Genomic DNA, 55,853 nt, shown 5'->3' with positions numbered 1-55,853 from the left:
TGCACCTGGGCAGCCAGCGCCTCCTCGCCGCCGAAGTAGCGGCTCGGCCCTTTGACCGGGATCGCGCACATCCCCGGCCGCAGCACCTCGACCCGGGGCGTGAACGCCTCCACCGCAGCGACCACCGGTTCGAACAGACGGGTCTCGGCTTCCGGGTCACGGTCCCGGAGCTCCAGTTCCGGGCAGAGCCGCTGGGCCAGCCGCAGCCGCTGTCCACGGCGTACGCCTGCGGCACGGGCCGCGTCCGAACAGGCCAGCACCCGTCCGGATTCCAGTACCGCCACCGCACGGTCCGTACCGGCGGCCTCCGGCACCGTGGCCACGACCGGCCAGTCCGGACACCACACCACCAGCACTCGCGGCACGCCCGAACCGGAATTCGAGCCCGAGCCCGAGCCCCGGTCCGAACCCCACTCCACGGTCACCGTCGTCGCCATCTCACACCGCCGCACCACTCACGTCACTGGACCCACCGCCCCCGTCTCCACGCCCACTCACACCACCGCCAGCCCGAGACCGCCGAGCGCCGGCTCCGGTGCGGCGACCCCTGCGCCTCCGGCAACCCCGGCAACCCCGACGGGCGCCGCCCCGACAGGTGCCGCCCCGGCAGGCAGCGCCCCGGCAGGCAACACCCCGCCCGACTCGCCAGGTTCGACCACCCGTGCCGCACCGTGTTCGTCCGGCAGCCACAGGCGGGCCGTCCGGACGCGGGCTCCGGCTCCGCGTCCCTCTGCCGCGACCTCGGCCTGCCGTCCCAGCAGTTGTCCGTACCCCTCGCCCAGGCCGAACCAGCGCGCCGACCTCACGCCCAGCCGCAACCCGGCTCCCGGCCAGGGGCCGGCCACCAGCAGTGCGCAGCCGCCGCGCCGCAGCACGGCGGTGAGCCGGGCCGCCAGCTGCGCGGGTACCGGGCCGTCCGGGCGCAGCAGGATCAGACCGACCGCCCCGGACAGGGCCGCGACGACCTCCGGCCAGTGCTGCCCGGGGTCGTCAACGAGCAGCAGCCGGCGCAGGTCGAAGCCGTATCCGGCGGCGGCCGCCAGCCCGAGGTCGGGCAGTCCCACGGCCGCCGACCAGGTGCCCTCGACCGCCGCCGCGCCGGCCGCCAGCGCCAGCAGCAGACCGGTGTCGCCCTGCACCGAGACCGCCGCGCCGCGCCGCAGCCCGCCACCGGGCAGCAGCGGTGCCAGTGCCGGGAGGACGGGCAGCAGGTCTTCTCCGGTCGACGCGAGGGCGGCCGGGCGGAGCAGCGCGGAATCGAAAGTGGGCACACTTCAGGATCGAACATATGTTCAGTGATATTCAAGTCCAACTATCTGATAGAGCGACAGAAACGCCCTGATCTGCACATATGCAGAGAAGCGAGACGGACCGGTCACGCTCCGCACCCATTCGCACGCGCACGCCATATTCGAACACCTGGCAGCGAGGACGGCCGGTCGGCGGCGCCCGGTTCAGCCGAGCTCCTGGTTCGGCCGAGTACCCGGTTCAGCCGAGCGCGCGGTCCAGGTTGAACGCGGCGCTGATCAGCGAAAGGTGGGTGAACGCCTGCGGGAAGTTGCCCAGCTGCTCGCCGGTCGGACCGATCTCCTCGGCGTAGAGGCCGAGGTGGTTGGCATAGGTGAGCATCTTCTCGAAGGCCAGCCGGGCCTCCTCCAGCCGCCCGGCGCGGGCCAGTGCCTCGACGTACCAGAACGAGCAGATCGAGAAGGTGCCCTCGGTCCCCCGCAGGCCGTCCGGGCTGGCCTCCGGGTCGTAGCGGTAGACCAGCGAGTCGGACACCAGGTCCGTGGTGAGCACGTCGAGGGTCGAGAGCCACTTGGGGTCGGTGGGCGAGATGAACTTGGCCATCGGCATCATCAGCAGGGAGGCGTCGAGCACGTCGCTGCCCAGCCCCTGGACGAACGCTCCCCGCTCGGCCGACCAGCCCTGCCGCATGATCTGCCGGTAGATCGCGTCCCGGCTCTGCCGCCAGCGGGGCAGGTCGGCCGGCAGTCCGCGCCGGTTCGCCGTCCGGATGGCCCGCTCTATCGCCACCCAGCACATCAGCCGCGAGTACAGGAAGTTCTTCCGGCCGCCCCGGGTCTCCCAGACACCCTCGTCGGGCTGGTCCCAGTTGTCGCAGAGCCAGTCCACCACCAAGCCGACCTCGTCCCAGCGGTCGCTGCTGATGGGCTGCCCCCACTTGTCGTACAGGTAGACGGAGTCGATCAGCGCCCCGTAGATGTCCAGCTGGAGTTGGCCGGTGGCGGCGTTCCCCACCCGCACCGGAGCGGATCCGAGGTAGCCCTCCAGGTGGGACAGCTCGTACTCGGGCAGGTCGCAGCGCCCGTCGATGCCGTACATGATCTGGAGCGGGCCCGTGGCACCGACGCCCTGCCCGGGACCCCGGAGGATGCACCGCTCGTCCAGGAAGCCCATGAACGCCTCGGCCTCCGAGGTGAAGCCCAGCCGGAGCATGGCGTAGATGCAGAAGGCGGCGTCGCGGACCCACACGTAGCGGTAGTCCCAGTTGCGCTCGCCGCCGATCTGTTCGGGCAGGCTGGTCGTCGGCGCTGCCACGATCGCGCCGGTCGGCGCGTAGGTGAGCAGCTTGAGCGCCAGTGCGGAGCGGTGCACCGTCTCCCGCCACCGTCCGTGGTAGCGCGAGCCCGCCAGCCAGCGGCGCCAGAACCTGACGGTCGCCCCGAACTGGTCCTCCGCCTCGGCCCGGGGACAGGCCCGGGGCCTGACCTCGTCGCCGATCCGGTCGAGGGCGAACACCACGGACTCGCCCTCGAGGAGCTTGAAGTGCGCCCAGACGTCCCGGCCGTCGCTCTCGAGCGTCGCGGTGGCCGTCAGCGACAGCGACAGCGACCGGGACTGGAAGATCGCCTCGTGGTCCCGCAGCTGCACCGAGTGCGGTTCGGCCCCGTAGCCGAAGCGCGGAGCCACCCTCGCCCGGAACGGCAGCGTTCCCCGGACGCAGACCACGCGCCGGATCAGCCGGTGCCGGCCCGCCTCGCGCGACTCGTCGACGACCGGCATGAAGTCCTGGATCTCCGCCACCCCGTCGGCCGCGAAGAACCGTGTGATCAGCACGTTGGTGTCGGGGAAGTAGAACTGCCGGGTGCGGGTCGGCACGTCGGCGGCCAGTTCGAACGATCCGCCCCGGTCGGCGTCGAGGATGGACGCGAACACGCTGGGCGCGTCGAAGCGCGGGCAGCAGTACCAGTCGATGGTGCCGTTGGTGCCCACGAGCGCGGCGGTGCGGAGATCACCGATCAGACCGTGCTCGGAGATCGGCAGGTAGCGGGAGCCGTCCACTCCTCCGAGAACAGCATTCTCGAACGCCATACCGGCCTCCCTACCACTGCGGTCCGGGCACCGAGAAACCTCGCATTTCATGGTAGTCCGACCTGAACCGGCACCCCGGCCCGAACCAGCGGCCCGGCCCGAACCAGCGGCCCGGCCTGAAACCGGCGGTCCGAGCCGAGCGCGGGCACCGGACGGCGACGCCCGGGACGACCGGAGCCGCCCGAACGGACAGCCGCCCGAACGGACGGCCGCCCGGGCCGGGCCCCGGCCCTCACCGATCACCCTCCACCCGTTCACCGGAGATCCGACCGGCCCCCTCGCCTCGACGTCCCGTCAAGCCGTAGAGTCTGGGCAACCGTTCAGCACCACCCGGTCGCGGCAGCGCGGCCGACGAAGGATCCCGATGAAGCGTCACGTCTGGTTGGACCGGATACACCAGCTCGACCCCGAGACGGACTTCGCCGAGATCTACCGGATCAGCAGCCAGTACGAGTTCCCCTGGGACACCAACCAGTCACTCGGCTTCGCCCTCTACCGCACCTACGCCGTGCCGAGCATCGGCCGACTGCTGGCCCGGACGGGCGAGTTCACCGAGCGCACGCAGAAGCGGTACGACGACACGGTGCTGATCCTGGACGCGGTGCTGGAGCACGGCTTCGAGTCCGCTCAGGGCCGCGAGGCGATCCGCCGGATGAACCAGATGCACCGGCGCTACGACATCTCCGACGAGGACTACGTCTACGTCCTCTCGACCTTCGTCGTCGTCCCCAAGCGCTGGCTGGACGACTACGGCTGGCGGCCGTACTCGCCGCACGAGGTGCGGGCCGCCGTCAACTACTACCGCCGGCTCGGCCGGTACATGGGACTGCGGGACGTCCCGGAGACGTACGAGGAGTTCGAGCGGCTGCTGGACGACTACGAGCGGGCCAACTTCGGCTTCGACCAGGGTGGCCGGGACGTCTCCGACGCCACCCTCGACCTGACCGCGAGCTGGTACCCGAAGGCGCTCGGCGGCGCGATGCGGGCCTCGTCGATCTGCCTGCTGGACGACCCGCTGCGCGAGGCCTTCGGCTATCCGCGGCCATCCGCCGTGCTGCAGAAAGCCGTTCGGGCCGGGATGCGGATGCGCGGGCGGGTGGTCCGGCTGCTGCCGCCGCGCCGCAGGCCGGCCCCGGCCCGCGAGAGCAGCCAGGTCAGGGGCTACCCGAACGGTTACCGGGTCAGTGAGCTCGGCACCTTCGAGCAGAGCGGCAAGGAGAACTCCGGGCAGAGCGGGAAGAGCGGCGGCTGCCCCTTCACGGGCTCGGCCTCCTGACGGGCCCGGCCTCCACGCCCCTGGTCTCCACGCGCCCGGCCCCCACGGGACGCGCTCGATCGCCACGGGCCGGCCGGCGCGGACCTTCACGGGTGCGGACCTTCACGGGTGCGGAGCGCACCGCGTCCGGACATGACAGTCCCCGGTAGTCCCGTTCTCGAACCGTAGGCCTTCAGTCGTCGCTGTCGGTTCCGGTATCGGGCGGACGTGCCGGGGGCTTAGCCAGAGCCTGGATCATTGTCACGACAGCCGGTGGACGTCTCCATCAGCCACTGTGGCTCTGTCCGGTTTTCCGGTGTATTGACCAGTTTCCTCCGTATTCACCGCAGGTCAAGAGCCCGGCGCGAACAATCGCGAACAAATCGGTGCCTTCACCGACGGCCCCACCCGCGGCACCCGGGCCGCCACCCTCAGTGACGCCGCAGTAGCGGCACCAGGAAGCGGCGGGCGAAGTCCCGCGCCCGGTCGGCGTCGTCCAGCTCGATGCAGCTGGCCGGCGTGAGCAGGAAGGAGACCACCACCCGCACCATCAGCTCGGCCACCGCCGCAGCCTCCGAACCCCCTGCACCGCCCGCACCACCTGCACCGCCGTTCCCGGCACCGCCCACCCCCTCCCGCCGGAGGCGCTCGGCGACATGGTCGCGGACGGCGACCAGCACCGGACCGCCGTCCACCGTCAGGAAGGGCAGCACCACGTCGGGCTCCAGCCGCAGCAGTCCGCCCATCAACGGGTGGCTCCTGATGTGCCGCAGGGTCACGGCGAAACCTTCGGCGACCCGCTCCTCGATCGACGGCAGCTCCGCCACGGCCGCGTCCAGCACCGCGAGGAAGCGGCGCGACTCGCGCAGCAGGCAGAACGCGACCAGGCCCTCCTTGCTCCCGAAGCGCCGGTAGACCGTCACCCGGGAGACCTTGGCCCGCCTGGCCACGTCGTCCACGGTCGAGCGGCGCAGCCCGCTGCGGGTGAACTGCTGCAGGGCCGCGTCCAGGATCCGCCCCGCCACCGGGTCGAGCCGCCCGGCGTCGAGCCGCTCGATGTCAATCCGCCCGACCTGCATCCGTCTCCCTCAACCGCCCCGTAGCCGGAGGTGAGCACCCTGTCTACCAGTTCCACGGCCCTGCGACCCCGTACCGCCCATACGGGCAGGCGAGGTGTCTTGACGAACCGGCGCCGTTGACCAAGCCTGGTCGGGCACACCGCAGTTCCCGGCAGCACTCCGCACCACGCCCGTGCCCAACCGCAAGAGCCGGAGGTCCAACGGTGACCGAGCACGCGTCCTACTCCCGTGGCAGCACGGGCAGTCCACTGCTGACCTGCACCATCGGGGAGCGTCTCGACCAGGTGGTGTCCGCCTTCCCGGACCGGGAGGCGCTGGTGGACGTCCCGAGCGGGCGGCGCTGGACGTACCGCGAACTGGCCGAGGACGTCGACCGGTTGGCGCGGGGGCTGCGGGCGCGCGGGGTGACCGAGGGCGACCGGGTGGGCATCTGGGCACTGAACTGCCCGGAGTGGGTGCTGGTGCAGTACGCCACCGCCCGCCTCGGCGCGATCCTGGTGAACATCAACCCGGCTTACCGCAGCCACGAGTTGGCGTACGTGCTGAACCAGTCCGGAGTCGCCCTGCTGGTCGCCCAGCCCGCCTACCGCAGCAGCGACTACCGGGCGATGGTCGGCGAGGTGCTGGCCGACGGCCGGTGTCCCGCACTGCGGGAGACCCTGTGGATCGGCACCCCGGAGTGGAAGCAACTGGCCGGACCCGAGGGGGACTTCCCCGCGCTGCGGTGCGACGACCCGATCAACATCCAGTACACCTCCGGCACCACCGGCTTCCCCAAGGGGGCCACCCTCTCCCACCGGAACATCCTCAACAACGCCCACTCGGTGGGCGAGTTGCTCGGGTACACCGAGCAGGACCGGATCTGCGTGCCGGTGCCGTTCTACCACTGCTTCGGCATGGTGATCGGCAACCTCGCGGCGCTCAGCCACGCCTCCTGCGTGGTGATCCCCTCGCAGGGCTTCGACCCGGCGGCCGCGCTGCGCGCCGTCGCCACCGAACGGGCCACCTCGCTGTACGGGGTGCCGACCATGTTCATCGCCGAACTCGGCCTGCCCGACTTCGCCTCGTACGACCTCTCCTCGCTGCGCACCGGCCTGATGGGCGGCTCGCCCTGCCCGGCGGAGGTGATGAAACGGGTCCAGTCGGACATGCACATGGCCGAGGTGGCCATCGTGTACGGGATGACGGAGACCTCGCCGGTCTCCACCATGACCAGGCGCGAGGACGACCTGGCGCACCGCACCGAGACGGTCGGCCGGGCGATGCCGCAGGTCGAGGTCAAGGTGGCCGACCCGGCAACCGGCCGGACGGTGCCGCGCGGCACACCCGGCGAGCTGTGCACCCGGGGGTACTCGGTGATGCTCGGGTACTGGAACGAGCCCGAGCGGACGGCCGAGGCGGTCGACGCCGAGGGCTGGATGCACACCGGCGACCTGGCCGTGCTGCGCGAGGACGACTACCTGTCCGTGGTCGGGCGGATCAAGGACGTGATCATCCGCGGCGGGGAGAACGTGTACCCGCGCGAGATCGAGGAGTTCCTGCACAGCCACCCGGCGATCGCGGACGTCCAGGTGGTCGGGGTGCCCGACCCCAGGTACGGCGAGGAGGTCTTCGCCTTCGTGGTCCTGCGCGACCCGGCCGGCACGCTCGGCGTCGAGGACGTGGCCGCGTACTGCGACGGGCGGCTCGCGCACTTCAAGACGCCCCGCCACGTGCGGGTGGTGGAGGCGTTCCCGATGACGGTGAGCGGCAAGGTCCGCAAGACCGAACTGCGCGAGCTGGCGGCCCGGGACCTCGGGCGGTGAGCGCGCCGGACGCGGCTCGATGCCGCGGCAGTGGCACATGCCACAGGAGTTTGCCGAAACGTGTTCGACCACCGCCCATAAGGTCATCTAGGATGGTCGCATGCTTATCCTTATGCGTCGTCGCCACGTGGACCTGTGCCGCGTCACGAGCACGGCCTGTCGACGCTCCAGCTGATCTCGCCCTTCCCACCCTCCCCCGGCACCGCTGCACCCGCCCCCACCCACCAGGCGACAGCGACGGCATTCCGGCAACCACCGGACCAGCCGGGGCACCGACCTCAGCGGATGTCATCCATGACCAAGCAGCCGTTCCCCGCCACCCTCCCCGTGATCGACCTGTCGCTCGCCGACGGCAGCCCCGAGGACCGCGCCCGCCTGCGCAGCGCGCTGCGCGCGGCCGCCACGGAGGTGGGCTTCTTCCAGCTCACCGGCCACGGCATAACCGCGGCCGAGACCACCGCCCTGACCAGCGCCATGCGGGCCTTCTTCGCACTCCCGGAAGCCGACCGGCTCTCCGTGAGCAACCTCAACTCGCCGCACTTCCGCGGTTACACCCGCACCGGCGACGAGCGCACCGGCGGCAGCCAGGACTGGCGCGACCAGCTGGACATCGGCGCCGAGCTGCCCCCGCACGTCCCCACCCCCGACGAGCCGGCCTACTGGTGGCTGGAGGGGCCCAACCAGTGGCCGGCGGCGCTGCCCGAGCTGCGCACCGCCGCCCTGGGGTGGATCGACCGGCTGAGCGGCGTCGCCGAGCAGCTGCTGCACGAGCTCCTCGCCGCGATCGGCGCCGAGCCGGACTTCTACGACCACGCCTTCGCCGGCCATCCGCACCTGCGGCTCAAGCTGGTCCGCTACCCGGGCACCGCTCCGGACGGCGCCGGGCAGGGCGTCGGCTCGCACAAGGACTACGGGTTCATCACGCTGCTGCTCCAGGACCAGGTCGGCGGTCTCCAGGTGGAGCGCCCCGACGGGTCCTACCTGGAGGTGCCGCCGATGCCCGGCGCCTTCGTGGTCAACCTCGGCGAGCTGCTCGAAGTCGCCACCAACGGCTACCTGAAGGCCACCAGCCACCGCGTGGTCAGCCCGGCCGGGGCCCGCGAGCGGTTCTCCGTCCCGTTCTTCTACAACCCGCGCCTGGACGCCCACATCGAGCCGCTCGACTTCCCCGGCGCCCGGCACGCACCCGGTGCCACCCAGGATCCCGCCAACCCGCTCTACGCCGACTTTGGCTTCAACGAGCTCAAGGGCTACCTGCGAGCCCACCCCGAGGTGACCCGCCGCCACCACACCGACCTGCTGCCCGCCGCCTGACGGCACCTCCGGCAGTACTCCGCCGCCGGTGGGCGGCCGCAGCTCCGGCAGCGGTTGCCCACCGGCGGCGGCTGCCCTCCAGCCGCGGGCCGAAGCCCTGGCGGCCCGGGCGGTCAGGCCGGAAGGTCCCCGTTGCGGGCGGGGTCCAGCCGGCCGAGGAGGAAGGGGAGCATGCCGCGTTCGAGCAGCGCGGTCCGCCAGGCCTCACGGGCCAGCAGCAGGCCGTCCGGGGCAGGCTCCGCGGTGCCGGCCTGCGCCAGGGCGGCCGAGCGCTGACGGGCGGCGGTGATCAGCAGCCCGACCACGCCGGCGAACGCGCTGGCGGCCGCGACGATCGCGGCGGACCAGGCGACCTCGACCACCGAGTCGGCCGGCCGGTGGTCGGTTCCCTCGAAGAGCCTGAGCAGGCAGCCGACCAGGTAGCAGAGCACCGCGGCGGTGCCCGCCAGGATCGGGGTGAACACCGCGAGCGCGCTCATCAGGCCACCGCCGTCGCGCCGCGCACCCGGCTCGTCCTGCGGCTGCCCGCCGAGCGTTCCGGCCAGGTCGGCGGCGGCGCGGAGGCGGGCGTACTCGCCGTACTCGTCCGCCGCGGCCGACGCGATCTCGGCCGAGGCCGACCTGGCCAGCGCCCGCAGACCGGCGTTGTCGAGGCCCCGGGCGTTGTGCGCGAGTGCCGCGCGGACGTCGTCGGCGGCCAGCGCCTGGGCGAGCGCACGCTCGAAGTCGGCTCGGTCCTGCTGCCGAAGCCGAGGAGGTACGTCCACAGGTGTCCTCCGATGCGTTGGACGCCGGCCCGGGCCCGGACGGCTGCCCTGGGCACGGCTGTAGCATTGCGGCGCGCACTGAATCTACAGCAGTGTAGAGGAAGCGGGACCGCCGCCGAAGGGCGAGTGGGCGGCCGCACACCGCCCGCTCACTAGGATGAGGGCGCGCGCCGCGCACACGGACGGGCCCGCCGGGGAGGGAGACACCATGGACCGGAGCAGAGGCGACGCCGGCAGGCGACCCCGCAAGCGCGGCCAGGGCGAACTGGAGAGCCAGGTCCTGGAAGTGCTCAGCAGCGCCCCCGAGCCGGTCACCGCGGGCTGGGTGCAGCAACGCCTCGGCGGCGGACTGGCCTACACCACGGTCATGACCATCCTCTCCCGGCTGCTCGCCAAGCAGGCGGTCTCGCGCAGCCGGTCGGGCCGCGTCTACCTCTGGCTGGCCGCCTCGGACGCGGCGGGCCTCGCCGCTCTCCGGATGCGCCGGATGCTCGACACCGAGTCCGACCGGGACGCGGTACTGGCCAGCTTCGTCAGCGCCCTGCTCCCCGAGGACGAGCGGCGGCTGCGGGCCCTGCTGGACGGCTCGACCGAGGAACGGGAGCACTGAGCCATGGGCGTCTTCGTCTTCCTCCCCCTGATCCTGCCGCTGACGGCACTGCCGATCGCCCGCCTCGCCGAACACCACCTCCACCCGCGCACCGCGGTCCGGCTGCTGACCTGGATCAGCGTGAGCATGGCCGTCTGCAGCTCGCTCTGCCTCGGACTGCTGTTCGTGGTCGGCACGGCCCAGATCCCCGGCAACCCCCTCCCGGACAACTGGTCCGACCCCGAGGTCCGCGCGGCCGTCCCCTTCCACGAGGAGGTCGGTACGGCGGCGGTGATCGTCCTGGTCACGGTCCTGACCACGTGCTCGGTCACGCTGCGGCGGCACCTGCGGATCAGGGCCCGCGCCCAGCAGGCGCTGGAGTTCGTCCCGCGCGACTCCGACCTGGCCGTGCTGCCCGACAGCGACCCGTACGCCTATGCCGTGCCCGGTGCACCCGGGCGGATCGTCGTCTCCACCGGCATGATCGACAGCCTCGCCGACGACGAGCGCCGGGCCCTGGTCGCGCACGAGCGCTCCCACCTGGCCAACCGCCACCACCGCTATCTGCTGGCGACCCAGCTGGCCAGCTGCGTCAACCCGTTCCTGCGGCCGCTGCAGAAGGCCGTCGCCTACAGCACCGAGCGCTGGGCCGACGAGGAGGCGGCGCACACGGTCGGCAGCCGCCGGGTCACGGCCCGCGCGGTCGCCAAGGCCGCCCTGGTGTCGCAGCACGTACCCGCGCCGGGATTCGCCGCCTTCGCCGCCCCCGGGCCCGTCCCGCGCCGGGTGGCCGCGCTGCTCAGCCCCGAGGCGCCGCCCGAGACCTGGCCGCCGGCCCACAGCCCGGTCGGCCTGGCCGCGATGGTGGCCGCCGCCGGTACGGCGGCCTCGGCGCTCTCCGCACTCAACGCGGCCGTCGCCCTGCTGCTGGTGCTCAAGGCCGCCACTCCGCTGTGACCCGGTGGGCCGCCCGCCAGGACGGCCCGCCCGCTCCCGTCAGATCCCCGTGAGCGGCAGCAGGACCAGCCGCTCCGGGTCGAACGGCATCCAGGACGGCACCCCGCCCCTCCCGATCGTCCGCACCCGGCACCACGGTTCGCCGCCGGCCGGATGCCACCACGCGTTGATCCGGCCCACCGCCCAGGTCCCGTCCTCGCGATGGACCTCGACCGGCTGGTAGACCCGCCGCACCTCCGCCTCGGGCGGCTGCCAGGACGCGTCCTGGGGGCTTCGAACTGCGCCGGAGCGCTCCTGTGATCCGTGCACCGTCCCGCTCCCTGGTCCATGGGCGACTGTCACCAGAACTCTACAGACATGTAGAAGTCTGCGGACCGGTTCGATCGTGCGGGATCGGTGTACGTCAGCTCTCACCCCTCACCCCTCACCCCTCGGCTCCCGGCTCCCGGCTCCCGGCCGCCGCGGGGTCTCGGCCGATGGCCGCGCCAAAGTCCGCGGCGCCGACGGCCGGTGCGACGGGATCCCCTCGTCGAACGAACCGGACATGGCCCCCGGCACGGGGGCGGTGTCACACTGGTGCTGTTACAGCAGCACTGCCGTATCGGTCATCGGGTTCTCCCGAGTCAGCGTGAGGTTACGTTCCATGACAGCAATGTCGGCCGGGCCACTGCGACTCACCGTCGACGAGCTGGCCGCCAGGGCCGGGGTGACGGTGCGGACACTGCGGTTCTACAGCACCAAGGGCCTGCTGCCGCCGCCGGAGCTGGGGCCGCGCCGGGTCGGGCTGTACGGCGCGGAGCACCTCGGACGGCTGGAGCTGATCGAGGAGCTGCAGCGGCAGGGCCTGACGCTCGCGGCGATCGAGCGGTACCTGGCGCAGCTGCCCGCGGACATCGACTCCCTGGACCTGGCCATCCACCGGGCGCTGGTGGCGTCCTGGACCCCGGAGGCCGCCGAGGAGGCCACCCGCGACCAGCTGGGACGGCGGGCCGGGCGGCCGCTCTCGGACGCCGACCTGGACCGGCTGGCCGCGATGGGCGCGCTGCACCGCACCGACGACCCCGAGGTCTTCAAGATCGACCCGGGTCTGCTGCCGCTCGGGGTGCGGGTGCTGGACGTACCGATCCCGCTGGAGACGCTGGTCGCGGCCCGCGCGGTGGTCCGGCTGCACAGCCGGGCGACCGCCCACGACCTGCACCGGCTGTTCCGCGAGACGGTCTGGAAGCCGTACCGGGAGAGCGATCCGCCGCCGGCCGAACTGGAGCGGATGAAGGAACTCACCGACCGGATCCAGCCGATGGTGGTGCAGGCCCTGGTGACGGCCTTCCAGCGCTCCCTCGCCGAGGAACTGGCCGCGCAGCGGCAGTAGGGCCCGCAGCGGCACCGGGGGCGGGGCCGTGCGGCCGGCCCCACCGGAGGGCACGCGGCTTCGCGCGGCCCCGCTCCCCCGGACCGTGCGGGCCGGGGGAGCGGGAGACCTCTGCGCGGGCCCGGGCCGGCCGGTCAGTCCTCGAACCGGCCGCCCTCCGCCGCCAGGCGTTCCAGCAGCGCGGGCGGGTCGAAGCGCTCGCCGTACGCCGCCGCCAGCTCGCGGGCACGGGCGGTGAACCCGGGCAGTCCGCCCTGGTAGCCGTTGATGTACTGGAGCACACCGCCGGTCCACGCCGGGAAGCCGATGCCGAGGACGGAGCCGACGTTGGCGTCCGCGACCGAGGTCAGCACGCCCTCCTCCAGACAGCGCACGGAGTCGAGCGCCTCCGCGAAGAGCATCCGCTCCTTCATGTCCTCGAACGGGATCTCCACCCCGGGCTTGGTGAAGTGCTCGCGCAGCCCCGGCCACAGCCTGGTGCGGCGCCCGTCCCGGTACTCGTAGAAGCCGGCGCCGCCGCTGCGCCCCGGGCGGTCGAACTCGTCGAGCATCCGGTCCATCACCAGGTCGGCGGGGTGCGCGGTCCAGCTGCCGCCCGCCTCCTCGATCGCCCGGCGGGCCTCGTTGCGGATCTTGCGCGGCAGGGTGAGCGTCAGCTCGTCCAGCAGCGAGAGCACCTTGGCGGGGTACCCGGCCTGGGCGGCGGCCTGTTCGACGGAGACCGGGTCGGCGCCCTCGCCGACCATCGCCACGCCTTCGTTGATGAACTGGCCGATGACCCGCGAGGTGAAGAAGCCGCGCGAGTCGTTGACCACGATCGGGGTCTTGCCGATCCGGCGGACCAGGTCGAAGGCCCGGGCGAGCGCCTCGTCACCGCTCTGCGGGCCGCGGATGATCTCCACCAGCGGCATCTTGTCGACCGGCGAGAAGAAGTGCAGACCGACGAAGTCGGCGCTGCGGCCCACCCCTTCGGCGAGCAGGCCGATCGGGAGGGTGGAGGTGTTGGAGCAGAGCAGCGCGTCCGGCGCGACGATGTCCTCGATCTCCTGGAAGACCTTGTGCTTGAGCTCCGGGTTCTCGAAGACGGCCTCGATCACCGCCTCGCAGCCGGCCAGGTCGGCGGCCTCGGCGGTCGGCGTGATCCGGGCCAGGAACTCCGCCCGCTCGGCCTCGGTCGTCCGCCCGCGTGCCACCGCCTTGTCCAGCAGCCCGGCGGAGTAGGCCTTCCCGCGCTCGGCCGCCTCCATCGTGACGTCCTTGAGCAGCACCTGCATCCCGGCCTTGGCACAGGAGTACGCGATGCCCGCACCCATCATCCCGGCGCCGAGCACGGCGACCTTGCGCACCTCGCGCACCGGGAAGCCCTTCGGCCGGCCCGCACCGGAGTTGACGGCCTGCATGTCGAAGAAGAACGCCTGGATCATGTTCTTGGCGGTCTGGCCGCAGGCCAGCTCGGTGAAGTACCTGGACTCGATCACCAGCGCGGTGTCCAGGTCCACCTGGGCGCCCTCGACGGCGACCGCCAGGATGTTGCGCGGGGCCGGGTAGGGCGCACCGGCCAGCTGCTTGCGCAGATTGGCTGGGAAGGCGGGCAGGTTGGCCGCGAGAGCGGGGGTGGACGGAGTGCCGCCGGGGATCCGGTACCCCTTGACGTCCCAGCGCTGCACCGACTCCGGGTTGGCGTCGATGAAGGCGCGCGCCTTGGCGGTCATCTCCTCCGCGGTGCCGGCGATCTCGTCCACCAGGCCGATCTCCAGGGCCTGCGCGGGCCGGTACTGGCGCCCCTGGAGCAGCACCTTGAGCAGTGCGTCGGCGATGCCGAGCATCCGTACCGTGCGGACCACGCCGCCGGCACCGGGCAGCAGGCCGAGGGTGACCTCGGGCAGTCCGATCCTGCTGCCGGGGGTGTCCAGCGCGATGCGGTGGTGACAGCTGAGCGCGATCTCCAGGCCGCCGCCGAGGGCGGCGCCGTTGACGGCGGCCACCACCGGCTTGCCCAGCGTCTCCAGCGCCCGCATGGCCCGCTTGAGGCGCAGCGTGTTCGCCAGGAACTCGCCCGCCTGCTCGGGCTGGACCGCACGGAGCAGGTTCAGGTCGCCCCCGGCGAAGAAGGTCTTCTTGGCGGAGGTGATGATGACGCCGCGCAGGCCCTCGGTGGCCTTCAGGCGCTCGACCACGGCGATGAACGCCTCGGTGAAGGCGGCGTTCATCGTGTTGACGGACTGGGACGGGTCGTCGAGGACGAGGGTGACCACGCCCTCGTCGTCCTGCTCCCAGCGGATGGCGGTTGCTTCAGTCATGTCGGAAGTCCTGTTCGAGGCTGCGCGCGAAGCGCGTCCCGGGAAGGGGGGCGGCGGGCGGCGGGAGGGCCGGGGAGTTCAGATGCGCTCGATGACGGTGGCGATGCCCATGCCGCCGCCGACGCACAGCGTGGCCAGGCCGTAGCGCAGGTCGCGGCGCTCCAGCTCGTCGATCAGGGTGCCGATCAGCATCGCGCCGGTCGCGCCGAGCGGGTGGCCGAGGGCGATCGCACCGCCGTTGACGTTCACCTTCTCGTGGCTGAAGCCGAGTTCGCGCATGAAGCGCAGGGCGACGGCCGCGAACGCCTCGTTGATCTCGACCAGGTCGATGTCCTCGGCGGTGAGTCCGGCCTTGGCGAGGGCCTTGCGGGTGGCCGGGGCCGGTCCGGTGAGCATGATGGTCGGTTCGGAGCCGGAGACGGCGGCCGAGACGATCCGGGCGCGCGGGCGCAGCCCGTACCGCTCGCCGACCTCGCGCGAGCCGATGGCGACCAGGGCGGCGCCGTCCACGATCCCCGAGGAGTTGCCCGCGGTGTGGACGTGGTCGATCGACTCGACCCAGTGGTACTTCTGCAGGGCGACGGCGTCGAAGCCGCCCGCCTCGCCGATGGTCGCGAAGGAGGGCTTGAGGCCGGCCAGCGTCTCCACGGTGGTGCCGGGGCGGAAGTGCTCGTCGCGGTCCAGCACCACGAGCCCGTTGCGGTCCTTGACCGGCACCACCGAGCGGTCGAACTTCCCGTCGGCCCAGGCCTTGGCGGCGCGCGCCTGGGACTCGGCGGCGAAGGCGTCCACGTCGGTGCGGGAGAAGCCCTCGATGGTGGCGATCAGGTCGGCGCCGATGCCCTGCGGGGCGAAGCCGACCTGGAAGCTGGTCATCGGGTCCATCGCCCAGGCGCCGCCGTCCGAGCCCATCGGGACCCGGGACATCGACTCGACGCCACCGGCCAGGACCAGGTCCTCCCAGCCCGAACGGACCTTGGCCGCGGCGAGGTTGACGGCCTCCAGGCCGGAGGCGCAGAAGCGGTTCTCCTGGACGCCCGCCACCGTGTCCGGCAGCCCGGCGGCGACGGCGGCGATCCGGGCGATGTCGGAGCCCTGGTCGCCGAGCGGGCTGACCACGCCGAGCACGATGTCGTCGATCGCGGCGGGGTCCAGGTCGGGGAAGCGGGCGCGGATCTCGTGGATCAGGCCGACCACCAGGTCGATCGGCTTGGTGCCGTGCAGCGAGCCGGTGGCTTTGCCCCGGCCGCGCGGGGTGCGGATCGCGTCGTAGACGTACGCTTCGGTGGTCACGGTGATGCCTTTCGGGTTAGCCGAGGAGGGAGCGGCCGATGATCTCTTTCATGATCTCGGTGGTGCCGCCGTAGATGGTCTGGATCCGGCCGTCGGTGAACGCCCTGGCCACCGGATAGTCCGCCATGTAGCCGTATCCGCCGTGGAGTTGGAGGCAGCGGTCGGCGGTGCGCTTGTGCAGCTCGGTGGCCCACCACTTGGCCATCGAGGCGTCCACCGGGGTCAGCGCGCACCGGTTGTGCTCAGTGATGCAGCGGTCGACGAACGTCCGGGTGACCGCGCACTCGGTCGCCAGCTCGGCGATCTCGAACCGGACGTGCTGGAGCTTGGCGAGCGGACGGCCGAAGGCGGTCCGCTCCTTGACGTACGCGCTGGTGAGCTCGGTCAGGTGCTCGGCCCCGGCGATCGCGGAGACCGCGATCGCCAGCCGCTCCTGGGCGAGGTTGCGCATCAGGTAGCCGAAGCCCTGGTTCTCCTCGCCCAGCAGGTTCTCCTTGGGCACGACCACGTCGTCGAAGAACAGCTCAGCGGTGTCCTGGGCCTTCTGGCCGATCTTGTCGAGGTTGCGGCCGCGCTCGAAGCCCGCCATCCCGCGCTCGACCACCAGCAGGCTCAGGCCGTGCGCGCCGCCCTCGGGGGTGGTCCTGGCCACGACCACCACCAGGTCGGCGAGGATGCCGTTGGAGATGAAGGTCTTGGCGCCGTTCAGCAGGTAGTGGTCGCCCTGGTCGACGGCGTTCGTCCGGATGCCCTGGAGGTCGGACCCGGCGCCCGGCTCGGTCATCGCGATGGCGGTGATGAGTTCGCCGCTGCAGAAGCCCGGCAGCCAGCGCTGCTTCTGCTCGTCGGTGGCGAGCGAGGTCAGGTACGGGCCGATGATGTCGTTGTGCAGCCCGATGGCCAGCCCGCTGATCCCGGCGCGGACGAACTCCTCGGCCAGCACGGCCGGGTGGCGGAAGTCGGCGGTGCCCCCGCCGCCGTACTCCTGCGGCACGGCGAGCCCGAGCAGCCCCTGCTTGCCCGCCGCCAGCCAGGCCGAGCGGTCCACGATGCCCGCCTGCTCCCAGCGTTCGTAGTGCGGAAGCACCTCCCGGGCCAGGAACGCCCGGACGCTCTCCCGGAACGCCTCGTGCTCCTCGGTGTAGATCTCGCGCTGCACTGCGCTCTCCTAGGGCTCGACGGTCTTGTGTCTCACGGGTTTCGGTGGCCCTCATGGGCGTCGGGGGACCGGTCGGCCCGGGGCAGCAGTCCGGGGACGTCCCAGTCGCGGGCCACCTCACCGGTGTGCGCGCCGGGCCTGGCGGGTGGGCGGCGCAGTTCGCCCGGGGTGGCCGAGAAGCGCGGTGCGGGCGCCGGCTGGGTGATGCCCCCGTGCGTGGTGTAGGTACCGCGCGCCGCGAGGTGTCCGTGCCCGGCCGCTGCACGCATGGTCAGCACCGGCGAGGTGCAGGCGTCGGTGCCCTCGAAGACGGCGGTCCACTCGGCCTGGGTGCGGGTCGCGAAGCGGGCCGCGATCCGCGCGCGCAGCTCGGGCCAGCGGGCGAGGTCGAACTGGCCGGGGGCGTCCGGTTCCAGCTCCAGCAGCCTGGTGAACTCGGCGTAGAACTGGGGCTCCAGTGCGCCGACCGCCATGTACTCGCCGTCGGCGGTGCGGTAGACCGAGTAGCAGGGGGCGCCGCCGTCGAGCAGGTTGACGCCGCGCCGGTCCTGCCACTGGCCGGCGGCGAGCAGGCCCCAGAGGATCGAGGTGAGGTGGGCGGCGCCGTCGACGATGGCGGCGTCCACGACCTGTCCGGTGCCGGTGGCGCGGGCGTGGTGCAGTGCGGCCAGCAGGCCGACGACCAGGTACAGCGAGCCGCCCGCGTAGTCGCCGAGCAGGTTGACCGGGATGGCCGGGGCCTCGCCGGGCGCACCGATCAGTCCGAGGACTCCGGCGGTGGCGGCGTAGCCGATGTCGTGGCCGGCCCGCGCGGCGAGCGGCCCGTCCTGGCCCCAGCCGGTGATCCGGCCGTAGACCAGCGCGGGGTTGCGGTCCAGGCACTCCCGGGGTCCGACGCCGAGCCGTTCGGCCACTCCGGGACGGTAGCCCTCGATCAACAGGTCGGCCTGCTCGACCAGTTCGAGCACCAGGCCGGGCCCCTCGGGCGACTTGAGGTCGACCACCACGGAGCGCTTGTTGCGGTTGGTGACGTCGAAGTCCGGGTCCTGGCCGAGCGCGACCGGCCCGGGGCGGTCCACCCGGACCACGTCCGCACCGAGGTCTGCGAGCAGCATCGCGGCGAACGGTCCCGGGCCGATGCCCGCGAGCTCCACCACCCGCACCCCTGCGAGCGGGCCACTGCTGCGCTCCGGCACCTGCTGCTCTCCCGACGTGTTTGACAGTATGGCTGTCACAGTCGTGATGATAGGGATCCGACCCACCGGTAACAAGGGCGGCAGGACGGCTTTTCCGCCGAGCGGCCTTTCGGCGTACGGCTCCTCGGCGGGTCACGGCTGCGGCCGGGCGGGCGCGGGCCGTCGCACTCCGGGCGCCGCCCCCGCACCTCGCGGGCGGGCGCCGCGCCGGGGCCGCGCGCGGGCGGTCATCCGGGGGCGTGGTTCCGGGCCGGCGACTCGACGAGGACCGGCTCCAGCCCGCGTTCGCGCCGCCACGCGGCGCGCGCCCGGGGATGGAACCGCCGCTCGAACGGCACCAGCCGCCACCCCAGCGCGACCGCCCGCCCGAACAGCCGGAACCCGAACGCGCTGCGCCGCGACCAGCCGTACCCCAGCCGCTCCCGCACCACCGGCGGGTACAGCCCGACCGTCAGCCAGACCCCGAACCGCGCGAACGGCACCCGCAGCACCCGCCAGAGTGGCTGCGGCAGTCGGCCGAGGGCGGGCGGCCGGGCGATCCGCCGGATGTCCAGCACGGCCCGCGCGGCCGGACTGTCCTCCAGCACCTGCGCGCACATCCGGTCCCAGTAGGCGCAGAAGCCCTGCCAATCGGGCGGCGCCGGACGGGCGCTGACCCCGTACAGCGTGTACCAGCGCAGGCCCTCGGCGTACAGCCGCTCCTTCTCCGGCAGGGTCAGCGGGCGGCCGAAGTGCTCGCAGAGCAGTACCGGGATCATGACGAAGGTGGCGTGCGCCCAGAAGAAGGTGTCGGGGTCGAGCGCGTGGTAGGGGCGGCCGTGGCGGTCGGTGCCCTTGATGCCGAGGTGGTAATCGCGGACCCGGCGGGCCGTACGGGCGGCGTCGGGGCCGTCGTAGACTACCCCGGCGATCGGGTAGAGCGAGCGGAACAGCCGTTCCCAGCGCTCCTCGAAGAAGCGCGAGTGCTGTTCGACCCCGGCGCCGAGCGCGGGGTGCATGTTCTGCATCGAGCCCGCCCACAGGGCGAGCAGGACGGCACGCCAGTCGCTGAAGTACCGCCAGGTCAGCGAGGACGGGCCGAGCGGTTCGGGGTCGGTCCGGCCGGTCATGGCGCCTCCCGCTCCGGGGGCCGCGCAGCCCGTGCTGCCGGTGCGGAGCCCGTGTTACAAATTCTGCTGCCCTGTATCAGCACGGGTCAACACCCGGGAGCGGCCCCCCTGGGGCCACGCCTTGCCAACCGCCCCCGCCCGGCGGATTCTGGGGCGTACGGTCTCTCCCGAGGAGATGAGCCACCATGCACAACCACTGGATCGTCGACCTCAACTTCGAGGAGGACGACAGCCGGACCACCTGCACGGCCTCGCTGAGCGGCTTCAGCGCGCCCGGAGTCCAGGGCCTCGGTGTCGCCCGCCGCAACCCGGACGACACCCCGGACTCCGCCGTCGGCGAGGAGCTGGCAGCCGCCCGCGCCTGCTCCAACCTCGCCCACGAACTGATCAACAAGGCCGCCTCCGGAATCGAGGTCCGCACCCACGAGCGCGCCCACCTGATCTTCTGAACGGTCTTCGGGCGGTCTCTTCCTCCTCTTCGGGCGGTCTCTTCCTCCGGGAGGAGGGCGAAATCCCCCGCCAGGGGGAGGCGGATCATCGCCACGGCCGATGACCGCACCGGGACGTCGGGGAGATAGTCGGGGTCATGGCCCGCACCGAACCCGACCCCTCCCGAGCCTGCGGCACCGGCAGGCCGCCGAGCCGCGCCCCGTCGGCGCCCCTACGCGCTGCCGCCGCCGCTGCCGACGTGGGGCCGGCCCGACTGTCGGCCCGGCTGTCAGTCCGGGCGTCGGTCCGGTTGTCGGCCCAGTGGGGTCGGTGGGGTCGGTGAGCGCCCTGCTCGGACGGCGGGCCGCGCGGCGCTGGGTGCACCTGGTGCTCGGCGGCGCGCTGCTGATGCCGTACTGGATGCTCGCCGAGGTGCTGCTGAGCCTGGCCCTGCCTGGCTCCGACTCCGGCCCCCGGCTCGCCGTGCAGCTGCTCGCCGTTCCGACGGCCCTGCCGATGGCGGCGGTCACCGCGCTGGTCCCGGTGGTCCGGGTGCTGGAGGGCGCAGCGGCCAGGGCGCTCTGCGCGGGTGCGGTGCCGGGCGAAGGCACCGGTGCGGCCCGGGAGCCGGCCACCTCACCGGCCCACTCCTGGGCGGCCCGGCGGCGGACGTCCGCATGGTTCGTCCTGCACGTCCTGCTCGGCGGCATCGTCAGCGGGATGTCCATCTCGGTGCCGCCGGCCGCCGCGCTCCTGCTGCTCTCCCCGTTCGGTGCGCTCGGCCACCCGGGCCGGGAGGCGATCCGCCGCACCTTCGGCGAACACGCGCCGTCCGGGCTGCTGCTCGGCCCGGCACTGCTGCTCCTCCTCCTGATCGTCAACGCCGCCTGTGGCGCCCTGCTGGCCCGCTGCGCGCCCGTCCTGCTCGGCCCGACCCCGGCCGAGCGGCTGGCCGCAGCCGAGCAGCGGGCCGCCGAGCTCGCGGGGCGCAACCGGCTGGCACGGGAGTTGCACGACTCGGTCGGGCACGCGCTGAGCGCGGTGTCCGTCCAGGCGGCGGCGGCCAGCCGGGTCCTGCACACGGACCGGGAGTTCGCGGCACAGGCGCTGGCGGCCATCGAGGAGACCGCGCGCGCGGCCGTCGCCGAGCTCGACACCGTCCTCGGTCTGCTGCGCGAGGAGCGGGCCGAGGACAGCCCTGCGGACAGCGGGCCCACCCTGGAGCAACTCGACACCCTGATACGCCAGATGGGCCTGGCCGGGGTGCACGTCGAGTCGCTGACCGGCCCCGGACTCGGCGAACTGCCGCCCGAGCTCTCCCGGGAGGCGTACCGGATCGTCCAGGAGGGCCTCACCAACGTGCTCCGGCACGCCGGGCCGGTCCCCGCCCGGCTGCGGCTCGAACTGTCCGGCGGACGTCTTGAGTTGGAGCTCGGCAATCCGATCGGCGCCGGGCGGCCCAGCCGCCCCGGCGGTGGACGCGGGCTGCGCGGGATAGCCGAACGCGCCGAGTCCCGGCGCGGCGGCTGCCGGGCCGGGCCGCAGCCGGACGGCACCTGGCAGCTCGCCGTCTGGCTCCCCGCGCCCGGGCAGCCGACCGGCTTCGCGGCGGCACGCTGAGGACGGCGGCGCCGGGCGGGGCGCAGCGGCGGAGAGCCGACGGGGCGGCAGGGCCCAACGCAGCGCGGCAGAGGCAGAGACGGAAACGCAGCAGAGACGGAAAAGGGGGACGGCCGTGATCCGAGTGGTGATCGCCGATGACGAGCGGCTGGTGCGGACCGGGCTGCGGGTGGTTCTGGACGCCGAGCCGGATATCACCGTGGTCGGCGAGGCGGCGGACGGCGCCGAAGTCCTCCCGCTGGCCCGCGAGCTGCGGCCGGACGTCGTGCTGATGGACATCCGGATGCCCGGCCTGGACGGCATCAGGGCCACCGAGCTGGTGCTCGACGCGCTCCGGCCGGCGCCGAAGGTCCTGGTGGTCACCACCTTCGAGAACGACGACCACGTGTACGACGCCCTGCGCGCCGGGGCCTGCGGCTTCATGCTCAAGCGGGCCCGCGCGGAGGAGATGGTGCAGGCCGTCCGGCTGGTGGCGCACGGCGAGTCGCTGCTCTTCCCGGCCGCCGTCCGCGAGCTGGCCAGGCAGCACGCGGGACGCCGCCCCGACGGGTCCGCCCCGCTCCCCCGGCTGACCGAGCGGGAGGGCGAGATCCTGCGGCTGATGTCCGCCGGGCTGGCCAACGGCGAGATCGCCGACCGGCTGGTGGTGAGCCCGGAGACGATCAAGTCCCACGTCGGCAGCGTGCTCGCCAAGCTCGGCGTACGGGACCGCACCCAGGCCGTGATCGCCGCCTACGAGTCCGGCTTCGTCCGCCCCCGCTAGGGCCTGTCCGAACACGGCACACGGCCGTCGGCGTGCTGCGCCGGAGATCCGTCGGCAGGGGCGGGCGGGCCGGGGGCCTCGCCGGAAACCCGGGCCGGGCGATCCCGCCGGGCGATCCCGCCGGGCGGCCCATCGGCGACGCCGGGCCGGCACCGGACGGGTACCGCCCACGCGACGGCTTCCGCCCGGCCGCTACCCGTGGGTAGAGTGCGACGACCCCCCGAACCCTGCGAAAAGAACCGGTGAACGCATGTCAGTCTGGACCAGACCAGCGCTCTGGTGGCGCCTGGCCATCATGATCTCGGCCGGGCTCGGGCTGATCCTCGGCACCGGCTCACTGGTGTACTTCACCATCGAGAGCAACGTCATCGTGCTCGGCTACTTCGCCGGCGCCGTGTACTGGATGACCAGGCGCAACACCACCGACGCCCCGGCGCCCCGGCTGCGCGGCGCCGCCGTGCTCTACATCACCATCACCGGCCTGGTCGCCCACATCATCCTCAACCACGGCGAGAACCCGCTGCCCGGTCTCTTCTCCGGGCCCGACCGCCTCGCGCACTGGTCGAGCTTCTTCCTGCACTACACGACACCCGTGATGGTCGTACTCGACTGGCTCTGCCTGAAGCCCCGCAACGTCTCGCGCTGGCGCGACCTGCCGCTCTGGCTCTCCTTCCCGCTCGGCTACGCCTTCCTGACCGAGCTGCGCGCCGCGCTCTTCCCGCACTTCGACAACAAGTACCCGTACTTCTTCCTGGACCCGACCGAGCACGGCTACGCCTGGGTGGCCGGCCAGATCGGCCAGCTCACGGTCGAGTTCGTGATCCTCGGTGCCGCCGTGATCGGCATGGACCGCCTCGGCACCAGCCTCCGCGGCAGGCTCCGCCCGGCCACCGGCTGAGCCCTCCCCCGGCTCGGGCCGCGGGCGCTCACCGCTCCCGCTGGTCCACCACCCGGCGGATCTTGCCCACCGAGCGCTCCAGCGTCTCGGGGTCCACGACCTCCACCTCGACCGTGACACCGACGCCGTCCTTGATGCCCTGGCCGATCTCCCGGGCCGCCGCCGCCCGCCGGTCGGGCCCGGTGTCGGGCCGCGCCTCGACGCGGACCGTCATGTGGTCCAGCCGGCCGCGCCGGGACAGCCGCAGCTGGAAGTGCGGCGCGACGCCGGGCGTGCGCAGCGCGATCTCCTCGATCTGGCTCGGGAACACGTTGACCCCACGCAGAATGATCATGTCGTCGCAGCGGGCGGTGATCTTCTCGATCCGGCGGAAGGCCGGGCGCGCGGTGCCGGGCAGCAGCCGGGTCAGGTCGCGCGTGCGGTAGCGGATGACGGGCAGCGCCTCCTTGGTGAGCGAGGTGAGGATCAGTTCGCCGCCCGTTCCGTCGGCCATCACACGGTCGGTGAACGGGTCGACGATCTCGGGGAGGAAGTGGTCCTCCCAGAGGTGCAGTCCGTCCTTGGTGTCCACGCACTCCTGCGCCACGCCGGGGCCGAGCGCCTCGGACAGCCCGTAGATGTCGATCGCGTGGATGTCCATCCGCTGCTCGATCTCGCGGCGCATCTCCTCGGTCCACGGCTCCGCGCCGAAGATCCCGATCCGCAGCGAGGTGCCGCGCGGGTCGATCCCCTGGCGCTCGAACTCGTCCAGCAGGGTGAGCAGGTAGGACGGCGTGACCATGATGATCTCGGGCCGGAAGTCCTGGATGAGCTGCACCTGCCGGGCGGTCATGCCGCCGGAGGCGGGGATCACCGTGCAGCCGAGCCGTTCCGCCCCGTAGTGCGCGCCCAGCCCTCCGGTGAACAGCCCGTAGCCGTACGCGACGTGCACCTTGTGCCCGGGGCGGCCGCCGGCCGCCCGGATGCTGCGGGCCACCAGGTCGGCCCAGAGCGAGAGGTCGCGCTCGGTGTAGCCGACCACGGTGGGCCGCCCGGTGGTCCCGCTGGACGCGTGCAGCCGCCGGACCTCGGACATCGGGACGGCGAACATGCCGAAGGGGTACGCCTCGCGGAAGTCGGCCTTGGTGGTGAAGGGGAACCGGGCGAGGTCCGCGAGCGTGCGGCAGTCCTCGGGCCCGACCCCGGCCGCGTCGAACTTCCGCCGGTAGAGCTCGACGTGCTCGTAGGCGTGGCGCAGCGTGCTGCGCAGCCGGACGAGTTGGTGCGCCCTGAGCTCCTCGGGACTCATCCGCTCGCCGGCGTCGAGGAGTTCGGGCGGAGTCGGTTCGCCGAGGTTTTGGCCTGGTCCGGTGGCGTCGGTCGGGGTGCGGCTCATCGACTCGTCCTCTCGGATCGCCTGCTGGTCCCGCCATCCCGGCGCACCGACCGAACATTCGGTCATCAGCAGTGTGAAGGCCAGTAATCCAGGAGGTGATCCACCTGTCAAGGGATTCGCCCGGCGGGCGCGCGCCGGTTCAGATCCGCCAGGCGCGGATCCGCCGGGCGGCCGAGAAGACGTCCGAGGTGCCCTCGGCGACGTCGCGGGCCAGCTCGACCAGGGCGCCGTAGGGCGGGTCGATGCCCTCGTCGGCGGCGTGCATGTAGGCGGCGGTGGCCATGCAGGCGTAGAGGTTGTTGCGGACCGGCAGCGGGCGCAGCAGGACGATGGTGTGCATCAGGGCGGCCGCGCACCAGGCCGGGTCGGCGTCGTGGCCGAGCTGTGCGGTGTTGACGCGGTGGCGGGCGACGGCCGCCTGGAGGGCGGAGTAGTCGCGCACGGTGAGGTCCTCGGGCGAGGCCAGCTCCTGGACGTCGAGCAGCCAGCGGATGTCGACCCGGAGCATCCTCAGGCGGCTGCCGAGTCGGAGCGGGCGACGCCGCGGCGTGTGGCGTCACGGCGCCCGGTGTCCGGGGCGTCCTCCGGGAAGGCCGCGTCGAACTCCTCGACGTGGGCGTTCCAGAAGGCCACCGCGTGGCTGACGAAAGTCCGGCGCTGCTGCTCGCGGACGCTCAGGTCGTGCACGTACGCCTTGACACTCTTGCCGTCCGCGGCGGCGGCCTCGCGGATCGCCGCGAGTTCGGGCTCCGTGTACTCGATATTGAGCGCTGGCATGCGGGGATGGTACCGGAGGGGTACCGGCTCGCGGCACCCCTCCGGCCGATCGGCACTCTCCCCCGTCAGAGCGCGTCGATCGCCCTCAACTCGCCGTCCAGCTCCAGCCAGCGGGTGACACCGATCCCGCGCAGGAACGGAACGTCGTGACTGGCCACCACCAGCGCCCCCTGGTACCCGGCGAGCGCCTGGGTGAGCTGGCGGACGCTGGCCAGGTCGAGGCTGTTGGTCGGCTCGTCCAGCAGCAGCAGCTGCGGCGGCGGGTCGGCGAGCAGCAGGGCGGCCAGGGTGGCCCGGAAGCGCTCGCCACCGGAGAGCGTGCCCGTGAGCTGCTCGGCCCGCCCGCCCCGGAACCGGAAGCGGGCCAGCCTGGCCCGGACCGCGTTGTCACCCGCACCCGGCGCGTACGCCTTGACGTTGTCGGCCACCGAACGGCTGTCGTCCAACAGGTCCAGGCGCTGGGGCAGGTAGCGCAGCGGTACGGGCACGGTGACCTCCCCCGCGAGTGGGGCGAGGTCGCCCGCGATGGTGCGCAGCAGGGTGGTCTTGCCCGCGCCGTTGCGGCCCACCAGGGCGATCCGCTCCGGTCCGCGCAGCTCCAGGTCGGCCGAGGCGCCGTGGGCGAGCCGGACCCTGTCGAGGCTGAGCACCGTCCGGCCCGGTGGGACGAAGGTGCGCGGGAGGTCGATCCGGATCTCGGCGTCGTCGCGGACGGCCTCCTCCGCGGCGGCGAGCCGCTCCTCCGCCTCGGCGAGGCGCTCGGCGTGCATGCCCTTGACCCGCCCGGCCGTCTCCTCGGCCTGCCGTTTGAGCTTCCCGGCGAAGATCTTCGGGTCGTTGCGGGTCTCCGAGCGCTTCTTGCCATAACTGGCGCTGCGGGCCAGCTTGGTACGGGCCTCGACCAGGTCGCGCTTCTGCCGCTGGACGTCGGCCTCGGCGACCCGCACCAACCGCTCGGCGGTCTCCTGCTGGGCGGCGACGGTGCGTTCGTAGTCGGCGAGGTTGCCGCCGTACCAGGTGACCCTGCCATCACGCAGGTCGGCGATCTGGTCGACGTACTGGAGCAGTTCGCGGTCGTGGCTGACCACGACCATCACCCCCGGCCAGCTCGCCACGGCCTCGTGGAGCAGCGAACGGGCGCGCCGGTCCAGGTTGTTGGTCGGCTCGTCCAGCAGCAGGACGTCCGGGCGGCGCAGCAGCAGGGCGGCCAGGTGCAGCAGCACGGCCTCACCGCCGGAGAGTTCGCCGACGGTCCGGTCGAGGCCGAGCCGTTCCAGCCCCAGCCGGTCGAGGGTGGCGCGGGCGCGCTCCTCGACGTCCCAGTCGTCGCCGATCGCGGCGAAGTGCCGCTCGTCGGTGTCACCGGACTCGATGGCGTGCAGCGCCGTGCGGGCGGCCCGGATGCCGAGCGCCTCGTCGACCCTCCCCCGGCCTTCGGCCGGGGGTGCCCCCACGCGCGTGTCCGGGGTGAGGTCCTGGGGAAGGTAGCCAAGTTCGCCACCGATCCGCACGGTACCGGCGGCGGGGGTGAGATCGCCCGCGATCAGGCGCAGCAGGGTGGACTTGCCGGCCCCGTTGAGCCCGATCAGCCCGGTGCGGCCGGGGCCGACGGCGAGGTTGAAGCCGTCGAGGACGGTGGTGCCGTCCGGCCATTCGAAGCTCAGGTCGGTGCAGAGGATGGAGGTGGTGGGATGCGCCATGACGGCCTCCGGCGTGTTTGCTGTGGGTGAGGGGAGCAACACGGGAGACACCGCTGGAAGCGGTCGCGAAGAGATGCAGGGAGGATGCTCGCTGCCGAGGTCGCACGCTCACGCCACGCACACGTCGGGGGTGCGTGGGGCGGTGTCTCAGGACCTCAGTAGAGCAACGGCCTTCTCCTCGTCTGGCGGCACCGCGGCGGCTGCGGCGGCAACGACGTCCACGGTAGGCGGGCCGCCGCGGCACCCGCAAAGGGTTTTCCGCGGCCGCCGATAGGATCGGGGACATCATGAGCGCCACTCTCGTAGTCAACGACCTCACCGCCGGCCACGGCGACCGCACCCTCTTCTCCGGCCTGGACCTGGTCGTCGCCCCGGGCGACGTGGTCGGCCTGGTCGGGGTCAACGGGGCGGGCAAGTCCACCCTGCTGCGCCTGCTGGCCGGTCTCAGCGCCCCCGAGAGCGGCACGGTCAGGCTGAACCCGCCGACCGCCAACGTCGGCCACCTGCCGCAGGAACCGGAGCGCCGCGCGGGCGAGTCGGTGCGTGCCTTCCTGGCCCGCCGCACGGGTGTGGCGGCGGCGCAGGCCGCACTGGACGAGGCCACCGAGGGCCTGGTCGAGGGCCGTCCCGGCGCGGACGACGCGTACGCGGCCGGCCTGGACCGCTGGCTGGACCTGGGCGGCGCCGACCTGGAGGAGCGCGCGGAGGAGGTCGCCGACTCGCTCGGGCTGAAGGTCGGTCTGGACCTGCCGATGACCGCGCTCTCCGGCGGTCAGGCCGCCCGTGCGGGGCTGGCCTCGCTGCTGCTCTCCCGCTACGACGTCTTCCTGCTGGACGAGCCCACCAACGACCTGGACCTGGACGGCCTGGAGCGCCTGGAGTCCTTCGTCAAGGGGCTGCGTGCGGGCACCGTCCTGATCAGCCACGACCGTGAGTTCCTGGCCCGCACGGTCACCCGGGTGCTGGAGCTGGACCTCGCCCAGCAGCAGGTCAACCTGTACGGCGGCGGCTACGAGGCGTACCTGGAGGAGCGGACGGTGGCCCGCCGGCACGCCCGCGAGCAGTACGACGAGTACGCGGACACCAAGGCGGGGCTGGAGGCGCGGGCCCGGATGCAGCGCGGCTGGATGGAGCACGGCGTCCGCAACGCCCGCCGCAAGAGCGGCGACAACGACAAGATGGGCCGCGCGATGCGGCAGGAGTCGACCGAGAAGCAGGCGTCCAAGGCCCGGCAGACCCAGCGCATGATCGAGCGCCTCGACGTGGTCGAGGAGCCGCGCAAGGAGTGGGAGCTGCGGATGGAGATCGCCGCCGCACCGCGCTCCGGCGCCGTGGTGGCCACCCTGCGCGGGGCCTCGGTCAAGCGCGGGGACTTCGCCTTCGGGCCGGTGGACCTGCAGATCGACTGGGCCGACCGGGTCGCCATCACCGGTGCCAACGGCGCGGGCAAGTCCACCCTGCTCGCCGCGCTGCTCGGACGGCTCGAACTGGACGGCGGCAGCGCGGTGCTGGGCTCGGGCGTGGTGGTCGGCGAGGTCGACCAGGCGCGCGGCCTGTTCCTGGGCGGCGAACCGCTGGCCGAGGCGTTCGCCACCGCGGTCCCCGAGCTCTCACCGGAGGAGGTCCGCACCCTGCTGGCCAAGTTCGGGCTGAAGGCGGCCCACGTGCTGCGCCCGGCCGACACCCTCTCCCCCGGCGAGCGGACCAGGGCGGCGCTCGCCTTGCTCCAGGCCCGCGGGGTCAACCTGCTGGTGCTGGACGAGCCCACCAACCACCTGGACCTGCCCGCCATCGAGCAGTTGGAGTCCGCGCTCGCCTCCTACACCGGAACGCTGCTGCTGGTGACCCACGACCGGCGGATGCTGGAGGCGGTCACGGTCAACCGCCGCCTCGAGGTCGCCGACGGCCGGCTGCACGAGCGCTGACCCGCGCCCCCGGCCCGGGCACGGCTCCCGGGGGCGGGGATCCGCGTGACCGCCCGCCGCCGGGGCGCCCGGTCCCCGCGCGGCTCCCCGCCCCCGGCGCAGTCGCCCTTCCGCCCGGCGTGGCCATGTGCTGTGCTGTGCACCATGGTTGACAGTGCATCGGCAGCGGCCGCCTACCCGACTGTCCCGCTCCGCCCCATGACGGTCCCCGCCCAGGAGGCGGCGGACCGCAGCAGGGCCTTCTACGACGTGATGTCGCAGCGCCGGACCGTCCGCGACTACTCCACCCGCCCGATCCCCGACGAGGTGATCGAGTGGGCGGTCCGCACCGCCTCGACCGCGCCCAGCGGCGCGCACGTCCAGCCCTGGCGGTTCGTGGTGATCACCGACCCGGAGCGCAAGCGGAGGCTGCGCGAGGCCGCCGAGGCGGAGGAGCGCGAGTTCTACGCGCACCGCGCCTCACCGGAGTGGCTCGAGGCGCTCCGGCCGATCGGGACGGACTGGCAGAAGCCGTTCCTCGAGGACGCCCCCGCCGTGATCGTGGTCTTCGAGGTGCACAAGGGGCCAGGGTCGCCGCGGCCCTACTACACCAAGGAGTCGGTCGGCATCGCCGTCGGCCTGCTGCTCGCGACCCTGCACCAGGCGGGGCTGGCCACCCTCACCCACACGCCCAGCCCGATGCGCTTCCTCAACGAGGTGTGCGAGCGGCCGGGCGAGGAACGCGCCGCGTACGTCATTCCGGTCGGCTACCCGGCGGACCACGCCCGGGTGCCGGACCTGCGCCGCAAGGACCTCGACCAGGTCCTGGTCCGGCTCTGACCCGGCCGGCCCGGTCACGCGCCGGACCCGCCCGGCTCGCACGCCGGTCCGGCGCTGGTGCCCGCCCGGCTCCGAAACCTCGGCAGCGGAGTCGGCCCGGCTGACGTGTCACCGGAAAACACCTGTTCAGGGCGGTGCCGGGGGGCAATAATCCGGTCATGAGTCAAAGCACCGACGAGCTCTTCGCCGTCACCGAGGGACGCCCGCCCGAGCTGATTCCGCTGCCGGGCGGGTTCTCGCTGCGCCGCCGTGCGGCGGGCGACGCCCCCGGGCTGAACGCCGCGGTGACCGCCAGCCTCGAACACCTGCGGCCGTGGATGGAGTGGGCCAGGTCGAAGCCGACCCTGGACCACACCCGGGAGATGGTCCGGGCCGGGGTGGACGCCTGGGACGCGGGCACCGACTTCATGTACGTCCTCGGCCCGGACTCCCTGCCGGGCAGCGTGGTCGGCGCCTTCGGCCTGCACGGACGGATCGGCGCGGGCGCACTGGAGATCGGCTACTGGGTCGCCGTCGACCACGCGGGCCGCGGCCTGGCGACCGCCGCCGCCGGGGCGCTGACCGGGGCCGCGCTCGCCCTGCCGGGCATCGGGCGGGTGGAGATCCACTGCGACGAGGGCAACCTGGCCAGCGCCGCCGTTCCGCGCAAGCTCGGCTACCGGCTCGACCGGGTGGTGGACTTCGAGCCCGTCACACCGGCCGAGACCGGCCGCAGGCTGATCTGGATCACCGACGGACCCGGCACCTGAACCGCCGCCCGGGCCCGGCGCCCGCCGGGTGAAGCTCCCGGGGTGCGGGGAACTGCCCGGATCCGCACCGGACTTGCCGTGCAGCTTCCCGCACCCACCGCCGGCGCCCGGCCGGGTTCAGTACCTGCCGCCGACCGGCGCGGGCAGTGCGTCCAGCTCGGCGAGGTCCGCGGGGCTGAGCTCGACGTCCGCCGCGCCGGCGTTGTCCGCCAGGTACGCGGGCGTCTTGGTGCCCGGGATCGGGATCACGTACCGCCCCTGCGCCAGCAGCCAGGCGAGAGCCACCTGCGCCGGGGTGGCTCCGGTCCTGGCGGCGATCTTCCTGACCTGCTCCACCAGCGCCAGATTGGCCTGCACCGCCTCGGCCTGGAAACGCGGCAGGGTGGAGCGCCAGTCGTCGGCCGCCAGGTCGCTCGCGGAGGTGATCCGGCCGGTCAGGAAACCCCGGCCGAGCGGCGAGAAGGGCAGGAAGGCGATCCCCTGCTCCTCGGTGTACGGGAGCACCTCGGCGAGCGAGTCCCTGGTCCAGAGCGAGAACTCGTTCTGGACGGAGGCCACCGGGTGCACCGCCTGCGCCCGCTCGATCTGCTCGACCGTCACCTCGGACAGGCCGATCTGCCGGGCCTTGCCCGCCGCGACCGTCTCGGCCAGCGCGCCCCAGGTCTCCTCGATCGGCACCGCCGGGTCCACCCGGTGCAGCTGGTACAGGTCGACGTGGTCGGTGCCGAGGCGGCGCAGGCTCTCGTCGATCGCCTTCCGCACGTGCTCGGGGCGCCCGTCGTTGGCCGTCCGGGTCTCGCCCGTGCCGGGCACCAGACCGACCTTGGTGGCCAGCACCGCCCGCTCCCGGTACGGACCGGCCAGTGCGCGGCCGACCAACTCCTCGTTGGTGTAGGGGCCGTAGATGTCCGAGGTGTCGATCAGCGTGACCCCGAGGTCCAGTGCCGCCCGCAGCACCTCCACCGACACCTCGTCGTTGCGCCCGGCGGGGTCGTACGCCCAGGTCATCCCCATGCAGCCGAGCCCGACCACGCCGACCTCGGGTCCGGTGCTGCCCAGTGTCGTGTTGCGCATCTTCTCTCCTCCAGCCCGTTCCGGACGCTCCGGCCCGTTCCGGACGCCCGGCTCCACCCTGCCGCCCGGAGCGCACTCCAAGTCAAGCGCCCACGCCCGCAGCCGCTACCCGGCCGCCGCCAGCACCGCGCGCAGCCGTCGGACACCCGCGCGCCACTGCTGCCCCGCGCCCGCCTCGTCCCAGAGCTCGGCCAGCTCGGACCGCTCCGCCAGGACCCGGTCCAGGGCCCGGACGGCGAGCGGCCGGAGCTCGGCGGTGAACACGGGCAGCGGCCGCTTCGGCCCGTAGGCGGAGTCGACCGGTGCGCCGCCGGGGCACTGCGCGGCTATCAGCGCCGCCGCCGCGACCGCCTCCGCCCCCTCGTCCCGCTCCAGGTAGGCGGCGGTGTCGGCCGCGGCCGCGAGCACACCGCGCGCCAGGCTCACACCCCCGCCCCCGGCCCGGCCCTCCCGCGAACCGTCCGACGCGCGATCCAGCGCGCCGGCCAAGTCCGCCGCCGCGTCGTTGTCGAACGGACCGATCTCCCAAGCACCCACGAACAGCCTCCTGCCCCTTCTCTCCGCACGTGCCGCCCATCGTGGCAGGCGGCACCGACAACGGAGCGGGTGGACGGCCGGGACGACGGAAACTCCACCGGCAGGAATGCCGACGGGGGGTCAGCTCGTTGGGCCCTGACGGAGATCGAACAGACATCGGGGAGGACAAGTGTCGAACCAGGCCGGCGTTCAGGGCACAGTGGCAGCGGGCTTCGAGGAGGTACGGGAGGAGTTCGCCGCCGTGCTCGCCGCGGAGCCCCACCAGCCGGGGGCCCAGCTCGCGGCGTACCTGCACGGGCGGCAGGTGGTCGATCTGTGGGCGGAGGACGGCATCACCACGGGGGACGCGCTGACCGGCGTCTTCTCCGTCACCAAGGGCGCGGCCCACCTGGTCGTCGCCCTGCTGGTACAGGACGGCGTCCTCGACCTCGACCGCGAAGTCGCCGCCTACTGGCCGGAGTTCGCCGCCGAGGGCAAGGGCCGGGTGACCCTGCGGGAGCTGATCTCCCACCGTGCCGGGCTGATCGGCGTGGACGGCGGGTTCACGCCGGAGGAGCTCGCCGACGACCGGCTGATAGCCGAACGGCTGGCGGCCCGGAAGCCGTACTGGGAGCCGGGCACGGCCTACGGGTACCACGGCCTGGTGATCGGCGCCCTCACCGGCGAGGTGGTCCGCCGGGCCACCGGCCGGTCGGTCCAGGAGCTGTTCGAGGAGCGGATCAGGGCCCCGTACGGGCTGGACCTCCACCTCGGCCTGCCCGAGGAGCTCGAACCCCGTTACCTGGAGGTGCAGCCGGCGCAGCCCGCACCGGCGGAGCTGGCCGAGTTCCTGGCGAACGCGCCGGGCCCCGACAGCCTCACGGCGGTGGCCTTCAACCTCAACGCGACCCCGCCCACCGATCTGACGGCGTTCGCCAACACCCGCTCGGTACGGGCCCTCGGCCAGGCCTCGGCGGGCGGCGTGGGCAACGCGCGCGGCGCGGCGCGGATGTACGCGGCGGTGATCAGCGGGCTGGACGGCCGGGGACCGCTGCTGACTCCGGCCACCATCGCCGAGTTCACCCGGCTGCACACCCCGGGCCCCGACCTGGTGGTGAACGCGCAGGACCACTTCGGCCTCGGCTTCGAGCGGCAGAGCGTCCCGTACCCGTTCCTGGGTCCGGACGCCTTCGGGCACGCCGGCGCCACGGGCTCCCAGTCCTTCGCCGATCCGCGCAGCGGCGTCGCGTACGGCTACATCCGCCGCCGCTTCGCCTTCCCGCCCGCCGGCGGCTCCGCCGAGAACGTGCGCCTGGCAGCAGCCGTCCTGCGCGCGGCCACCGCCCGTTAGGGTCGCGGCCGCCCGCACGGGCCCCGCCGGTCCGGCGCGCGCCGTCGCGTGCCCGGCGGGATCCGCGCGGGCGGCCCCGGGCCCCGCCGCCCGGTCAGGCGTCGTCCGGCAGGGTCCAGCAGTCCGAGCCGGCCGGAGGCGGCGGGGCGATCTGCCACCGATCGCGGTCCGCGCCCTCGTCCCAATACGGGACCCTCTCCTCGAAGTAGAGGACGTGGGCCCAGAACTCCTCGTCCTCGTGGCACACGAGGTCCGGGTAAGGAGCGAACTCCAGGTGACCCCAGGCCTGGTTGAGCCGGGCGACCGCCTCGGCCCAGGTGATGCCGAACCGGTCCCGCATCACCTGGGCGATGGCCGAGAAGAACTCCGTCATCTCGGCGTCGGCGTTCATGAGAAAGACTGTCAAAGCTGCTCCACTCCATAGGGACAGGCCCCGGAAACAGGCCCCGGAGACGGGCCCCGAGGACATCGACGACCGATTCCCCGCGAAGGCTATCCGGTGGCCCCGTCGACCTTAAGAGCGGTTCAAAACCTGACGGCGGTGCTTGACGCGCACAGTTGGTCTAGTCCATTTTGAAGGGCAGGGCGGGCCCCACCCGCCGTTCCTCAGGACCACCCCACAGCCAGCCGCCGGCCGCTCCCCCACCACCCCGCGCCCGGCGTCCTCGGCACGTCCGAAAGGCAGCCCCGCATGCCACGCGCCCTCAACCGCCAGTCCGCGACGCCCCACCGGCGCACCGGGCGGGTCGCGAAGCTCCTCCCGATCGGCTGCGCCGCCGCGCTCGCGGCCGGTGCGCTGACCACGGTGGCCGTCAACGCCAGTGCGGCGGACGGGAATCTGCTCGCCAACCCCGGCTTCGAGAGCGGTTCGCTCGGCCCGTGGAGCTGTTCCGGCGGTACCGGAGGCGTAATCAACTCGCCTGTGCACAGCGGCTCGTACGCTCTGCAGGGGGTCGCGAGCAGCGGCGACACCGCCCGGTGCAGCCAGAGCGTCAGCGTCCAGCCGAACACCAAGTACTCGCTGAGCGCCTGGGTCCAGGGCCAGTACGTCTACCTCGGCGCGACCGGTTCCGGTGTCACCGACCCGGCCGTCTGGACGCCCGGCGGCAACTCCTGGCAGCAGCTGAGCACCAGCTTCACCACCGGTCCCGGCACCACCAGCGTCACCGTCTACCTGCACGGCTGGTACGGCCAGGGCGCCTACCTCGCCGACGACCTGGTGCTCGGCGGCCCCGGCGCCCCGCCGCCCACCACCCCGCCGCCCGGCAGCGGCTCCCCGGCCCCGTCCCCGTCCCCGAGTTCGAGCCAGACCCGGACCCCGCCGCCGGACGTCGCCCTCCCGGTGGCCCCCTACGTGGACATGGGCGCCTGGCCGACCCCCTCGCTCAAGGACATGGCGGCCAACGGCAACCTCAAGTCCTTCACCATGGCGTTCATCACCGCGCCCAGCGGCTGCAAGGCATCCTGGTTCAACGCCTACGACCCGCGCAGCGGTTGGGGCAAGGACCAGATCGACGCCGTCCGTGCGGCGGGCGGCGACGTCAAGGTCTCCTTCGGCGGCGCCTCCGGCACCGAACTCGCCCAGGCCTGCTCGACGGTGGACTCGCTCTTCGCCGAGTACGACGCCGTGGTGAACGCCTACGACCTCAGGTACGTGGACTTCGACATCGAGGGCACCGCCGTGGTCGACACGGCCGCCAACGACCGCCGTTCGGCCGCGCTGACCAGGCTCCAGCAGGCCCACCCCGGCCTGAAGGTCTCGCTCACCCTGCCCGTCCTGCCGGAGGGCCTGACCGCCGACGGGGTCGCCGTGGTCAAGTCCGCCCGCGACGCCGGGGTCGGCCTCGACCTGGTGAACGTGATGGCGATGGACTACAACCGACCGAGCACCGACTACGGCGCCGACGCCGTCCAGGCCGCGCAGTCCACCCACGACCAGCTGAAGACGCTGTACCCGGCCAAGACGGACGCCCAGCTCTGGGCGATGACCGGGGTCACCCCGATGCTCGGCGAGAACGACGACCACGGCGTCTACGACCAGGCCGCCGCCCGCCAGCTGGTGTCGTTCGCCCAGCAGCACCGCCTCGGTGTACTGGGCTTCTGGGAGATGACCCGGGACGCGGCCGCCTGCACCGGCGCGCTCTTCAAGTGCACCAACATCCCGCAGTCGCCGTACGAGTTCTCGCAGATCTTCGCCCAGTACACCGGCTGACGTCCGCCCGCCGGCAGCGGCCGGGCACCGCTCGCCGGGTGCCGTCCAGGGGCCACGGGCCCGTGGGCGGCACCCGGCGACCGGTGCCGACGATCCGTCAGGATGCGGCAAGCGCCGCCCGCGACCGGTCGGCTGCGATCTTCAGGGCGAACCCGGCCAGTGCGGTGCCGGTGGCGTAGCGGTGGATCCGCTGCCAGAGCGGGCGGCGGGTGAAGAACGCGGAGACCGAGCCCGCCGTCAGGACGAAGAAGGCGTTCCCGGCCAGTCCGACCGCGATCTGGGTGAGCCCCAACAGTGCGCTCTGCAGCGCGACATGCCCGTGCTGCGGGTTCACGAACTGCGGCAGCAGCGAGACGTACAGGATCGCCAGCTTGGGGTTGAGCAGACAGGTGACCAGACCCATCAGGAAGAGCTTGCCCGGCGGGTCGGCGTCGAGCTCGCGCGGCGCGAACGCCGAGTTGCCGCCGGGACGGACGGCCTTCCAGGCCAGCCAGAGCAGGTAGCCGGCGCCGACCAGCTTGAGCGCGAGGTAGATCTCGGGAACCAGCGCGAACACCGCCGCGATCCCGGCCGTCGCCGCGGCCAGGTAGACCAGGAAGCCGAGTCCGACTCCGGCCAGCGAGATCATCCCGGCCCGGCGGCCCTGGGTCACCGACCGCGACACCAGGTAGATCATGTTCGGTCCCGGCGTGAGCACCATCCCCAGCGCCACCACCGCGATCCCGGCTATCGCTCCCCACTCCACCGCACGCACCTCGTTCATTCGTTCGACTCCGCAAAACCGCTCGCGAAGCTAGCACCGCCGAACCTCCCCCGGCACACCCGTCCCCGCCCCGCCGGCACCTGCCGGACGCCCAGGCCGCCCCGGCACCGCGCTCACACCGCGGCATCGGCAGCATGTCGATCACGCCACCCGGCGTAGCGCAGAGGCAGACGCGCCACGACTGCATCGTGGATCACGCCGGTTCGAATCCGGCCCCGGGTGGCGCTTCGACAGAACCCCGCGTGCAGCGGCAGTGGTCCTGCCCGCGCCCGGCCGATCCCGCCGGTCCGCATCCGACCGGTCCGCATCCGACCGGTCCGCATCCGACCGGTCCGCATCCGGCCGGGGCCGACGACACAGCGGGGGCGAGCAGGTGCAGCAGGCACAACAGAACGCCGTACCGGACCACGAACTGGCCGCGTACGAGCGGACGGTCGCCCGGCTGCGCCGGCTCCCGGTCGACCACCCGACCCGGCTGCGCGCCGAGAAGCTGGCCGAGGTCTTCGTCCGCGACGGCCGTCGCGGACGGCGGCGGGCCAAGCGCGAGGACAACGCCGCAGCCGACGCCGCCCTGCTGCGCGCGACCGCCACCGGAGCGGCGGACCGCCGCGAGGACGCCCCGCTCGCCCTGCCCGGCCCGGTGGACGCCGCCGCCCCGCTCGGCGAGCTGCGCCGCTCCCGCCGCTGCTACGTCTGCAAGTCGACCTACCGTCAGGTCGACACCTTCTACCACCTGCTCTGCCCCGGCTGCGCGACCGACAACGCCGCCCGTCGCAGCCTCTCCACCGACCTGCGGGGCCGCCGCGCGCTGCTCACCGGCGGGCGGGTGAAGATCGGCTTCCAGCTGGCCCTGATGATGCTCGGGGACGGCGCCGAACTGATCGTCACCAGCCGCTTCCCGCAGGACACCGTACGCCGGTTCCAGGCTGCTCCCGGCAGCGCGGAGTGGCTGTCCCGGCTCACCGTGGCCGGCATCGACCTGCGCGACCCGCGCCAGGTCATCGGCCTCTGCGACCGGCTGCGCGCCGACGGCCGACCGCTCGACATCCTGGTCAACAACGCCGCCCAGACCGTGCGCCGACCACCCGAGGCGTACGCCCTGCTGATGTCCGGCGAGCAGCACCGCGCCGACCGGCTCCCGTCCGGTACGGGCGTCCTGCACGCCCCAGGCTTCCGTCCGGCGGCGGCCCTGACCGCCGCCTGGCCCACCGCGCCCGCGAGCGAGCCGGCACCCGTCGCCCCCGCGAGCGCGGTGGCCCCGACCACCGACGAGGCCGGACTGCTGCCGGACACCGCGCCCGCGAACTCCTGGTCCGCCCGGCTGGGCGAGCTGGACCCGGCCGAGCTGTTGGAGACCCAGCTGGTCAACTCGGTTGCCCCGGCACTGCTCTGCGACCGGCTGCTGCCACTCCTGCTGGCGTCGCCGCAGCCCCGGCGGTACATCGTCAACGTGACCGCCGTCGAGGGCCGCTTCGCCGTCCGCAACAAGACCGCCGGGCATCCGCACACCAACATGGCCAAGGCCGCGCTCAACATGCTCACCCGCACCAGCGCCGCCGAACTGGCCGAGCAGGGCGTCCACATGTGCGCCGTGGACACCGGCTGGATCACCGACGAGAACCCGGCCCCGAAGAAGTCCCGGATCGCCGACCGCGGCTTCCGCACCCCGCTCGACATCGTGGACGGCGCGGCCCGCGTCTACGACCCGATCGTGCGCGGCGAGGCCGGCGCGCCACTGGCCGGGGTGTTCCTCAAGGACTACCGGGAGGCCGCCTGGTGATCCTGGCCCGGCGGGCCACCGGCCCGAAGGCCCCCGCACCCCGGGCGTGCCGGCCCCGGGAGCACCGACCCGATGACCACCGAACCCGCAGGTCGCCGAACGCAGTACACCCGCGCGCGCCCACCTCCCCCGCTCCGCCCGCCCGTGATCTGCTGGCCCGACCACGAACCCAGCGATCCGGGAGGCCCGACCCGCATGATCATTCGGCTCCGTGCGCAAGCCCTGCGGTGGACCGTCACCGTGCCGGTGCTGGCCTTCGTGCTGCTGGCGCTCGCCTGGGGGCGTTCACTGCCCGGACCGCTGGTCGTCCTGGTGTCCTGTTTCCTGGCCGGCGCGGTCCTGGCCGCCGTCCACCACGCCGAGGTGATCGCCCACCGGGTCGGCGAGCCCCTCGGGTCACTGGTCCTGGCGGTGGCGGTCACGATCATCGAGGTGGCACTGATCGTGACCCTGATGGCGGACTCCGGCGCCAAGAACGCCACACTCGCCCGGGACACCGTCTTCGCCGCCGTCATGATCACCTGCAACGGCATCCTCGGGCTCTGCATCCTGGTCGGCGCGCTGCGGCACCGCACCGTGGTCTTCAACGCCGAGGGGACCGGCGCGGCCCTCGGCACCATCGCGACCCTGGCCACCCTCAGCCTGGTCCTGCCGACCTTCACCACCAGCACCCCGGGGCCGCAGTTCTCCACCACCCAGCTGGTCTTCGCCGCGACCGCCTCGATCGTCATCTACCTGCTGTTCGTGACCACCCTGACCGTCCGCCACCGCGACTACTTCCTGCCGGTGACCAGTTCGGGCCAGGTCCTGGACGCCGACGGCCACGCCGAACCACCCACCTCCCGCCAGGCGTTCACCAGTCTCGCGATGCTCGCCGTCGCCCTGGTCTCGGTGGTGGGCCTCGCCAAGGGGGTGTCGCCGACCATCGAGTCCGTCGTGGCCTCGGCGGGACTGCCCTCCTCCGTGGTGGGCGCGGTCATCGCACTGCTGGTCCTGCTGCCGGAGACGATCGCCGCCGTCCGCGCCACCCTCCGCAATCGGGTACAGATCAGTCTCAACCTCGCGCTCGGCTCCGCCCTCGCCAGCATCGGCCTCACCATCCCGGCCGTCGCCATCGCCTCCGGCTGGCTGAGCGGCCCGCTGGTCCTCGGGCTCGGCGCGACCCACATGGTGCTGCTCACCCTCACCATCGCCGTCGGCACCCTGACCGTCGTCCCCGGCCGCGCCACCCCGCTCCAGGGCGCCGTCCACCTCGCCGTCCTGGCCGCCTACCTGGTCCTCGCCGTCAGTCCGTGACACCTCGGTCCGTACGGCGGCCGGCCGCGCCGCAGCAGCGTTTCCCGTCCCCAGCCGTTCCCGCCGTCCCCCCTCCGTCCCGGCCGTCGTCCCCACCGCCTCCTCCGTCCCCGCCCCCGCACTCTGCCGCTCGGCGATCGCCGGATCACCCAGCGCCACCGAACGGCAGCACTCACCGCCCGCTGGGACTACGATCTTTGAATGACGGACACAACTGACAGAGCAGCAGAACTGGCGGACCTGGCGGCGCGATTCCCCGGTCTGCACGCACCGCAGCGCTGGGCCTGGGGCGGCATCGACGCCCAGTTCTCGGCGGAGCTGCCGCCGGACGCACTGATCACCAACATCCACCTGATCGGGTTCTCGGAGGGCCGGGTGGTGCTCTGCCGCGACACCCGCGGCCACTGGTTCCTGCCGGGCGGCACCCGGGAAGAGGCGGAGAGCATCGAGTCGTGCCTGGTACGGGAGTTGCGCGAGGAGGCGGGCGCCCGGCTGACCGGGCCGCCGGTCTGGATCGGCGCGCACCGCTGCGTGACGGACAGCCCGGTGCCGTACCGCCCGTGGCAGCCGCACCCGGAGAAGGCCTGGCTCTGGGGCTGGGCCGAGGTCACGGTGGACTCCGCCCCGACCAACCCGGACGACGGCGAACAGGTCGTCGAGGTCCGGGCCGTGGCGCCCGAGGAGGCCCGTCGTCTGCTCACCCAGGGCCGCGAGGCCTGGTGGGGCGAGCTCGTCGACCTCGCCGTCGAGTCCCGCTCGCCGGCCAACTGACTTCCCGGGCAGGGCAGTCGACCGGTCGGGTGTCACGCGTGCCGAAGCCGCCGCACCCCGGCCGGTCCGGGCCCGGGGTCGGACCCGCCGTCAGGCGGCCGGACCGCCCGGCCCGATCACCAGGCAGACCCCGAGGTCGACCGCCTCGTAGGTGAGGAAGACGGCGGCGAACTCGCGGATCGTCGCGCTGGGCCAGTGGTACGCGCCGGCGTGCGAGCCCACGGCACGGCCGTTGACCCCGGTGCTGCGGGCGAGCAGGGCGGCCCGGACGGCGTCGAAGTTGTCGGTGGCGATCACGCACCGGCAGTCGGGCCCGGACTGTTCCGTGCCGGCCCTGCTGTACGTCAGGTTCTCCCCGGTGGTACGGGAGCGGCCCTCCCGGACTCTCCGGTCCTCGGGAACCCACGCTCCGTCAGGCGGTCGGCCATCGCGTGCGACTCGGGCAGCGCCTCGTCGGGCCTCTGGCCCCCGGAGGTGATCAGCACCGGAGCGTTCCCGCGCGCGACCTGCCGCTCGTACACGGCGCGGCCGCGCCCCAGCCGGCCGGCCGGCAGCGGCGGGAGAGACCGGAGGAGGATTCCCGCGCCCCTCCGGCAGCACCCGGCAGCCCCGGCCGCCCCGACAGCCGACAGCCGACAGCCGACAGGCAGCGGTGGTCCGGTGCCGCCTGACCGGGCGTCACCGGACCACCGGAGAGGGCTCAGCGCCTGCCCGAGTCCCCACCCGCCAGACCGGCCCGGCGGAGGGCGTCGGCCATCGCGCTGTTGGTGACCTGGGCCGGTGCCCCGCCGCGCCGGTCGCCGCCGCGGCGGTCCCCGTCACCACGGCGGTCTCCGTCACCGCGCCGGTCCTGGCGCGGCGGACGCGGGCCCCGCTCCCGGCGCCCCTCACCGCCGGAGCCGGAGCCGCCACCGGAGCCGGAGCCCGGAGCGACCTCGTCGTCCAGCCGGAGCGTCAGCCCGATCCGCTTGCGCGCGACGTCCACCGAGGTGACCCGGACCCGGACGATGTCCCCGGGCTTGACCACCTCGCGCGGGTCCTTGACGAAGGTCCTGGACAGCGCCGAGACGTGGACCAGGCCGTCCTGGTGCACGCCCACGTCCACGAACGCACCGAACGCGGCGACGTTGGTGACCACGCCCTCCAGCACCATGCCGACCTCCAGGTCGCCGATCTTGTCGACGCCCTCCTTGAAGACGGCGGTGCGGAAGGCCGGGCGCGGGTCGCGTCCGGGCTTGTCGAGTTCGGCCAGGATGTCGGTGACGGTCGGCACGCCGAAGGTGTCGTCGGCGAAGTCGGCGGGGCGCAGGGCCCGCAGCGCAGCGCTGTTGCCGATCAGCGCGCGCAGTTCGCCGCCGGTGCCGGCCAGGATGCGGCGGACCACGGGGTAGGCCTCAGGGTGCACGCTGGAGGCGTCCAGCGGGTCGTCGCCGTCGGGGATGCGCAGGAAGCCCGCGCACTGCTCGAACGCCTTCGGCCCGAGCCTGGCCACGTCCTTGAGCGCCCTGCGGGTGCGGAAGGGGCCGTTGGCGTCGCGGTGGGCGACGATGTTGTCGGCGAGCGTGCCGGTGACGCCCGAGACCCGGGTGAGCAGCGGTGCGGAGGCGGTGTTGACGTCCACGCCGACCGCGTTGACGCAGTCCTCGACCACCGCGTCCAGCGAGCGGGAGAGCTTCACCTCGCTCAGGTCGTGCTGGTACTGGCCGACACCGATCGACTTGGGGTCGATCTTGACCAGTTCGGCCAGCGGGTCCTGGAGCCTGCGCGCGATGGAGACCGCGCCCCGGATGGAGACGTCGAGATCGGGCAGCTCCTGGGAGGCGAACGCGGAGGCGGAGTACACCGAGGCGCCGGCCTCGGAGACCATCGCCTTGGTGAGCTTCAGCTCGGGGTGACGCTTGATCAGGTCATCGGCGAGCTTGTCGGTCTCGCGGGAGGCGGTGCCGTTGCCGATCGCGACCAGGTCCACCTCGTGCTTGCGGGCCAGCTCGGCGAGGGTGGCCAGGGCTGCGTCCCACTTGTTGGCGGGCTGGTGGGGGTAGATGGTGCTGTGGGCGACGACCTTGCCGGTGGCGTCCACCACCGCGACCTTCACCCCGGTCCGGAAGCCGGGGTCCAGGCCCATGGTGGCGCGGGTTCCGGCGGGGGCGGCGAGCAGCAGGTCGCGCAGGTTGGCGGCGAAGACGCGGACGGCCTCGTCCTCGGCCTCCTGGCGCAGCCGGGTGCGCAGGTCGATGCCGAGCCGGACCAGGATGCGGGTGCGCCAGGCCCAGCGGACGGTGTCGGTGAGCCACTTGTCGGCGGGGCGGCCCCGGTCGGCGATGCCGAAGCGGGCGGCGATCCGCTGCTCGTAGTCGCTCTCGCCGGGCAGGTCGGTGCTCTCGGAGCCGTCCAGGGGCGAGAGTTCGAGGTCGAGGACCTCCTCCTTCTCGCCGCGCAGCATGGCCAGGATGCGGTGCGAGGGGAGCTTGGTGTAGGGCTCCGCGAAGTCGAAGTAGTCGGCGAACTTGGCGCCGTCCTGCTCCTTGCCCTCGCGGACGGTGGCGACCAGCCGGCCTCGGGTCCACATCCGTTCGCGCAGGCCGCCGACCAGGTCGGCGTCCTCGCCGAAGCGCTCCACCAGGACGGCGCGGGCACCCTCCAGGGCGGCGGCCGGATCGGCGACCGACTCGTTCAAGTAGCCTGCGGCCAGCGCCGAAGGGTCCTGGGAGGGGTCGGCGAGCAGGGCGTCGGCGAGCGGTTCGAGACCGGCCTCGCGGGCGATCTGCGCCTTGGTCCGCCGCTTGGGCTTGTACGGGAGGTAGATGTCCTCCAGCCGCGCCTTGGAGTCGGCGGCGAGGATCCGGGCCCGCAGGGTGTCGTCCAGCTTGCCCTGGGAGTCGATGGACTCCAGCACGGCGCTCCGGCGCTCCTCCAACTCGCGCAGGTAGCGCAGCCGCTCCTCCAGGGTGCGCAGCTGGGTGTCGTCCAGCGAACCGGTGGCCTCCTTGCGGTAGCGGGCGACGAAGGGGACGGTGGCTCCGCCGTCGAGCAGGTCGACGGCCGCCTTCACCTGCCCTTCGCGGACGCCCAGTTCTTCGGCGATCTTGCGTTCGACTGGCATGGTCACGAAGCCGGCCACCTTCTCCTGGTTCGGGGTTGAGCGTTCCGCGATGGGCGCTTCACAGCCCGTGTGCGCTCTGCGGTTCGCCCTGCATTCTGGCAGGTACCCCGCCCGGAGGGGGTGCGGGCGTGTCCTTGGAGCGGCGTGGCGCGTTGTGCTGACGGTCGGTGACACGCAACCGAACGGTGATCATCCGACCTGATTTGTCTGATATGAGATAGATCACACGGCACCTTCTCGTGGAGGCGATGGTGGCTCAGGCCCCGACACCGGTCACCCAGTGGGGCATGCCCCAGGCTGGTCCGTTCCGCTGGACCAGACCGGCCACCTGGCCGAGGGAGGCACTCGCCCTGGCCGGCTACTGGGTCGCCAGCCGCATGATCATGATCGGGATGCTCAAGTCCGGCAAGGCCGAGCAGGCCATCGAGGTCCACCGGACCTACCACGGCTGGTTCCAGATCCTCCAGGGCGGCACCTTCCCGGTCGGCGACGTCACCTGGCAGTACCCGCCCGGCGCCGCCCTCGCGATGCTCGCCCCCGGCCTGCTGCCCTTCCTGACGTACCTCCAGGCCTTCGCGCTGCTGATGCTGCTCACCGACGCGATCACCCAGGCCGCCCTAATCCGGGTCTCGCTGCGCCGCAACGGCGGTGTGCACCGGGGCCGTTCGACCGCCGGCGCGTGGATGTGGGCCATGGCGCTCCCGCTGATGCTCGGTCTGCCCTACGGCCGGTACGACCTGCCGGTCACCGCCCTGGCGATGGCCGCGCTGCTGCTGCTCCCGTCCCGTCCCCGGATGGGCGGGGCGCTCGCCGGGATCGCCGCCATGGTCAAGGTCTGGCCCGCGCTGGTCGTGCTCGGCGCACCGCGCGGACGCGGCACCAGGCAGGCCTGGCTGGCGACGTGCGCCTCGGCCGCCGCACTGCTGCTGGTGATGGCCACCCTCTTCCGCGGCGCCTTCGACTTCCTCACCGCCCAGCAGGGGCGCGGCGTGGAGATCGAGTCACTGGGCGGCAGTGCCCTCCAGGTGGCCCGCGAACTCGGCTGGCCCGGCGACGTCGACCAGCACTACGGCTCGCTGGAGTTCCTCGGCCCATACGTCCACACCATCGCCCGCGCCTCGCTGCTGCTCACCGCGCTGGCCTTCGGCTGGCTGCTGCTCTGGCGCTTCCGGGCCCGCCGCTGGAACGCCGCGACCCCGTACGACGCGGCACTCACGGCCGTGCTGCTGTTCACCGTGACCAGCCGGGTGATCAGCCCGCAGTACCTGATCTGGCTGATCGGGCTGGCGGCGGTCTGCCTCACCGTCCGGGGCTCCAGCCAGCGGCCGGTCGCCCTGCTGCTGCTGCTCGCGACCTCGGTCACCACCATCGACTACCCGCTCTTCTTCGACTCGCTGATCCACGGCGGCTGGAAGGGCACCCTGGTCATCGTGGTGCGCAACGGGCTGCTGCTGGCCGCCTCGGTCTGGTCGGCCGCCCGCCTGTGGCGCGCCACCGTCTCGGCCACCACCGCCCGCCAGCAGGCCCCGCAGGTCCACCGCGGACCCATCCGGGTCGCCTGACCGCTTCTCCGTCAGGGGCGCGGGGATCCGCGCGAGTGGCCCACCGTCCAGGTGCCCGGCCGCCCGCGCGGGCCCCCCGCGCCCCTTGCCGCATCCGCGCCCCCGACCACCCGCGCCCCGGCCCCGGCCCCGGCCCTGGCCCCGGCCCCGGGTGGCAATCGCGGTGTATACACCGCATGTATACACGTGGTGTATGTTCGTTCCATGGCAATCGGACAGGCATTCCTCGGGCTCCTGGAGACCGGGCCCAGACACGGCTACGACCTCAAACGCGCGTACGACCATCGCTTCGGCCAGGGTCGCCCGCTCGCGTACGGCCAGGTGTACGCGACACTCTCGCGGCTGCTGAAGAACGGACTGGTCGAGGTCGACGGCATAGAGCCGGGCGACGGCCCCGAGCGCAAGCGGTACGCCATCACCGACGCCGGGGTGACCGACATGGCCGACTGGCTCGGCCGCCCCGAGAAGCCCGAGCCGTATCTGCAGAGCACCCTCTACACCAAGGTCGTGCTCGCCCTGCTCACCGAGCGCCCGGCCGCCGGGATCCTGGACGTCCAGCGCGCCGAGCACCTGCGCCTGATGCGCGAACTCACCCGCCGCAAGGCCACCGGCGACCTCGCCGACCAACTGGTCTGCGACCACGCCCTGTTCCACCTGGAAGCCGATCTGCGCTGGCTGGAGCTCACCGCCGCGCGGCTCGACCAACTCGCTGCGGAGGTCCGCCGGTGAACGCGATATCCGAGAAGTCCTCCGGCCTGGAGACACCCCCGCCGCTGCTGTCCGCCGTCGACCTGCACAAGTCCTTCGGGCCCACCAACGCCCTGGCCGGCGCCGAGATGCACGTATGGGCCGGCGAAGTGGTCGCCGTGATGGGCCCGTCCGGGTCCGGCAAGTCCACCATGCTGCACTGCCTCGCCGGGATCGTCGCGCCGGACTCCGGCCACGTCTCCTACGACGGGCGGCTGCTCACCGAGATGAGCGACGCCGAACGCAGCGCCCTGCGCCGCACCGAGTTCGGCTTCGTCTTCCAGTTCGGCCAGCTGGTACCGGAGTTGAGCTGCCTGGAGAACGTCGCCCTGCCGCTGCGGCTCACCGGCGTACGCCGCCGGGAGGCCGAGCGGCGGGCCCTGGAGTGGATGGCCCGGCTGGAGGTCGACGACCTCGGCGGCAAGCGCCCCGGCGAGGTCTCCGGCGGACAGGGCCAGCGGATCGCGGTGGCGCGCTCGCTGGTCACCGGCCCCCGGGTGATCTTCGCCGACGAGCCGACCGGCGCCCTGGACTCGTTCAACGGCGAGCGGGTGATGCAGCTGTTCACCTCCGCCGCCAAGGAGTCCGGCGCGGCCGTGGTCCTGGTGACGCACGAGGCCCGGGTGGCCGCCTACTCGGACCGCGAGGTGGTCGTCCGGGACGGCCGCGCGCTGAACCTGGAGCGGATGGGATGAGCGCCACCGCACCTGCGCCCGTCCCCCGGCGCAGCGCCCTCCGGGTCTGGTCCGCGGACCTGCTGCTCGGCGCCCGGCTGGCGCTGAGCGGCGGTCGACAGGGCTGGCTGCGCACCGCGATGACCGCCTTCGGGGTCGGTCTCGGCGTCGCACTGCTGCTGGCGGCGACCGCCATCCCGGCCGCCCTCCAGTCCCGGCAGGACCGCAGCGAGGCCCGGATCGACTTCAGCCTGTCGGCCATCGCGCGCAAGCCCGCCGACAACACGCTGCTGATCGCCGCGGCCGACACCAAGTTCCGCCGGCAGGACATCAGCGGCCGGCTGCTCCAGCCCGAGGGGCCCAGGGCCCCGCTGCCACCCGGCGTCGCCACCATGCCCAAGCCCGGCGAGATGGTCGTCTCGCCCAGGCTGAAGGAGCTGCTGGCCGCCTCCGACAGCACCCTGCTGCGCGAGCGCCTCCCGCAGCGGATCATCGGCACCATCGGCGACTCGGGCCTGGTCGGTCCGGCCGAGTACTACTTCTACGCGGGCACCGACCGGCTCGACCCCGACAACGGCGTGGGACGCCGGATCACCGGATTCGGCGACCGGATCGAGTACGACGCGATGAGCCCGATGCTGATCCTGCTGGTGATCATCGGCTTCGTCGTCCTGCTGCTGCCGGTCGCCGTGTTCGTGGCGGCGGCCGTACGGTTCGGCGGCGAGCGCCGCGACCGCCGGCTGGCCGCCCTGCGGCTGGTCGGCGCGGACACCCGGATGATCCGCCGGATCGCCGCCGGGGAGGCCGCCTTCGGGGCACTGGTCGGCGTGGTGATCGGCGCCGTGCTCTTCCTGGCCGGGCGCGAGCTGGCGCGCGGGGTCGTGCTCTTCGACATCAGCGTGTTCCCCGCCGACCTCCAGCCGGGCGCGCTGCTGGCCGCGAGCACCGTGCTGGCCGTCCCGGCCGCCGCCGTCGCCGTCACCCTGCTCGCCATGCGCAGCGTCGTGGTGGAACCGCTCGGGGTGTTCCGGCAGGCCCAGGCGCCGCGCCGGCGGGTCTGGTGGCGGCTGCTGCTGCCGGTGGCCGGTGTCGCACTGCTGGCCCCGCTGTTCAGCGGCGCGGGCAATCGGCAGTCCTTCAACGAGTACCAGGTCGCCGGCGGAGCGGTGCTGATCCTGGTCGGCGTCGCCGCACTGCTGCCCTGGCTGATCGAGTCCGTGGTCGCCCGGCTGCACGGCGGCCCGGTCGCCTGGCAGCTGGCGGTCCGCCGGCTCCAGCTGGACAGCGGCACCTCGGCCCGGGTGGTCAGCGGCATCGCCGTCGCGGCGGCCGGGGCGATCGCCCTGCAGATGCTGTTCAGCGGAATCGAGGGCGACTTCCGCCGGGAGACCGGCCAGGACCCGAGCAAGGCGCAGGCCTACGTCTCGGTCCCGACGGGCCACGGGCTGATCCTCCCCGCCGAGTTCGACAGCCGCCTGCGCGCCACCCCCGGTGTCACCGGCGTGAGTTCCGCACTGGGACTGCCCGTCGCCACCGATGGCGGCACCCCCGAGAACCCCGCGCTGCGTTCGCTGTACATAGCGCCGTGCGAGACGCTGAAGACCCTCGCCAGGATCGACACCTGCCGGGACGGCGACGCCTTCTCGCTCGACAACAGCGGCGGGTCCAGCGGAGACATGATGGCCCACTTCAAGGCGGGACAGCCGGTGGAGGTCGGCTACATCCCCGGCATCGGCGCCGGAATGCGGCCGATCCACCCGAACTGGACCATGCCGACGGGGCTTCGACCGGTCGAGTCGGCCCCCGAGTCGCTCGGGCTGGTCTACTCCGGCTTCCTGCTCACCCCCGGTGCCGCCGAGGGCGCGCCGCAGTCCCACGGACGGATCGTCGGCTACGCCCAGGTGGACTCCGCCTCCCCCGACGCGTACGACCGGCTGCGCAACACCGTCACCGCCATGGACCCGACGGCCACCGCGATCCAGCTGCAGTCGACCCAGGAGAACAGGCGGTTCGCCGGCATCAAGCGCGGACTGTTCGCCGGGGTCACGGCCACCCTGCTGCTGATCGGCGCGAGCATGCTGGTCGGCACGGTCGAGCAGCTGCGCGAGCGGCGCAGGCTGCTGGCGGTACTGATCGCCTTCGGCACCCGCCGCTCCACGCTCTGCGCCTCGGTGCTCTGGCAGACGGCCCTACCCGTGCTGCTGGGCATCGCCCTGGCGGCCCTCAGCGGGATCGGCCTCGGCTCGGCCCTGCTGACCATGGTCGACCACCCGGTGAGCCTGGACTGGGTCTCGATCCTCGGCTTCGGCTCGATCGGCGCCGCTGTGGTCCTGCTGGTCACGGCGGCCAGCCTGCCGTCCCTGTGGCGGATGATGCGCGCCGAGGGTCTGCGGACCGAGTGACGCGCACGACCGCCGGCGTGAGCCCGGCGTCCCCTGCCATCCGGCCGGGGGCGCCGGGCTCACGTCCGTCCGCAGCCCGGCGGCGCTGCGGTGACGGCCGGGCCCCCGCGGGCCCGTGGCACGTCACCAGACCGGTCGCAGCCGCCCACTGGGCGCCAGCCGGGCCAGGTCGTCCCGCAGTCCGTGCAGCCGCTCCTCGCCCAGCGTCGCCACCCACGGCCGGACGGCTTCGGCCGCCGCCGCGTCCGCCGCCCGGGTGCAGGCCCAGCCGCGTTCGGTGAGCACGACGAGCCGGGCGCGGGCGTCGGCGGGGTGCGGCTGCCGCTCGACGTAGCCCTTGCGGACCAGCTCCTCGACCAGCTGGCTCGCCGCCTGCTTGGTCACGCCCAGGTGCTCGGCCAGCTCCCCGACGCTGGCGCCGCCGGGGGCGAGCCGGGCGAAGGCGAAGCCGTGCGCCGGGCGCACGTCGTCGAAACCGCGCTCGCGGACGCCCGCGTCGATCGCCCGGACCAGATCGGCGGCCAGGCCGAGCAGGAGTGGCGGCAGGCTCAGGGCAACGGTCTCGGCTTCGGTCATGCCCGGAATTCTGCCAGGCCGACTCCGGAGATGGGCAAGTAGCTTGACTATGTGGGCAAGTGGCTTGACCATATAGTCAAGCAACTTGCCCATCTCATCGATCGCAGGGAGACCTCATGCCCATCGTCAGCACCGACCAGGCCACCGTCCACGAGATCCACGGCGCCCGGTTCGTCTCGTACGCCGCTCCGGCCACCGGCAGCACCGAGCTCTGCGCCTGGCGGCTGGAGATCGCCGCCGGAACGCCGGGGGTCGAGCACACCATCACCCGGGAGGAGGTCCTGCACGTGCTCTCCGGCGCACCGGTGGTCACCCTCGACGGCGAGCGGACGGCGCTCGGCCCCGGCGACACCGTGATCGCCCCGGCCGGCGTCCGCCTGAAGGTCGACAACCCCGGCGAACAGGCCGCCCACGCCTGGGTCACCACCGGCACCGGGCTCCAGGCCCGGCTGGCCGACGGCTCGGTGCTCACCCCGCCCTGGGCGAACTGAGCACCGGAGCGGACAGAGCACCGGGCGGTCCGAGCGCCGGGCGGTCCGAGCGCCGGCGATCAGCCTTCGTAGGGCAGGAGTTCGGCGCGCTTGGGCGGGCGGTCGTCGCCGGAGGAGCGGCCGGTGAGCCGGCGGCCGATCCACGGGCCGAGGTGGATGCGCAGCCAGCGCAGGTCCGAGCGGAGCCGCTCGGCCCGCCCGCTCGGTGCGGCCGGGGGCAGCGGCGCGCGCCAGTCGAAGCCCACCGGACGCCCGAGCGCCTCCAGTACGGCGGCGGCAACCCGGCGGTGCCCCTCCGGGGAGAGGTGCAGCCGGTCCTCGGCCCACAGGCGGCGGTCGTCGAAGCAGGGAGCCGAGAAGAGATCGACCACCCGGACACCCGGGTGCTGCCCGGCCAGCCCCTCGACGAAGGACTTCATCTCCAGGATCGCCGGGAGCAGCCGGGCGCTCCCGGCCAGCCGGCGGCTCGGGTCGGTGCTGGTGAACATCACCACGGTCGGGCCCGCACCCGCACCCGCAGCTCCGCCGGCGAGCAGCGTGGTGGCCGCCAGGCCGAGCAGCCGCTTGACCTCCTCGACGTCGCAGCCGGGCCGCAGGACGTCGTTGAGCCCGCCCGCCAGCGTGATCAGCCCGGCGTTCATCACGGCGGCCCGGTCCACCTGCTCGGCGTGGATCTGGCCGATGAGTTTGCCGCGCACGGCGAGGTTCGCGTAGCGGAACTCCTCCCCCGGCCGCTCGGCGGCCAGCGCGGCGGCGACCCGGTCGGCCCACCCCCGGAACTGGCCGTCGGGGAGCAGTTCGTCGCACATGCCCTCGGTGAAGGAGTCCCCGACGGCGACGTACCCGGCGTACGCGACGGTTTCCGCGACATCGGACCGGGCGCTGTCGGGCCGCCCGGCGTCGGGGCAACTGCCGTGCGGGGTCGCGTCGGTGGCGGTGGTGGTGGTCTCGTTCATCGTCACAGGATCGTACGCGCAGTACACCCGGCCGGGAGTGGCGCCCCCGGCCTCCGCCGCCGCCCCCACCGCCCGGGCCCGGACGGGCCGGGAGCCGTCCTCGGGCCGATCCCGGTACGGCTCGCCGGCCGTGCCGAGCCGCCGGTGCACCGCCGGGCGGTCAGTCGTGGGACTGACCGCCCGGCCAGGGAGCGGTTCGGCACCGGTCTCACAGTTTGTAGGTGAACTCGTCCGCGGGGCCGGGCGGGGACGAGTAGCCGTCCGACAGCACGGTGACGTTGATGGTCAGGGGTTTGCCGATGCCGATGCTCGGGGCGGGCGCGATGGCGACGATCTGGTTGGGCGGCGTGACGCGGACGGACTCGGCGGGGTTGTCGCCGAAGTAGACCTTGGCGTCGGAGGTGAAGTTGACGCCGGTGATGGTGACGGGGGTCTTGGTCCAGCCGTTGTCCGGGCTGATGCCGGTGACCACCACGGGAGCGGGGCCGCCGTAGGCGAACTGGCCGAACGGGACGGCCGGGGAGGTGCCGAGGTTGGTGGTGACCCGGACGGCGACCACGCCGACGCCTTCGGGTGCGTGGGCGGTGATCCGGGCGCCGTCGTTGCTGACGTCGAGCCGTGGGCACGCCACCGTGCCGAAGTCGACCTCCAGGCGCTTGTCCGGGTGGAATCCGCTGCCGGTGATGACGACCGGGGTTCCGGCCACGCCGACGTTCGGGCTGATACCGGTCACCAGCGGACCTGACGGCACGACGGGGGCGTCGAGCAGGCTCAGGTAGGTGGAGTTGGCGTGCTGGTAGGCGACCTGGCCCATGAAGTCCTGGAGCGACTTCTTGACCATGACCGGGTCGTGCTTGTGGTAGTCGGTGTTCAGCGGCATGTCGTCGCCCGGCTGGGCGTAGACGTTGGGGCCCGGCAGGGTGGCGATCGTCGAGATGACGCCGATGACGTCGTCGTTCGCCACCGGGCCGGGCGGATCGGGGTACCACTTCTTGGCGTTGTCGAGGCTGGTCCAGGCCTGCGGCACCAGGTCGTAGAAGTTGTGGTAGCGCTCGTTGACGACCCAGTTCAGGGAGTTGTCGACGTAGGACACGAAGTCCGGGCCGCCGGCGGTGGGGGCGGCGAAGGTGTAGAGGCCGAACTGCGGGGTGCGGGGCAGGCCCTGCGCCTGGAGGTAGGGCGCGACCATGGTGGCGATGCAGCCGCCGAGGCTGTGGCCGATCACGTACACCGTGGGGTTCGGCTGGGCCTTGGAGAGGACGCTGGTGAGCGCCTGCACCAGGGTGACGCCCCCCGAGCTCATGGTGACGACCTGGCTGAACGCCTCCATCGCGCCCTTGGAGACGTAGACCGGAGCGGGTGGCGAGCCGACGGCGGTGAAGGGGACCACCGTGCCCACGCCGAGGTCCTCGAGGAGATCGGTCACGTTGGCGACCGTGCCCCGGATGACCACGGCGAACTGGTTGGAGCCGTCCCTGCTCTGGGCCAGGTACGCCATGTTCGCGTTGTCCGCGCTCAGCGCGCACCACAGCTGGCTCCAGTTCTTCCCGGTGGCGAGGGAGGGATCGCCCAACTGCTCGTTGATGCCGAGGAAGACCCGGTTGCTCTGCTCCGCCAGCGTCTCCCCCGACGGACGCGGGGTGGCGGCGGCCGCCGCGATCGCGGCCAGCGTCATCGCCACCTGAGGCACCATCGGTCCGACCTGCTCGATCGACATGATCACTCCCTTGGAATCGCCCTACCGAACGCAATAGGTCGTGTCCAATCTAGTTTCCGGTGTGCGTACTTGACGGCAGCTCGGCACGGACGTCACGCGTTCGGACGAACACCGGCGGCAGAGCACCGGCCCAGGACGGCTCCGCCCAGGGCGATCGCACCGGACGCGACACCGCACGGCGGCCCGGCCCGTCCGGAGAGGTGGGCTCCACCCGCCGGGTCACCGGCGCGGCGAGCGACCGCCACCGGCGGAGCGGATCCCACCCGGCCCTCGGGGCGATATCCCGGTGACGCCGCGTCGTCCCGCTGCTTTGATGCGCGGTGTGACTTCTTACGATCGCCGGCAGTCCGCATCGGCCACCGTGCTGGATGCCCTTGAGCAGTACTACGACGCCGTACCGAGGAGCAGCGCCCGGGTCGAGGACTTCGGCCCGCTCTCGCTGTTCGTCCGCGAGGGCGAGGGCTGGCCGTTCTACGCCCGTCCGACACTGGGCGGCGCCGGGCCGGTGCGGGCCGACGACGTGGCGCGAGTGCTCTCCCGGCAGCGGGAGCTGGGTGCGCCGGAGTCCTTCGAGTGGGTCGCCGAGACGACACCCTCGCTGCGGGCCGCCGCCGAGGCCTGCGGACTGCACGTGCACGCCCACCCGTTGATGGTGCTCGCCCCGGACGCGCCGACGCCGCGGATCACGGCCCACGCCGACGTCACCGTCCGGGTCCTCGGACCCGAGGACCCGGCCCTCGCCGCCGCACTGGCGGTCCCCCGGCTGGCTTTCGCCGAGCCCGGTACCCGGATCGGTGCCGCCGGCCCGGCCGAACTGGCCGAGGCGTCCCGGACGGCCGCCCGGGACGGCTCCACCGAGCGGGTGGCCGGCCGGATCCGCACGGGTCTGACCCGGGTCGCCGTGGCGGTCACGGACGGCACCGCACTGTGCTCGGGCATGCACCAGCCGGTCGGCGAGGTCACCGAGATCGTCGGTGTCGGCACCCTTCCCGCCGCCCGCCGCCGGGGCCTCGCCCACCTGGTCACCGCCGCGCTGGTGGCCGACGCCCGCGCGCTCGGCACCCGTACCGTCTTCCTCTCCGCCGGGGACGAGGACGTCGCCCGGGTCTACGCCCGCCTCGGCTTCCGTCCGGTCGGCACGGCGCTGATCGCCGAACCCGCCGCCTGACCCTCCTCCGGTGCCGTCCGGGCCCGGCCGGGCTCCCGGGTGCCGCGCGGCACCCGGGGGCCCGAGGCGTGCGGGCCGTCCGCCGCTACTCGGACGTCGGCCGTGAGCCGGGGGGGTCAACGGTCCCGGGCGGTCCAGGGGACGGCAGCGGCAGGCTTCCCGGCTCGGGGTTCCCCTGCTCAGGGCTTCCCCTTCGAGACGAAGAGGACGACGGCCGAGCCCGAGGCGACGGCGGCACCGGGCCGGGGATCCGTGTTGATCACCGCCCCGGCCGGCCGCCCACCCCCGTCACCCAGTGCTCGCGGACGGCGTCGGTGGGGCGCGGCTCGCCCAGGGCCTCCAGGCCCCAGGCGCCGAGCGCGTCGACGACCTGGCGCAGCGCCAGTCCCCGCTCCGTCAGCTGGTAGACCGTCGCGTTGGCGGGCCGCTCCAGCCTGCGGCGGACCGCCAGGCCCTCGCTCTCCAACTGCTTCAGGCGGGCGGCCAGGATGTCGGTGGAGACGCCGGGCAGGTCCGCGTGCAGGTCGGTGTAGCGGCGCGGACCGTCGAGGAGTTCACGGACGATCAGGAGGCTCCAGCGCTCGCCCACCGCGTCCAGGGCGCGGGCGACGGCGCAGTACTGGTCGTAGCTTCGGCGTGACATGTCGATCAGCATAGCCAAAAGGTTGGACTTTCCAAGTGGATACTTGGTAGAACAAAGTGACCAGACTGACGGTGCGGTGACGGACGGATCGGGAGACCGCTGATGGAGTTTCGGCAGTCCAGCAAGCTGAAGGACGTGTGCTACGAGATCCGTGGCCCGGTGGTCGACCAGGCCAACGCGCTGGAGGAGGCCGGGCACACCGTCCTGCGCCTGAACACCGGCAACCCGGCACCGTTCGGCTTCGAGGCGCCGGAGGAGATCCTCCAGGACATCATCCGCAACCTCCCGAACGCCCACGGCTACAGCGACTCGCGCGGCATCCTGCCCGCCCGCCGGGCCGTGGTGCAGTACTACCAGCAGCGCGGCGTCCCGGGCGTCACGGTGGACGACGTCTACCTCGGCAACGGCGCCTCCGAGCTGATCCAGATGAGCGTGCAGGCGCTGGTGGACGACGGCGACGAGGTCCTCGTCCCGATGCCGGACTACCCGCTCTGGACGGCCGTCGTGCGGTTCGCCGGCGGCAAGGCCGTGCACTACCTGTGCGACGAGGAGGCGGACTGGTACCCCGACCTCGACGACATCGCCGCCAAGATCACCCACCGCACCAAGGCCATCGTCGTCATCAACCCCAACAACCCGACCGGCGCGGTCTACTCGAAGGAGCTCCTGGAGGGCATCCTCGAACTCGCCCGCCGCCACGGGCTGATGGTCTTCGCCGACGAGATCTACGACAAGATCCTGTACGACGGCACCGAGCACCACTGCCTGGCCGCGCTCTCCGACGACGTGCTCACCCTCACCTTCAACGGCCTCTCCAAGGCGTACCGGGTGGCCGGATTCCGCAGCGGCTGGCTGGTGGTCTCCGGACCCAAGCAGCACGCCAAGGACTACCTGGAGGGGCTCACCATGCTCGCCGGGATGCGGCTGTGCCCCAACGTCCCGGCCCAGTTCGCCGTCCAGGCGGCGCTCGGCGGCCACCAGTCGATCCACGACCTCACCCTGCCGAACGGCCGGCTCACCGAGCAGCGCGACGTCGCCTGGCGGGCCCTGAACGAACTGCCCGGCGTCAGCTGCGTCAAGCCCAAGGGCGCGCTGTACGCCTTCGCCAAGCTGGACCCCGCCGTGCACCGGATCGTGGACGACGAGCAGTTCGTCCTCGACCTGCTGCTCCGCGAGAAGATCCACATCGTCCAGGGCACCGGCTTCAACTGGCACCGCCCCGACCACTTCCGCTTCGTCACCCTGCCCCGCGCCGACGACCTGGAGACCGCGATCAGCCGGATCGGCCGCTTCCTGGCCACCTACCGGCAGTAGGGCCCGGCCACCCCGCCCGGCCTCGGCCCACGGGGCGAGGGCCGGCGGGGGGGCGGTGCGGCGGCACGGGCGGCGCACCCGGGTGGGACCCGTCCGCCCCCCGCCGGGGACAGGACGCCCGGCGCCCGGTGGGGTCGCGACCCCCCCCCCGGGG

General features: G+C 73.0%; 50 protein-coding genes, 1 tRNA gene and 1 pseudogene (1 of these 52 cut by a window edge). 27 read left to right on the top strand and 25 right to left on the bottom strand.

What is annotated here, in order from left to right:
* From ACFC1R_RS10115 to ACFC1R_RS10105, 3 genes are all read right to left on the bottom strand, one after another.
* On the bottom strand, window positions 1–365 hold the 5' portion of the coding sequence (locus tag ACFC1R_RS10115) for a hypothetical protein (protein WP_375935658.1). 1,636 nt of this gene lie to the left of the window's left edge; 365 of the gene's 2,001 nt are visible here — the first part of the coding sequence; the start codon lies at window positions 363–365; the stop codon falls past the left edge of the window.
* 129 nt (window positions 366–494) lie between these two features.
* Window positions 495–1,271, bottom strand: a complete 777-nt coding sequence (locus ACFC1R_RS10110; protein WP_375935655.1) for a hypothetical protein — start codon at window positions 1,269–1,271, stop codon at window positions 495–497.
* Between the two features lie 217 nt (window positions 1,272–1,488).
* Window positions 1,489–3,336 carry a glycoside hydrolase family 15 protein gene (locus tag ACFC1R_RS10105; RefSeq protein ID WP_375935652.1) on the bottom strand — a complete coding sequence of 616 codons (1,848 nt, stop codon included), beginning with the start codon at window positions 3,334–3,336 and terminating at the stop codon, window positions 1,489–1,491.
* 364 nt (window positions 3,337–3,700) lie between these two features.
* Between ACFC1R_RS10105 and ACFC1R_RS10100 the strand changes: the two genes are divergently transcribed.
* The gene (locus tag ACFC1R_RS10100; RefSeq protein ID WP_375935649.1) at window positions 3,701–4,612 is read left to right on the top strand and encodes an oxygenase MpaB family protein; all 912 of its coding nucleotides are present in this window, start codon (window positions 3,701–3,703) and stop codon (window positions 4,610–4,612) included.
* A 410-nt stretch (window positions 4,613–5,022) separates the two neighbouring features.
* Here the strand turns inward: ACFC1R_RS10100 and ACFC1R_RS10095 are convergent, their stop codons facing one another.
* On the bottom strand, window positions 5,023–5,670 hold the full coding sequence (locus ACFC1R_RS10095; RefSeq protein ID WP_375935647.1) for a TetR family transcriptional regulator: 648 nt from the start codon (window positions 5,668–5,670) through the stop codon (window positions 5,023–5,025).
* A 203-nt stretch (window positions 5,671–5,873) separates the two neighbouring features.
* Here ACFC1R_RS10095 and ACFC1R_RS10090 point away from each other — a divergent pair, with 203 nt between their 5' ends.
* The 3 genes from ACFC1R_RS10090 (at window position 5,874) to ACFC1R_RS10080 (ending at window position 8,789) form a co-directional block, all read left to right on the top strand.
* A complete protein-coding gene (locus ACFC1R_RS10090) occupies window positions 5,874–7,475 on the top strand; it encodes an AMP-binding protein (protein WP_375935644.1) in 1,602 nt (533 codons plus the stop codon).
* A gap of 100 nt (window positions 7,476–7,575) precedes the next feature.
* Window positions 7,576–7,650 carry a putative leader peptide gene (locus ACFC1R_RS10085; RefSeq protein ID WP_375935726.1) on the top strand — a complete coding sequence of 25 codons (75 nt, stop codon included), beginning with the start codon at window positions 7,576–7,578 and terminating at the stop codon, window positions 7,648–7,650.
* Between the two features lie 119 nt (window positions 7,651–7,769).
* On the top strand, window positions 7,770–8,789 hold the full coding sequence (locus tag ACFC1R_RS10080; RefSeq protein WP_375935642.1) for an isopenicillin N synthase family dioxygenase: 1,020 nt from the start codon (window positions 7,770–7,772) through the stop codon (window positions 8,787–8,789).
* Between the two features lie 113 nt (window positions 8,790–8,902).
* Here the strand turns inward: ACFC1R_RS10080 and ACFC1R_RS10075 are convergent, their stop codons facing one another.
* Window positions 8,903–9,556, bottom strand: coding sequence for a hypothetical protein (locus tag ACFC1R_RS10075; protein ID WP_375935640.1), 654 nt, complete (start codon window positions 9,554–9,556; stop codon window positions 8,903–8,905).
* Between the two features lie 208 nt (window positions 9,557–9,764).
* Here ACFC1R_RS10075 and ACFC1R_RS10070 point away from each other — a divergent pair, with 208 nt between their 5' ends.
* Both ACFC1R_RS10070 and ACFC1R_RS10065 read left to right on the top strand, forming a co-directional pair.
* Window positions 9,765–10,166, top strand: a complete 402-nt coding sequence (locus ACFC1R_RS10070; RefSeq protein WP_375935637.1) for a BlaI/MecI/CopY family transcriptional regulator — start codon at window positions 9,765–9,767, stop codon at window positions 10,164–10,166.
* A gap of 3 nt (window positions 10,167–10,169) precedes the next feature.
* Window positions 10,170–11,102 carry a M56 family metallopeptidase gene (locus ACFC1R_RS10065; protein ID WP_375935634.1) on the top strand — a complete coding sequence of 311 codons (933 nt, stop codon included), beginning with the start codon at window positions 10,170–10,172 and terminating at the stop codon, window positions 11,100–11,102.
* A gap of 39 nt (window positions 11,103–11,141) precedes the next feature.
* Here the strand turns inward: ACFC1R_RS10065 and ACFC1R_RS10060 are convergent, their stop codons facing one another.
* On the bottom strand, window positions 11,142–11,411 hold the full coding sequence (locus ACFC1R_RS10060; RefSeq protein WP_375935631.1) for a hypothetical protein: 270 nt from the start codon (window positions 11,409–11,411) through the stop codon (window positions 11,142–11,144).
* Between the two features lie 334 nt (window positions 11,412–11,745).
* Here ACFC1R_RS10060 and ACFC1R_RS10055 point away from each other — a divergent pair, with 334 nt between their 5' ends.
* A complete protein-coding gene (locus tag ACFC1R_RS10055; protein ID WP_375935628.1) occupies window positions 11,746–12,471 on the top strand; it encodes a MerR family transcriptional regulator in 726 nt (241 codons plus the stop codon).
* Window positions 12,472–12,605: 134 nt separating this feature from the next.
* Here the strand turns inward: ACFC1R_RS10055 and ACFC1R_RS10050 are convergent, their stop codons facing one another.
* From ACFC1R_RS10050 to ACFC1R_RS10030, 5 genes are all read right to left on the bottom strand, one after another.
* Window positions 12,606–14,771, bottom strand: a complete 2,166-nt coding sequence (locus tag ACFC1R_RS10050; protein WP_375935625.1) for a 3-hydroxyacyl-CoA dehydrogenase NAD-binding domain-containing protein — start codon at window positions 14,769–14,771, stop codon at window positions 12,606–12,608.
* Between the two features lie 78 nt (window positions 14,772–14,849).
* Window positions 14,850–16,064 (bottom strand): acetyl-CoA C-acetyltransferase, encoded by a 1,215-nt coding sequence (locus ACFC1R_RS10045; protein WP_375935622.1) that lies wholly within the window; start codon window positions 16,062–16,064, stop codon window positions 14,850–14,852.
* A 16-nt stretch (window positions 16,065–16,080) separates the two neighbouring features.
* The gene (locus tag ACFC1R_RS10040) at window positions 16,081–17,223 is read right to left on the bottom strand and encodes an acyl-CoA dehydrogenase family protein (RefSeq protein ID WP_375935619.1); all 1,143 of its coding nucleotides are present in this window, start codon (window positions 17,221–17,223) and stop codon (window positions 16,081–16,083) included.
* 32 nt (window positions 17,224–17,255) lie between these two features.
* Window positions 17,256–18,458, bottom strand: a complete 1,203-nt coding sequence (locus tag ACFC1R_RS10035; protein ID WP_375935616.1) for a CaiB/BaiF CoA transferase family protein — start codon at window positions 18,456–18,458, stop codon at window positions 17,256–17,258.
* Window positions 18,459–18,646: 188 nt separating this feature from the next.
* Window positions 18,647–19,528, bottom strand: a complete 882-nt coding sequence (locus ACFC1R_RS10030) for an oxygenase MpaB family protein (protein WP_375935613.1) — start codon at window positions 19,526–19,528, stop codon at window positions 18,647–18,649.
* Between the two features lie 185 nt (window positions 19,529–19,713).
* Here ACFC1R_RS10030 and ACFC1R_RS10025 point away from each other — a divergent pair, with 185 nt between their 5' ends.
* The 4 genes from ACFC1R_RS10025 (at window position 19,714) to ACFC1R_RS10010 (ending at window position 23,238) form a co-directional block, all read left to right on the top strand.
* The gene (locus ACFC1R_RS10025) at window positions 19,714–19,977 is read left to right on the top strand and encodes a DUF1876 domain-containing protein (protein WP_045303036.1); all 264 of its coding nucleotides are present in this window, start codon (window positions 19,714–19,716) and stop codon (window positions 19,975–19,977) included.
* A 319-nt stretch (window positions 19,978–20,296) separates the two neighbouring features.
* Entirely contained in the window at window positions 20,297–21,577 is a 1,281-nt protein-coding gene (locus ACFC1R_RS10020; RefSeq protein ID WP_375935609.1) for a sensor histidine kinase, read from the top strand.
* Between the two features lie 118 nt (window positions 21,578–21,695).
* Window positions 21,696–22,340 carry a response regulator gene (locus ACFC1R_RS10015; RefSeq protein WP_375935723.1) on the top strand — a complete coding sequence of 215 codons (645 nt, stop codon included), beginning with the start codon at window positions 21,696–21,698 and terminating at the stop codon, window positions 22,338–22,340.
* 250 nt (window positions 22,341–22,590) lie between these two features.
* Entirely contained in the window at window positions 22,591–23,238 is a 648-nt protein-coding gene (locus ACFC1R_RS10010; RefSeq protein ID WP_375935606.1) for a Pr6Pr family membrane protein, read from the top strand.
* Between the two features lie 28 nt (window positions 23,239–23,266).
* Here the strand turns inward: ACFC1R_RS10010 and paaK are convergent, their stop codons facing one another.
* The 4 genes from paaK to ACFC1R_RS09990 form a co-directional block, all read right to left on the bottom strand.
* The gene (paaK, locus tag ACFC1R_RS10005) at window positions 23,267–24,613 is read right to left on the bottom strand and encodes a phenylacetate--CoA ligase PaaK (RefSeq protein ID WP_375935604.1); all 1,347 of its coding nucleotides are present in this window, start codon (window positions 24,611–24,613) and stop codon (window positions 23,267–23,269) included.
* A 139-nt stretch (window positions 24,614–24,752) separates the two neighbouring features.
* Window positions 24,753–25,121 (bottom strand): toxin Doc, encoded by a 369-nt coding sequence (locus ACFC1R_RS10000; protein ID WP_375935601.1) that lies wholly within the window; start codon window positions 25,119–25,121, stop codon window positions 24,753–24,755.
* A 2-nt stretch (window positions 25,122–25,123) separates the two neighbouring features.
* A complete protein-coding gene (locus ACFC1R_RS09995; protein ID WP_375935598.1) occupies window positions 25,124–25,390 on the bottom strand; it encodes a hypothetical protein in 267 nt (88 codons plus the stop codon).
* Between the two features lie 65 nt (window positions 25,391–25,455).
* Window positions 25,456–27,090, bottom strand: a complete 1,635-nt coding sequence (locus ACFC1R_RS09990; protein WP_375935594.1) for an ABC-F family ATP-binding cassette domain-containing protein — start codon at window positions 27,088–27,090, stop codon at window positions 25,456–25,458.
* 287 nt (window positions 27,091–27,377) lie between these two features.
* On the opposite strand from ACFC1R_RS09990, the gene ACFC1R_RS09985 reads away from it, so the two are divergent.
* The 3 genes from ACFC1R_RS09985 to ACFC1R_RS09975 all read left to right on the top strand — a co-directional run bounded on the left by ACFC1R_RS09985 (window position 27,378) and on the right by ACFC1R_RS09975 (window position 30,583).
* The gene (locus ACFC1R_RS09985) at window positions 27,378–29,015 is read left to right on the top strand and encodes an ABC-F family ATP-binding cassette domain-containing protein (RefSeq protein WP_375935591.1); all 1,638 of its coding nucleotides are present in this window, start codon (window positions 27,378–27,380) and stop codon (window positions 29,013–29,015) included.
* A gap of 144 nt (window positions 29,016–29,159) precedes the next feature.
* Entirely contained in the window at window positions 29,160–29,834 is a 675-nt protein-coding gene (locus ACFC1R_RS09980; protein ID WP_375935588.1) for a nitroreductase family protein, read from the top strand.
* Window positions 29,835–29,992: 158 nt separating this feature from the next.
* Entirely contained in the window at window positions 29,993–30,583 is a 591-nt protein-coding gene (locus ACFC1R_RS09975; protein WP_375935585.1) for a GNAT family N-acetyltransferase, read from the top strand.
* A gap of 117 nt (window positions 30,584–30,700) precedes the next feature.
* On the opposite strand, the gene ACFC1R_RS09970 is transcribed toward ACFC1R_RS09975, so the two are convergent.
* Window positions 30,701–31,657, bottom strand: a complete 957-nt coding sequence (locus ACFC1R_RS09970) for an aldo/keto reductase (protein ID WP_375935583.1) — start codon at window positions 31,655–31,657, stop codon at window positions 30,701–30,703.
* Window positions 31,658–31,762: 105 nt separating this feature from the next.
* Window positions 31,763–32,194 (bottom strand): DUF4259 domain-containing protein, encoded by a 432-nt coding sequence (locus ACFC1R_RS09965; protein WP_375935581.1) that lies wholly within the window; start codon window positions 32,192–32,194, stop codon window positions 31,763–31,765.
* Between the two features lie 169 nt (window positions 32,195–32,363).
* Here ACFC1R_RS09965 and ACFC1R_RS09960 point away from each other — a divergent pair, with 169 nt between their 5' ends.
* On the top strand, window positions 32,364–33,524 hold the full coding sequence (locus ACFC1R_RS09960; RefSeq protein ID WP_375935577.1) for a serine hydrolase domain-containing protein: 1,161 nt from the start codon (window positions 32,364–32,366) through the stop codon (window positions 33,522–33,524).
* Between the two features lie 94 nt (window positions 33,525–33,618).
* On the opposite strand, the gene ACFC1R_RS09955 is transcribed toward ACFC1R_RS09960, so the two are convergent.
* On the bottom strand, window positions 33,619–33,930 hold the full coding sequence (locus ACFC1R_RS09955) for a hypothetical protein (RefSeq protein WP_375935574.1): 312 nt from the start codon (window positions 33,928–33,930) through the stop codon (window positions 33,619–33,621).
* A gap of 285 nt (window positions 33,931–34,215) precedes the next feature.
* Between ACFC1R_RS09955 and ACFC1R_RS09950 the strand changes: the two genes are divergently transcribed.
* Window positions 34,216–35,736 carry a carbohydrate binding domain-containing protein gene (locus ACFC1R_RS09950; RefSeq protein WP_375935571.1) on the top strand — a complete coding sequence of 507 codons (1,521 nt, stop codon included), beginning with the start codon at window positions 34,216–34,218 and terminating at the stop codon, window positions 35,734–35,736.
* Window positions 35,737–35,833: 97 nt separating this feature from the next.
* Here the strand turns inward: ACFC1R_RS09950 and ACFC1R_RS09945 are convergent, their stop codons facing one another.
* Window positions 35,834–36,499 carry a LysE family translocator gene (locus tag ACFC1R_RS09945; RefSeq protein ID WP_375935569.1) on the bottom strand — a complete coding sequence of 222 codons (666 nt, stop codon included), beginning with the start codon at window positions 36,497–36,499 and terminating at the stop codon, window positions 35,834–35,836.
* A 148-nt stretch (window positions 36,500–36,647) separates the two neighbouring features.
* On the opposite strand from ACFC1R_RS09945, the gene ACFC1R_RS09940 reads away from it, so the two are divergent.
* The 4 genes from ACFC1R_RS09940 (at window position 36,648) to ACFC1R_RS09925 (ending at window position 40,346) form a co-directional block, all read left to right on the top strand.
* Window positions 36,648–36,721 (top strand) — tRNA-Ala (locus ACFC1R_RS09940).
* A 151-nt stretch (window positions 36,722–36,872) separates the two neighbouring features.
* A complete protein-coding gene (locus tag ACFC1R_RS09935; protein ID WP_375935566.1) occupies window positions 36,873–38,279 on the top strand; it encodes an SDR family NAD(P)-dependent oxidoreductase in 1,407 nt (468 codons plus the stop codon).
* A gap of 195 nt (window positions 38,280–38,474) precedes the next feature.
* Window positions 38,475–39,575 (top strand): calcium:proton antiporter, encoded by a 1,101-nt coding sequence (locus ACFC1R_RS09930; protein WP_375935563.1) that lies wholly within the window; start codon window positions 38,475–38,477, stop codon window positions 39,573–39,575.
* 201 nt (window positions 39,576–39,776) lie between these two features.
* Complete coding sequence (locus tag ACFC1R_RS09925) at window positions 39,777–40,346, top strand: NUDIX domain-containing protein (RefSeq protein ID WP_375935560.1); 570 nt, start codon at window positions 39,777–39,779, stop codon at window positions 40,344–40,346.
* A gap of 90 nt (window positions 40,347–40,436) precedes the next feature.
* Here the strand turns inward: ACFC1R_RS09925 and ACFC1R_RS09920 are convergent, their stop codons facing one another.
* Both ACFC1R_RS09920 and ACFC1R_RS09915 read right to left on the bottom strand, forming a co-directional pair.
* Window positions 40,437–40,946 (bottom strand): ElyC/SanA/YdcF family protein, encoded by a 510-nt coding sequence (locus tag ACFC1R_RS09920; RefSeq protein WP_375935557.1) that lies wholly within the window; start codon window positions 40,944–40,946, stop codon window positions 40,437–40,439.
* A 100-nt stretch (window positions 40,947–41,046) separates the two neighbouring features.
* Entirely contained in the window at window positions 41,047–43,449 is a 2,403-nt protein-coding gene (locus ACFC1R_RS09915) for a Tex family protein (RefSeq protein WP_375935720.1), read from the bottom strand.
* 248 nt (window positions 43,450–43,697) lie between these two features.
* On the opposite strand from ACFC1R_RS09915, the gene ACFC1R_RS09910 reads away from it, so the two are divergent.
* From ACFC1R_RS09910 to ACFC1R_RS09895, 4 genes are all read left to right on the top strand, one after another.
* Window positions 43,698–45,011, top strand: coding sequence for a glycosyltransferase 87 family protein (locus tag ACFC1R_RS09910; RefSeq protein WP_375935554.1), 1,314 nt, complete (start codon window positions 43,698–43,700; stop codon window positions 45,009–45,011).
* 204 nt (window positions 45,012–45,215) lie between these two features.
* Complete coding sequence (locus ACFC1R_RS09905; RefSeq protein ID WP_375935551.1) at window positions 45,216–45,740, top strand: PadR family transcriptional regulator; 525 nt, start codon at window positions 45,216–45,218, stop codon at window positions 45,738–45,740.
* Window positions 45,737–46,453, top strand: a complete 717-nt coding sequence (locus tag ACFC1R_RS09900; RefSeq protein ID WP_375935548.1) for an ABC transporter ATP-binding protein — start codon at window positions 45,737–45,739, stop codon at window positions 46,451–46,453. Before ACFC1R_RS09905 ends, ACFC1R_RS09900 begins: the two co-directional genes overlap by 4 nt.
* A complete protein-coding gene (locus ACFC1R_RS09895) occupies window positions 46,450–48,834 on the top strand; it encodes an FtsX-like permease family protein (protein ID WP_375935545.1) in 2,385 nt (794 codons plus the stop codon). The genes ACFC1R_RS09900 and ACFC1R_RS09895 overlap by 4 nt, the downstream gene beginning before the upstream one ends.
* 123 nt (window positions 48,835–48,957) lie before the next feature.
* Here the strand turns inward: ACFC1R_RS09895 and ACFC1R_RS09890 are convergent, their stop codons facing one another.
* The gene (locus ACFC1R_RS09890; protein WP_375935542.1) at window positions 48,958–49,410 is read right to left on the bottom strand and encodes a MarR family winged helix-turn-helix transcriptional regulator; all 453 of its coding nucleotides are present in this window, start codon (window positions 49,408–49,410) and stop codon (window positions 48,958–48,960) included.
* Between the two features lie 116 nt (window positions 49,411–49,526).
* Here ACFC1R_RS09890 and ACFC1R_RS09885 point away from each other — a divergent pair, with 116 nt between their 5' ends.
* Window positions 49,527–49,901, top strand: coding sequence for a cupin domain-containing protein (locus ACFC1R_RS09885; protein WP_375935539.1), 375 nt, complete (start codon window positions 49,527–49,529; stop codon window positions 49,899–49,901).
* 59 nt (window positions 49,902–49,960) lie between these two features.
* On the opposite strand, the gene ACFC1R_RS09880 is transcribed toward ACFC1R_RS09885, so the two are convergent.
* Both ACFC1R_RS09880 and ACFC1R_RS09875 read right to left on the bottom strand, forming a co-directional pair.
* Window positions 49,961–50,857 (bottom strand): SGNH/GDSL hydrolase family protein, encoded by an 897-nt coding sequence (locus tag ACFC1R_RS09880; RefSeq protein ID WP_375935536.1) that lies wholly within the window; start codon window positions 50,855–50,857, stop codon window positions 49,961–49,963.
* Between the two features lie 208 nt (window positions 50,858–51,065).
* Window positions 51,066–52,574, bottom strand: coding sequence for an IPT/TIG domain-containing protein (locus tag ACFC1R_RS09875; protein ID WP_375935533.1), 1,509 nt, complete (start codon window positions 52,572–52,574; stop codon window positions 51,066–51,068).
* A 313-nt stretch (window positions 52,575–52,887) separates the two neighbouring features.
* Between ACFC1R_RS09875 and ACFC1R_RS09870 the strand changes: the two genes are divergently transcribed.
* Window positions 52,888–53,742, top strand: coding sequence for a GNAT family N-acetyltransferase (locus ACFC1R_RS09870; protein WP_375935530.1), 855 nt, complete (start codon window positions 52,888–52,890; stop codon window positions 53,740–53,742).
* A gap of 292 nt (window positions 53,743–54,034) precedes the next feature.
* On the opposite strand, the pseudogene ACFC1R_RS09865 reads toward ACFC1R_RS09870, so the two are convergent.
* A pseudogene (locus ACFC1R_RS09865) lies at window positions 54,035–54,385 on the bottom strand (winged helix-turn-helix transcriptional regulator); the annotation flags it as partial.
* A gap of 102 nt (window positions 54,386–54,487) precedes the next feature.
* Between ACFC1R_RS09865 and ACFC1R_RS09860 the strand changes: the two are divergent.
* Window positions 54,488–55,699, top strand: coding sequence for a pyridoxal phosphate-dependent aminotransferase (locus ACFC1R_RS09860; RefSeq protein ID WP_375935527.1), 1,212 nt, complete (start codon window positions 54,488–54,490; stop codon window positions 55,697–55,699).
* Window positions 55,700–55,853: the final 154 nt, after the last annotated feature.

It is taken from the genome of Kitasatospora sp. NPDC056138 (assembly GCF_042264695.1).
Lineage (GTDB): Bacteria > Actinomycetota > Actinomycetes > Streptomycetales > Streptomycetaceae > Kitasatospora.
The sequence above is the reverse complement of the archived record's forward strand: the minus strand, read 5'-3'. Positions and strand labels throughout refer to the sequence as shown.

Excerpts from the sequence above, each read along its gene's own strand:
- ACFC1R_RS09980 (WP_375935588.1), top strand. The coding sequence starts at position 29,160 with ATGGTTGACAGTGCATCGGCAGCGGCCGCCTACCCGACTGTCCCGCTC.
- ACFC1R_RS09875 (WP_375935533.1), bottom strand. The coding sequence starts at position 52,574 with ATGTCGATCGAGCAGGTCGGACCGATGGTGCCTCAGGTGGCGATGACG.
- ACFC1R_RS10010 (WP_375935606.1), top strand. The coding sequence starts at position 22,591 with ATGTCAGTCTGGACCAGACCAGCGCTCTGGTGGCGCCTGGCCATCATG.
- ACFC1R_RS09990 (WP_375935594.1), bottom strand. The coding sequence starts at position 27,090 with ATGGCGCATCCCACCACCTCCATCCTCTGCACCGACCTGAGCTTCGAA.
- ACFC1R_RS09860 (WP_375935527.1), top strand. The coding sequence starts at position 54,488 with ATGGAGTTTCGGCAGTCCAGCAAGCTGAAGGACGTGTGCTACGAGATC.
- ACFC1R_RS09925 (WP_375935560.1), top strand. The coding sequence starts at position 39,777 with ATGACGGACACAACTGACAGAGCAGCAGAACTGGCGGACCTGGCGGCG.
- ACFC1R_RS09995 (WP_375935598.1), bottom strand. The coding sequence starts at position 25,390 with ATGCCAGCGCTCAATATCGAGTACACGGAGCCCGAACTCGCGGCGATC.
- ACFC1R_RS09985 (WP_375935591.1), top strand. The coding sequence starts at position 27,378 with ATGAGCGCCACTCTCGTAGTCAACGACCTCACCGCCGGCCACGGCGAC.
- ACFC1R_RS10100 (WP_375935649.1), top strand. The coding sequence starts at position 3,701 with ATGAAGCGTCACGTCTGGTTGGACCGGATACACCAGCTCGACCCCGAG.
- ACFC1R_RS09895 (WP_375935545.1), top strand. The coding sequence starts at position 46,450 with ATGAGCGCCACCGCACCTGCGCCCGTCCCCCGGCGCAGCGCCCTCCGG.
- ACFC1R_RS09945 (WP_375935569.1), bottom strand. The coding sequence starts at position 36,499 with ATGAACGAGGTGCGTGCGGTGGAGTGGGGAGCGATAGCCGGGATCGCG.
- ACFC1R_RS09880 (WP_375935536.1), bottom strand. The coding sequence starts at position 50,857 with ATGAACGAGACCACCACCACCGCCACCGACGCGACCCCGCACGGCAGT.
- ACFC1R_RS10105 (WP_375935652.1), bottom strand. The coding sequence starts at position 3,336 with ATGGCGTTCGAGAATGCTGTTCTCGGAGGAGTGGACGGCTCCCGCTAC.
- ACFC1R_RS10000 (WP_375935601.1), bottom strand. The coding sequence starts at position 25,121 with ATGCTCCGGGTCGACATCCGCTGGCTGCTCGACGTCCAGGAGCTGGCC.
- ACFC1R_RS09930 (WP_375935563.1), top strand. The coding sequence starts at position 38,475 with ATGATCATTCGGCTCCGTGCGCAAGCCCTGCGGTGGACCGTCACCGTG.
- ACFC1R_RS10070 (WP_375935637.1), top strand. The coding sequence starts at position 9,765 with ATGGACCGGAGCAGAGGCGACGCCGGCAGGCGACCCCGCAAGCGCGGC.
- ACFC1R_RS10025 (WP_045303036.1), top strand. The coding sequence starts at position 19,714 with ATGCACAACCACTGGATCGTCGACCTCAACTTCGAGGAGGACGACAGC.
- paaK (WP_375935604.1), bottom strand. The coding sequence starts at position 24,613 with ATGAGCCGCACCCCGACCGACGCCACCGGACCAGGCCAAAACCTCGGC.
- ACFC1R_RS10095 (WP_375935647.1), bottom strand. The coding sequence starts at position 5,670 with ATGCAGGTCGGGCGGATTGACATCGAGCGGCTCGACGCCGGGCGGCTC.
- ACFC1R_RS09975 (WP_375935585.1), top strand. The coding sequence starts at position 29,993 with ATGAGTCAAAGCACCGACGAGCTCTTCGCCGTCACCGAGGGACGCCCG.
- ACFC1R_RS09890 (WP_375935542.1), bottom strand. The coding sequence starts at position 49,410 with ATGACCGAAGCCGAGACCGTTGCCCTGAGCCTGCCGCCACTCCTGCTC.
- ACFC1R_RS09970 (WP_375935583.1), bottom strand. The coding sequence starts at position 31,657 with ATGCGCAACACGACACTGGGCAGCACCGGACCCGAGGTCGGCGTGGTC.
- ACFC1R_RS09915 (WP_375935720.1), bottom strand. The coding sequence starts at position 43,449 with ATGCCAGTCGAACGCAAGATCGCCGAAGAACTGGGCGTCCGCGAAGGG.
- ACFC1R_RS09910 (WP_375935554.1), top strand. The coding sequence starts at position 43,698 with ATGGTGGCTCAGGCCCCGACACCGGTCACCCAGTGGGGCATGCCCCAG.
- ACFC1R_RS10065 (WP_375935634.1), top strand. The coding sequence starts at position 10,170 with ATGGGCGTCTTCGTCTTCCTCCCCCTGATCCTGCCGCTGACGGCACTG.
- ACFC1R_RS10050 (WP_375935625.1), bottom strand. The coding sequence starts at position 14,771 with ATGACTGAAGCAACCGCCATCCGCTGGGAGCAGGACGACGAGGGCGTG.
- ACFC1R_RS09950 (WP_375935571.1), top strand. The coding sequence starts at position 34,216 with ATGCCACGCGCCCTCAACCGCCAGTCCGCGACGCCCCACCGGCGCACC.
- ACFC1R_RS10080 (WP_375935642.1), top strand. The coding sequence starts at position 7,770 with ATGACCAAGCAGCCGTTCCCCGCCACCCTCCCCGTGATCGACCTGTCG.
- ACFC1R_RS10030 (WP_375935613.1), bottom strand. The coding sequence starts at position 19,528 with ATGACCGGCCGGACCGACCCCGAACCGCTCGGCCCGTCCTCGCTGACC.
- ACFC1R_RS09905 (WP_375935551.1), top strand. The coding sequence starts at position 45,216 with ATGGCAATCGGACAGGCATTCCTCGGGCTCCTGGAGACCGGGCCCAGA.
- ACFC1R_RS09870 (WP_375935530.1), top strand. The coding sequence starts at position 52,888 with ATGCGCGGTGTGACTTCTTACGATCGCCGGCAGTCCGCATCGGCCACC.
- ACFC1R_RS09885 (WP_375935539.1), top strand. The coding sequence starts at position 49,527 with ATGCCCATCGTCAGCACCGACCAGGCCACCGTCCACGAGATCCACGGC.
- ACFC1R_RS10055 (WP_375935628.1), top strand. The coding sequence starts at position 11,746 with ATGACAGCAATGTCGGCCGGGCCACTGCGACTCACCGTCGACGAGCTG.